Here is a 52,644-nt window from a genome sequence, read left to right on the forward strand (position 1 = left end):
ATTAGCTTTTTGTATGTTCTAAAATATTCTGCGCGACTCCAACTTCTGCAATAGAATATGGTCTTCTGATTTTGTCGAAAGCGATGCGGACGAATTAATACGGTATCGGCATCAATGACGAGATAGAATTTCTGAGAGCATAATGAATCGCCGCTTAATTTTAGCAGCTGTTGAAAAAGCCAACCGGAGCGATCCCATTTATTTGTCCGATAATTAATATTCTTTTTTGTGATAGGGAGGACCTTATTTTCATTGATGAATTTGCAGTGTTTTTGCTTGCATACATTTTTTATTTTTTCACTTGGGGGGGCAACAATGAATATGTTTCCGATCGGATGTTGTACATGTTTTCGTACACTATCAATCACAAAGGGGAGGGTCCCCAAGTCTTTCTCAATAACCGGGATTAACACATCGATTTTTGTTTTCTGCATCGTTTTTACCCCCGCTTACATGTATTTGCATCATCTTATGTTGAGGAAGAGGTAAGAAATTGTGCGAATGCTGAGAATGGAAAAAATGTGTCACAAGGCCCGCATTATCGTGTATCTCTAATTGGGATGCTAAGCCGAAGAAGAGGGGCAAAAAATTGAACCATATGCCGATTTCTTACGCCAATAGTATAGAGAAGAGGGAAGGAAGTGGGGGCGTGGATTTAGAAGCAGAGCGGCATTTGTTGGATGAAATACGACGAGGAAATAAAGGAGCTTTCCAGAATTTGGTCAGTCCATTAATTGCGAAGTCCTATCGATCTGCGTTAGCAATTTTGGGATCAACGCAATTGGCAGAGGAAGCTGTACAAAATTCGTTAATTGAATCGTATTCAACGATTATGAGTGGGAAAGAGATCTTCAACTTTCGAGGCTGGTTTAGTCGCGTTATTGCACATCGATCATTAGATATCGCAAGAAAGGAGAAAAACTATAAAAACAACGTAGATATTGGTGAGATAGAGCTCGAGGATGCATCGGCTTCTCCTGTGGAAAATGTTCTAAGGAAAGAGCAGTCTAAGCAGATTATCGAGGCTATTATGAATTTAGAACTCCAGCAGCGTATTGTAGTGGGACTATATTATTTTCAGGAACTAAAAATTGAAGAAATTGCTACAATGCTAGCTATAAAAGAGGGGACGGTCAAATCTCGACTTTATCATGCCAGACTGAAGCTAAATCATATCCTTCATAGTTCAAATCCGCATGTAAAGGAGGGCCTGATATGAAAAGTGAAAGTGATCTTAAAGTAAGCTTAGAACAATCCTTCGATCAAATTCATGTTCCAGAATCGTTGTATCAATTTGCTGAAGAATTGCCGGAACGATTTGAGGCAGGAGAGTATGAGAATATTGCCCAGCATGTTCCAACCTCGACTACTGTTCGTCCGTCTCGATTTTTATCAGGTCTGGTTAAAAGCGCTACTGTTGCGGCAATTTTAGTGCTTGCGTTTCCTACTAGTGCGACAATATCATCTGCTTTTGCCACATTAGTAAAAGGGGTGCCAGGCATAGAAATCGCAGTCGATTGGCTGAGGCATGTCAGAGAGAATGATGGTGTCCAAAATGCAATAGACAATGAATACATTCCGATTGAACCAGTTACACGCCAGATCGGTGGAACAACGATAACAATCAGTGATATTTATCTGACAGATGAGGAACTGTTATTCAAAACATTCATTCGTACGAATGAATTTGATGTAACAGATACCAGAGGGACAGTTCGACTTAATGTATATCCTGATCCAGAGAATTTGCGTGGAGGAGGATCAACCACTGCTTCTTCCCTGGTAAAGACAACAGATGGTAACAATAAACCAGTTCTACAAGAGTCGTATAAATATCAATTGGAGGAGGGTGCTGCTGCAGATTTTTTAGCAAAGAATAGAAAACTCACCTTAGTAGTAGATAAAAATACGTTTAATCACGGGTCGAAAAAGCTGCAAAGTAAAGAGTTAGGCAAGATTGTTATACCACTAGAACCAAACAAGTTACTGCATAATAAGGTAGTTGAAACCAAGCAAATACTCCCTATCGACGACCGGGATTGGGAGGGGTTAACGCTAGAAAAACTAACGATCCAGCCGACAACGATGAACGTGATTATGAAAGGAAAAAAGGAATGGAACGTATATTTCCCTTGGGAGGAAAATATAGCACCATATTTAAAGGATGACAAGGGAAAGATATATCGTTACGATCCATCTGGCCCAGGCCTGCTACTGGAAGCGGGTAAGCAACAACTTTCTTTTTCTTCATCGGTTTTCTTTGATTCTGATGTTCGTACGATGTACTTACATGTGGGGGAGATTTTTGTGACCGAGCATACTCCGAGTGGGAGTTTCAACTTGTCCATGAATGATACATTCCCCAAAACCGTTCGCTTTAAAAATCATGATATCGTAATTGAGGGAGTAGAATACCACCCAGAAGGATATATTCATGTGAAAATAAGAAAAGAGAATGCCAAGCAAAAGTATTTGGAGGGCCTATACTTTGATAGCATAGAAAATAAGAATGTAAATCGTGACGAGTTGAACGAAAAGATCGAGAGACTTATGAAGATGTTAAAGATTGATGGATTGGGGCATGCGAAAGACTATCATAAAACACCATACCTGAGTCTTTATATTCCTGTATCCCATCAAGGGCGGTATACGATTTCTATATCTCGTGCTAATGATAGGATTATCGTTAATAAAGATTACCCCATTCAATTAAAATAGCAAAATCATCATAACATAGTAGTAGGATGAACTGAGTGAGTACTCCCTGGTATATATCAGGGGGTATTTTTATTATAGGAGGACTTTCGCAACCCCAAAAAGTCCAAGTTTAAGAAAGTCTTAAGAATTATGCCGACTTACTATTAAGAATTACATTTTACAATGTAGAAAATCCCAGAGATTACAGATGTTATAATTTTGAAAGGAGCGTGAAAAAAGATGAACCATTATTCCATATTAGTTGTCGATGATGAGAAAGAGATCCGCGATGCGATCGCAATTTATTTAAAAAATGAAGGCATGACTGTTATACAAGCAAAAGACGGCATTGAGGCTGTTGAGAAGTTGAACGAACAAGTCGTTCATCTCATTATTTTAGACATTATGATGCCGAAGATGGATGGGATCGCTACAACATGCAAAATACGTGAGGAAAAAAATATCCCGATTATTATCCTCAGTGCCAAAAGTGAAGACATGGATAAAATTTTAGGGCTTCAGGTTGGTGCCGATGACTATGTCACAAAACCATTTAATCCATTAGAGTTGATTGCCCGGGTGAAATCACAGCTAAGAAGATACGTGACTCTGGGTACATATGAGGGGAAAGAGGCCGTCATTCACATTAATGGTCTTGCATTGGATACGTCCGCAAAAGAAGTAACTGTAGATGGTGAGGTCGTGAAGTTAACACCGACTGAATATAAGATTGTCGAATTACTTATGACGAATGCGGGGCGTGTATTTTCTATTACGGAAATTTATGAACGGGTGTGGAAAGAACCGGGTTTTAATGTAGAGAATACGGTAGCCGTTCACATTCGTAAGATTCGGGAAAAAATTGAAATCAATCCGAAACAGCCGAAATATGTAAAGGTGGTATGGGGAATTGGATATAAAATCGAAAAATAAAATAAGATTTGTTACGTGGATTTTGTTGTTTACGTTCGGAGTAAGCGGTATCGTTATGGGTATATGCAATGGAAAAGATTATATGGAAAAAGACTATTTTCATACACAACAGTTTGAGGATCAGTTGAATCGATTTGTTGAGCATCTCAAGCTATTTGAGATCGGTCGTATAAATAAAGAAGATCTAAAAAAGAAAATCACCGTCACAGCAGAGGAAATTAATGAACATCGTTATCGTTACGGGGATTTATCGACACAAATTACCAATATAAAAGGTCAATATGAAGACAAAATTAAAGAGGCATTGTCAGCACACAATAAAGAAATAGTCGATATGTATGTGGCCGAAAGGGATAAGAAAATAGCAGATATTACGAACAATTTCAAAAGCGATGAATATGTTCGAGCAAAAATTGTGAAGGAAAAAGAGCAACGTATAGATCAGTATCTTCAGGGAATCGAAAGTTATCGTTCAGAATTCATGAATGACAAAGCAATTTTTACGTATTATTTAAAGAATACAACAACAGGGGAAGTTTATACAAATGTAGATACAAGTAGGGGAAGTGTAGCAGACGATACAGCTATAAATAACAAAAATATGCTATTTATTCAAAGCTATCCTTCGGAGAAGTATGGTGGACTTTCCAATCGAGAGCCATCTAGCTTACTTAATTATAATGATGTGGTAACCCCGTTATTAGAAAAGGGAGAAGTCAGCACATTTGAAGGAAAGATTGGTGTGCCTAACGGAGGTGCTTCGACCAATCCGATTCTAGCAAACTATCATGATTTTCTACAAAAACAAAAAGTTTTCTTTATATACGTCATCAGTAGTATTTTTACCTTTGTATTAAGTTTGTATCTGAATAAAAGAACACCTATCATGCAGCTTATTCCCACAGCGAGATGGCAGTCTTACTATAACCGTATTCCGCTGGATGTAGCGGGAATCATCTTAGCATTTACAGGGCTTTTGACATTTTTTCTTTTTGTAGTGGATAACAATTTTCACCTGCAACGGGATTTGTATGATTATGGTAGAGGTGCACTGGTCAGGGGAATGGTTACCGCATTTTTCGTTGCACTTGTACTTATTCAACGAAAATTTTGGACAGAGCGAGCAAAAGAGCGAATCGATATAAAGTCAGACTGGCAAAAGAGTTTACTGTACAGGATGTATAAGAAAATACGAGAAGCATTTGCGATTCGGAGTATCGGTACGCAAATACTCATTCTGGTAGCGATTGTATTCATCTGTGGTGCAGGTTCCATAATATTTTTCCCGCTATTTGGTTTAATAGGGATTCTCGTTCTGATCGTTATCATAAATGGTGCTGGCTATTTTAATCGCATCGTTATTACCACTAACGGATTAGTACGCGGAAATTCTGAGCCAGATTTACCTATAACGGGAAAATCAGCATTAGCTGTTCTCGCCGGTAACATTAATACCTTAAAGCATGGGATTAAAGTATCTCAAAAAGAGCAGGCGAAAAGTGAACGATTAAAAACGGAGCTAATTACAAATGTAAGTCATGATCTGCGTACGCCACTTACATCGATTATTACGTACACTGAGCTGCTGAAGACACCAAACTTGGCAGATGAAGAACGGGATACGTATATTGAGATCATTGATCGTAAATCAAAACGATTACAAGTGCTTATCGATGACCTATTCGAAGCATCAAAAATGGCAAGCGGGAATATTGAGCTTGTAAAAGAAAAGGTAGACCTTGTCCAGCTTTTGCAGCAAGCACTTGCTGAACATAATGAAACAATTCAACAATCAACATTACAATTTCGTGTTACGCATCCTGAGACATCCGTGTATGCCGTTGTTGATGGACAAAAGTTATGGCGCGTGTTTGATAACCTGATTGGCAATATACTTAAGTATTCACTGGAAAATACGCGTGTATATATCTCGATGAAACCATTGCAGGAAGACGTAGTGATTACGTTTAAAAATGTTGCTAAATATGAGCTAGGTGAGAATATCGACGAGTTGTTTGAGCGATTTAAACGGGGGGACACATCCCGCCATACGGAAGGATCAGGACTTGGACTAGCTATTGCTAAATCAATTATTGATCTCCACGAAGGCAGTATGGATATTGAAGTGGATGGCGATTTATTTAAAGTAACAGTTGTATTGAATAGTAGAGGAAGCTAACTAGCAAGAGATAAAACGGTTCGCAGTAGAAGCCTATCATGCGAACCGTTTTATTTATTTGGGCATACTAGGCCCGTTTTGCCATATGAATGGAAAGATTTTTATACGTATTCGCCTCGTCCTTCATTCCCTTTTCTTTATAGAGTTTACTTAACCAGCGTACGGGACCGAGTTCATCAGGTTTTAGCTCCATCTCCCAGGTGAAGGCCTCGATTGATTGATCAAGTAGACCAAATTGATAATATAGTTCGCCTAGGCGTGTAAGCTGGTCGAGATCTTGCGATAAGGAGATGAGTTGATCGATGTCCCTAACTACAGGCAGGCGAGGACTTGTTAACCGAATTGGTTGTAACCATTCCTGTACCTGGCACGGTTCAGCTTGTGTGAGTAAACAAGTAACCAAACGGCGGACAAGCGTTTCTTTTTTTTCGGGCTCAGCAGGATAAAGGTGACAAATGACTTGATTGATGGCTGGCAGACGTATGATGTAGGCAGGTTCTACCTGTTCGACCATCATTTCGATTAGTGAATAATCGTCGGAAGAGAGTGTGGAGGAATGCGTAATGAGGAATGATAATGCCTCCGAATACTGTTTGAGCTGAATCATTTCCTGGAGGAAGTGTTGCGATAATGGGGCATAAGTGGTTGAGCGTTCACACAAAAATTGTAATGTTTTATAACGTTCTTCTGGGGTAAGTGCTTGTTTTACCAGATGAGTAAACGATTCGTAATCAGAGAAGTCATGTTTCATCTCGAACAGATTCATGAATAAAAGGAGTCGCTCCAGATGGCGTGATTGTTCGTGTAATAATTGATGAAGGTGGCGTTCAGCGGTTGGTTCGGTGCGATTTTGATAATAGAGTGATTCCATAAGCAGAGAAGATGCGTCGGTTGTCCGATATTTTTCAAATTGTGAGGTGCGGATCATTTCCTGCATGGCTTTGAGATTCGGTGAGAAGGTGAGGAGTATTTTGGCCGTTTCATACGCTTTGGCAAGCTGACCGTTTTGTTTAAAGTAATTAAAAATTCGGCGGATGACACTAATTAGCTGCGATTCCTCCATGAAATTATCCATATAAGTAGCGGCCAGTGAAACCTCTGTTAGAGAGAGGTGGTTTTGTAAGTGAGTAAACACTTCATTTTGGTTAGGAATATGGATGGTATGGTTTTTCGGAAGGAAAGCCGAGAAAAGAGGGTGAGAAGGATGAATACTCATTCCTTGTTGGAATGCTTTATGAAGAAAGGTTTCCTCGTAGATGTCTTGTAGAATTCCTCCGCCGAGCACGTTGTTCTTGAAATAGAGTAAATAAAAAACCGAGTGATTCGAATCGATAATCTCCAGCACTTTGCTTTGAAGATAGATCGTGATTCGCTTCACTCGGCCCTGAAAGGTTTTGTCATGAGAATGGGTACTGCTTTGTTTTACTGTATAGGAATCATTCATGGTTAGGCCCCCTTTTGTATAACTATATCACACCAGATTTTTCTTAAGCAAATATGGAAAAAAAGAAAGATGCACTTTCGATCGGCGCATCTTTCTTTTTTAAGAGTTTTTATGAATAAAGGATTATTTAGAAGGTGGTGTGAATGTTAATGTAGTTCTGTCTGACTCGAGGTAGCCTTTAGATGTTACAGTAACACCTAATTCACCCTCAACTAAATTACGCAGTCCTATAGTAGCTGTTTTAGTAGAACCAACTGTAGTAGTAGCAAGCAGTTTATCTCCTTGATATACTTTTACAGTGTCTCCTTGTGTAGGAACGGATACTTTTAGCGAGCCCTCTGTAGCAGATTTAGGGGTGAGTTCGAGAACAGATGCGTCTAGTTGTTTAGTCTTTTCTTCAGCCTCGAATGTTTTGTTAATTTTTACTGATTCACGCTTATCTTTGGAAGTTACCGTTACGTCAACTGAACCGTCACCTGTACCTAACTGAGCAATGTTAACGATAGCAGATGTTTTCCCTCTCGCTACGGTAGCAGTAGCGGTAGCCTCTTTACCTGTGCTCCCTTTATAGTAGACTTTTACAGTATCGCCTTCAGTAAGACCTGTAACCTCTACGGTATCAGCCATTTTTGCGTAATTGTGAACCGTAATCTTATCTACTGCTGGTGGATTAGACTGCTTTTCCTCTTCAAACGATTTATCGAGTTTTACTGACTCAAGTTTGCCGTCAGAGGTCACGCTCACTTGAACTGTACCACCAGATTCTCCAAGTTGAGAGATGGAAACAGTAGCTGAAGTTTTATCTTTTGCTACTTTAGCAGTAGCGGTAGCAATCAGAGGTTTGTTCGTTTTAGGGTCTATCACAGGCTCAAGCTTAGAGTTAAGCTTGATGTAGTATACTTTCACTGTATCGCCGACAGTAAGGTTTTTCACTTCGACTGTATCACCCGCTCTGACCTTGTTTGTAACTGTGACATCGCCATCCACTGGTGTTTTGGATTGCTGTTTCGCAGCAAAGTCAATTGGAACGATAGTTGATTCCATAGTAACGGATATATATACTTTTACTTTGTCTCCGAAGTCCCTAATGGATATAACGGCTTTCGCTTCGGTATCTTTCGGCCCCTGTTTTACCGTTCCTTTGCCTATTACTTTTCCACCAGATGGTTGATCGTACACTTCAACAAGTGCCCCTACTGGAAGACCTGTTACGGTTACAGTACTAGGTTTTCCAGCGTTATTTACGATTGTGACTTTAGCTTGAGCAGCAGCACTCCATGATACATCAAGGGCGACATTAGAACCTGGAGTGCTCTCACCCTCTGCTTGCACAAAACTTAATGGAGTAAATGTAAGCGCCGTACCTAAAAATAAAGATGCAAAAAACGTGGTCTTTCTCTTCTTCAACATACGTTCACCTTCCTCAATTGAAATATATGGATAACCATAACCTTATACTAACATAATCGGATAATTATGAACGATTCATTATTAAAATGAACATGATTTTTATATGTTGTAACCATAGTTCGGTGTACGTTTCTCGTAAAATCGTTTACAATATGAGGTAACCTAAGAAATATTTCGATTGACAAGAGGAGCGAATATCGCATATGAAGCGCATCAAACGTACAATAGCCCCTTTTACACTGGCAGGTTTGCTAGGGGTGCAAAGTCTGATCGTCCCTGTTTCAGTAGAAGCGGCTCCGGTGTCCGCTGGGAAATTCTCAGATGTAGCAAAAAACCATTGGGCTACTCCATATATCACGAAAATGAGTCTGCGTAATGTAGTAGCTGGTTACGAAGATGGAACATTCAAGCCAGAACAAAAAGTAACACAATTGCAAGCAGTCGCACTTGCTGTTCGAAATATGGGATTAGCTGACGAAGCAGAAAAATACAAAAATACAGCCATTCCATATACAGTTCCAACGTGGGCCAAAGGTTCAGTTGCACTGGCGATTTCCAAAGGACTGATAAAACCGTCCGAGAAAAACTTTAGCCCGAATGAATACGCATCCCGCGCCTGGATTGCACAGCTGATGGTACGGATGGTTGGCAAGGAAAGTGAAGTAGGAAAATCAGTTGAAACGACTGTATTTACCGATGCAGCAGACGTGCCAGAGTGGGCGAAAGAATATGTGAAGACAGCGTCGAGTCTTGGGCTGGTATCCGGCTACCTGGAGAATGGGAAATACTCGTTTAAACCAAACTATGCCGTTACGCGTGCCCAAATTGTTTCTGTACTAAGTCAGAGTGAAAAATACATAGATGTAACATCGGACACGACGCAGGTTGGGTCGGTGGAAAGTATAACAGGCAGTACACTTTCTATCATCAATTCGGCTGGCGGAAAGCAGAGCTACACGCTTACAAGTCAGACCAAGTTTTATAAAGACAGCAAGGAAATCACAAGTGCAGTCGTAGACGCGGACAGTCAAGTAATGGTAATCGGGACGAACGGAAAAGCTGACTATGTCGAAGTTCTACAGAATAAGCCGGCTAAGCCGCAGTATACAACGGTAAAGGGAACGATTGAAAAAGTATTTAGTGAGGCAAAGACAGTTGTAGTTCGACTATCGGATGACAAGCTTCAGACGTATACGATTTCGGATAGTACAGCGGTAACATCTGGCTCTGATAAACTACAGGTGAGTCAGCTTGTAAAAGGCGACCAGGTTGAGTTGTCCATAAATGCAGATGGCAAGGTAGTGGAACTGAAGCGAACAAATGTAAGCCAGGAGCAAGCTATGGCGGGCACTGTTTATGATATTGATAAAGCAACACAATTGCTTACGATCAAAACGGCGGCTGGCAAGCTGGAAGCCTATCAATATACAGATGCTACGTATATTGAATACAAGAATAAGAGATTCCCGAGTGTAGAAGATTTACTTCCGGGTGATTCTGTGAAACTGGAAGTGAATAATGGGGCCATTACGAAGATTATTGTGGCTGGTTCAACAGCCAACGCAGGGGAGACGGCAACGGTTAAAGTAATCAGTGCAGCGGATAAATTTATTGCCCTGCAAAACGATAAGGGAGACATGCAGGCTTATACGATTGCATCGTCTGCGACTGTCTCTTTGAATGGGGCGATTGCTCCAACGCTTGCTGATATTAAAGTGGGCGATAAAGTAGAAGTAAAGGTCGAGAATAATGCAGTTGTTTCAATTGCGATCAAGAATCGTACAGTAAAGGGCAGTAATGACCTGCTGTCTGGCAGTGTGTTTGCTCTTGACACGACGAACCGTGTTCTCTCTCTTAAGAGCAGCAATGGTGAGTTGCGTGCATACGAGGTACTTCCTACAGCTCAGGTTCTACTCAATGGGAACTCCAAAAATCTCACAGATATTAAAAAAGATATGACCGTATCGATTCAGTTGAATGAAGACAACAAGATTATCTCAATTAATGCAGATAATAGACTTCGTGCGGAAGTAGTCTATGTAAATACAGATGATCGATTACTGACAGTGAAGCTTGAAACAGGCGAGACGAAAGTTTATGTAGTAGACCGAAATGTTGACATTACGATCTATGACGTAAGTGGTGAGGAGCTGCGTGATCTTCGAGCGGGTGATAAGATCGCCATGAAGATGGATACAAGTAAAATAACAACTATCGATGTGGAAAAAACATACGTATATCGCGCTACGGAGAATAATTCATCGTATACCACACGAATTACAGCGCAGAATGAACAGGGACGATCACGTGATCTTACGGTAGATGGCGGTGTGACACTGACTATTCCAGGCATTCCATATCCAAAAGTATCAGATGTGAAGAAAGGTGATGTACTGCGCGTTACGTATCTGGGTAACACACTGAAGTCAGTCGCAGTCGTGCCGAGTATATATGGACAAGTAACACAGGTAACACCGGAAACGAATAAAGTAGTTGTAAAAGATTTGAACGGGGTTACGAACGAGCTGACACTTGGATACGGCAGCAGCATTCAGATCGGAGACCGTACGTATACAAATCTGACTTCACTTGTGCCAGGTAATCGGGTGCAGGTCGCAGAAGCAGCTAATGGGGCGAAAAGCATCATCGTTCTCTCAAAAGTGGAGACAACCTTTACATCGCTTGATCCATTAGGTGACCGAATTTATACAGCGAAAAGCAGCTATTATTTGCCGGATTCATTATTTAACCGTCAAACACAACTGCAAACTCTGCTGAATAGTTTGCGGAAAAATGACAAAGTTGCCCTGTACTTCTTGAATAACGAGCTGTACGAGATTGCTAGAAACGAATAGAAAGAATAAGAAAAACTCGCGGACGTTGTGTGCCGCGAGTTTTTCTATGTTAATACGATATCCCAGAAGCCGAGCAATCCTACCCAGTTGCCAATCAGGAAATGTGAGAGACTAACCCCTACAAGCGTTCCATGCCGAGCAAATAAAGCTCCCCATAGTAGACTCGATATAAGCGCAGCGGTACCAAGTGCGAGAGAAGTGTGCAGATGAAGGGCACCGAACAAGAAGGATGTGATCAATATCGCCCAGAAAGTTGCACGCTTGCCTGTCAGTAAACGTTGAATGGAACTTTGAATCACGCCGCGACCGATTAGTTCTTGTAGGGGTGCGACAATAAGATACGTAATGTACGTCCAGTTAAAATAAGAGAAGGAAATGATAGAATGATCGGAGAACGATATCCATCCATATGTGAGGGTGACCACTTTTAGTCCTGTTAAGAGCAGAATGACACCGATGGATACGCACAAAGCTTCTTTATACGCCCGTGCCGCTCCGGTCCATGTAACTCCGAAATCAGTCACAGAGAGCTTGCTGTTATGAATAATCCGCATAATGACCAGGAGGGAAATGATTTCTATAAATCTGTTTCCCCAGAACTTGATCGTATCGGAAAGAAGGGTTGACTGAAAAATTTCAAGTGCAAATGAATACACGCTCATGACAAGCACAACCATTGTAAAAATCGAGCTCAGTTCTGAACGATAATGATTCAATGTTTCAAGCTGCCGATTTTGCTGTTCAAGCTCCTGATACGAATGAGTCAGGCGATTGTACAAGCGGCGTAAAAATGTTCCGCTAATATGTGGATACATCTGAATTAGTTCATCAAAATCTTGTTTGGAAATGCGAAACGCTACAACTTCCGTATAGGCCCGAACGGTAGCGGCTCGGGTGCTATCCGTAAACAAAGCTAATTCTCCGACAATATCACCGGCTATTACCTTGCCAATAATCGATTCGGACGAGCCAGATTTCTTGGTGACGGTCGCTTCACCGGAGTCAACAATATATACGGCATCTCCTACTTCACCCTCGATTACAATGACATCATCAGGAGAAAATCGGATCAAGTGCAGCCTAGCAAGAAAAGCTTCCAGATCAGCGGGAATGGTATCAGGAAAGGGAGCTTCTAGATCAAAAAAAGAACAGAGTGCGGGGCTTTCCAATAAGGAAAAAATACGTGGCGACATGTATGAATCCTCCTAATAGGGGAGTATAGTGCAGGGAATTTATTACTTTATCATACATAGGGTAACAGTAAATGTACACCAGCTCATAAAAGAAAACCCTGCCTATTGTAAAAAGTAGGCAGGGTTTCTTATAGAGGAAAGGTAGATATACAACTAGATAATGCCTTGTGCCATCATTGCATCGGCAACTTTAAGGAAGCCAGCGATATTCGCACCTACAACGAGATTGCCTGGGTGACCATATTCATCGGCAGCTTTCACGCTGTTACGGTAAATATTTACCATGATTTGATGCAGTTTTGCGTCAACTTCTTCAAAAGTCCAAGCGAGACGCATGCTATTTTGAGCCATTTCTAGTGCGGAAACAGCTACACCACCTGCATTAGCCGCTTTAGCCGGTCCGAAGAGCACCTTGTTGTTCAGGAACACGTCAATTGCTTCGAGTGTAGATGGCATATTTGCACCTTCACCGATTGCTTTGACGCCGTTTGCCACGAGCAGTTTTGCAGATGCTTCATTGATCTCATTTTGTGTAGCACACGGAAGAGCGATGTCGCATGGAATCGACCAGATGCCTGTGCAGCCTTCAAAATATTGCGCCTGCGGGTGTTCCTGTACGTATTCATGAATTCGTTTGCGTTCGACTTCCTTCAGGCGCTTCACAGTATCAAGATTGATGCCATTCGGATCATAAATGTAGCCATTTGAATCGCTGCAGGCTACAACTTTTGCGCCTAATTCTGTTGCCTTCTCAATCGCGTAGATGGAAACATTACCGGAGCCGGATACAACAACGGTGCTGCCTGTAAAGCTGAGTCCTTGATCTTTCAGCATTTCTTGTACGAAGTAGACGGCACCGTAGCCTGTTGCTTCTGTACGGGCCAGACTGCCACCATAGCCAAGTCCTTTACCAGTTAGAACGCCTGCTTCATAGCCGCCGCGAATTTTTTTATATTGTCCGAATAAGAAGCCGATCTCGCGTCCCCCAACACCAATGTCGCCTGCTGGTACGTCTGTATCTGGTCCGATATATTTGCAAAGCTCCGTCATGAAGCTTTGTGTGAAGCGCATGATTTCCATATCAGATTTGCCTTTTGGATCGAAGTCAGAACCACCCTTGCCTCCGCCAATTGGTTGGCCTGTTAGGGAGTTTTTGAAAATTTGTTCAAAGCCGAGGAACTTGATGATGCTTGCGTTAACAGAAGGATGGAAGCGTAAACCGCCTTTGTATGGTCCGATTGCACTGTTGAACTGTACACGGAATCCACGGTTGACTTGAACTTTACCCTGGTCATCTACCCATGGAACACGGAATGAGATGATGCGCTCTGGTTCGACGATTCGCTCCAGAATGGCGTTGTTCATATATTTTGGATGTTTTACGAAAACAGGTACCAGAGAATCTAAAATTTCTTTGACTGCCTGATGGAATTCATTTTCGTGTGGATTGCATTTTTTTACCGTTTCATACACGTCGTTTACATATTTTTTCGCAGTTTGCAATGCGTCCTGTTTAACTTCTTGTACCGTAGCCATAGTCTCCTCAATCTCCCCTTTATACATTACTTTAACTTCCAAGTAGGTTAGTTTATAATTTTTAATTATTCGGATAAAAAAATACAGTTACTTGTTTAATTTTTCCTACGTTCATTGTATCGTGTGTAAATTAATCTAAACAATATAGATATTAGATAAAAATAATGCCATATTGAGATTGATTAGTGGGGAGGTGACAATGTGGAGCTTCGACAGATCCAGTATTTTATCGAAGTAGCCAAACGTGAACATGTGACAGAGGCGGCATATGCCCTACATGTGGCGCAGTCAGCGGTTAGTCGTCAGATTTTTAATCTGGAAGCAGAATTGGGCGTGAACTTATTTATTCGAGAGGGACGGAATGTACGCTTGACGCCAATCGGGCGTATGTTTCTCGATCATATGCAGCAAGCCATGAATGTAATTGAGAAAGCAAAGCGAGAAGTAGAGGAGTATCTGGACCCGGAACGCGGGATTATTCGGGTCGGATTTCCGAGTAGTCTGGCTGCGTACATGCTTCCGACTGTTATCTCGGCATTCCGGCAGGAACATCCTCATGTAAAATTCCAGCTGCGTCAAGGATCGTATCATTTCCTGATCGATGCGGTGGACAAGGGGGATATTGATATTGCGCTGCTTGGTCCTGTACCCACACAGGAGAAGCGTGTGAAGGGAGATATTCTTTTTCTCGAAAATATTGTGGCACTTCTGCCGTCGAATCATCCGCTAGCGAAAGAATCGTCTGTCCAGCTGGGTCAGCTACGGGATGATCCGTTTGTATTGTTTCCATCAGGGTTTATTCTGCGGGATATTGTTGTCCAGGCTTGCAGTCAATTCGGCTTTAGGCCGGACGTATCGTTTGAAGGTGAGGATATTGATGCTATCAAAGGGCTGGTAGCAGCCGGGCTTGGTGTCACATTGATTCCTGAAATTACGCTTGTGGATAGTATCCCGCGTGCAACTGTGAAGAAAATGATTAGTGAGGGGAAGGTAACGCGGACGGTTGGTGTTATTATTCCACGTGAACGTGAATTGCTGCCAACAGAGGAGCTTTTTTATACGTTTTTAAAGCGGTTCTTTGCTGTATTAAACCGCTTTGAAGGATAGAGGATATGATGTGGGAAACCACATAGAAACGAGGGACTGAACGTGCATCATTTTCAGCAGATAGGAATTAGCACATCTTTGGATACAAAACTTCAGGAAAATGGAATTACAACACCGACTCCCATTCAGGAACAGGCGATTCCGGTTCTGCTACAGGGAAGAGACGTCATCGGAAAAGCACAGACTGGAACAGGTAAGACATTGGCGTTTCTGCTGCCGATTATAGAGAAGGTTGATTTATCGATAAATCATATTCAAGCATTAATCATTACCCCGACACGCGAACTGGCGCTACAGGTGACCGCAGAAGCGAAGAAGCTGGTGGATGGATCTGGCATCCATGTGCTGGCCGTATACGGAGGTCAGGATGTCGAGCGGCAGATGAAACAGTTGGAAGGAGCTGTGCATATCGTCATCGGAACGCCAGGGCGTCTGCTTGATCACCTGAGAAGAGGTACTATTGAATTGTCACATGTGTCCATGCTTGTGCTTGATGAGGCTGATCAGATGCTGCATATCGGATTTTTGCCGGAAGTGCAGGATATTATTAGCCAGACGCCAGATGAACGGCAGACGATGCTATTTTCGGCTACGATGACACAAGCGGTGCGCACACTGGCGGCGAAATACACGCGAGAGGCGTATGACATTCGCGTCAAAGAAGCAGAGGTTACAGTCTCAGATATTCAGCAGCTTCTCGTGGAGACGACAGATCGAGCAAAGCAGGATACATTATGCCGCTTGATTAATGAGCACCATCCATTTTTGGCGATGATTTTTTGTCGGACCAAACGGCGGGTTAGTAAGTTGAATGAGGCCCTGCAGGCGAGAGGATACAGTGTAGATGAATTGCATGGTGATTTGTCACAGGCGAAGCGAGAGCAGGTGATGCAGCGCTTCCGGGAGGGACAGATTCATCTTCTGATCGCTACGGATGTGGCCGCACGCGGACTGGATGTGGACGGGGTGACCCATGTGTTTAATTATGACATTCCACATGATGTAGAGAGCTATGTACATCGGATCGGGCGTACCGGACGAGCAGGAGAAGCGGGCTTTGCGATTACGCTTGCTGCACCGAAAGATCGTCCATATGTGGCGATGATTGAGAAGGGAATCCGCATGAGACTTCCGAGGCAGAACGCAAATAAAAAAGGGTGAGCAGCGCCGCTCACCCTTTTTTTATTTAATAATTGTCTTCACTCGTCCCACTTGCCCATCTTGCAGACGCACTTTAATGCCGTGTGGATGAAAACTAGATTTCGTCAAAATGTCTTTGACGATGCCGCGTGTTGTTTTGCCTGTCCGCTGATCTTGCTTGAGTACGATGTCCACTTCAATACCAGGCAGGATGTTGACGCGCTGCTGCCCATTCATTTAGACACCTGTACGGCGGCGCTGGTTATTTGGTTTTTTCGTTTGCTGGCTTTTCATCTTCTGGCTGCCGGAAGCACGCTGCTGCCCGTTTTGTGCTGTCTGCTGCGCCTGTTTTTTGCTCGCAAGTTTTTGTTTGATTGCATCTTGCAGACTGATTTTTTTCTTTTCTGTTGCAGAAGTATGTTGTTCGTTTTGTGTAGAATCAGACATGGTTATATATCCCCTCTATCATAAAAATTCGTGTGAATGTGCAAGCTTGCTTTTTGGTATGATGATGTCAATACACTATACCATAGGGGGACGTGGCATGACAAAGCTGCCCATTAAAGCAGTGATCCCTGATTTACGGGAGTCGCTGCGGACACGGCAGAATGCTGTACTGATCGCAGCGCCGGGTGCGGGGAAGACAACGCAAGTCCCACTCGCCTTACTTGATGAGCCATGGCTTGCTGGTAAGCGCATTGTAATGCTCGAACCGCGTCGCCTTGCTGCACGCACCGCTGCTCGCTATATGGCGGCTTCGCTTGATGAGAAGGCGGGAGAGACGATTGGCTATCGCGTTAAAATGGATACAAAAGTAGGGCCTACCACAAGAATTGAGGTCATAACTGAAGGGATTCTTACCCGGATGCTGCAAAATGATCCTTCACTTGAAGAAGTGGGCCTGGTTATTTTTGATGAGTTTCATGAACGGAATCTACATGCCGATCTGGGGCTTGCGCTTTGCCTGCAATCACAGGCGCTCCTGCGGGATGATTTACGCATTCTTGTTATGTCCGCCACACTAGAGGCGGAACCAGTCGCAGCGCTTCTTAACGGCGCTCCTATTATTGAGAGTGAGGGACAGGCGTTTCCTGTTGAAACGTATTATGCTGCGCAGCGAATAGATGGAACGATTGAGGCCGCAGTTGTACAAACGATTCAAAAGGCTTTACAGCAGCATAATGGCGATGTGCTTGTATTCCTGCCAGGTGCAGGTGAGATACGCCGGGTTGAAAGAATGCTTTTCGAGATTGAATGGACGGAACAAGTACGTGTCGCTCCGCTGTATGGCAATTTGTCACGGGATGAACAGGATCAGGCGATTGCACCCGGAAAACCAGGTGAGCGAAAAGTCGTATTGGCCACCTCGATTGCGGAGACAAGCCTGACGGTTGAAGGAGTGCGTATCGTTATTGATAGCGGTCTGATGCGTGTGTCGCGTTTCTCGCCACGTACGGGAATGACAAGGCTCGAAACGGTCCGCGTATCCCGTGCGTCGGCCGATCAGCGGCGTGGACGTGCCGGACGTCTTTCGCCGGGTGTATGCTTTCGTCTCTGGACAGAGGAAGAAGATCGGCAACTTGCGGCACGTCGAACACCGGAGATTCTCGAGACCGATCTGGCCCCACTTACGCTTGCGCTGGCAGAATGGGGAGCTGATCCAAGGGAACTTCTCTGGCTGGATGCGCCTCCGGCAGCAGCCTTCGCGCAGGCACAAGAGCTTTTGATGCAACTAGGTGCCCTTGGAAAAGATGGGGTGATTACAACGCATGGTCGCCAGATGGCCGCGCTTGGTGTACATCCACGCTTGGCGCATATGATGCTGCGGGCTAAAGAACTTGCACTTGGTAGTCTAGCATGTGAACTGGCGACAGTGCTTAGTGAGCGGGACTTTGTCCGTGGAGAGAAGCAGAACGTAGACATACGGCTTCGGATTGACCTACTTCATGCACGAAGCAACCAAAGTATGCCTTATCAAATAGATGATGGGTTACGTCAGCGGATCTGGATGGAAGCAAAAGAGTGGAAGCATCAGCTGATGGTAAAGGACGAGTCGGACAGGAAGAGCGACTGGTGTGGATTGTTGCTTTCATTCGCTTATCCAGACCGTATTGCCCAGCGGCGCGAGAATGGACGATTTTTATTAAGTAATGGTCGAGGAGCAATGCTCGTAGAAGGGCAGGCAATGAGTACGTCTGCCTATCTAGTAGCCGCAGAACTTGGAGATGACGTTCCGGAGAGTCGAATTTTTCTAGCCGCTCCGGTCGATATTCAAGATCTTATCGAACATGCGGGTGAGCAGATGAAAGAAGAACAATGGATTGTCTGGGATCATGCTGCGCAGGCAGTTCGTGCGCGAAACCGTATGAGACTTGGGGCGCTGATTTTGTCAGAGAAACCGCTTATGAGCCTGAACCCGGATGATTGTCTGTCTGCATTGCTTGCAGGCATTCGTGAAGAAGGATTGCGTATTTTTGCATGGAATAAGGCAGCCAAGCAGCTGCGGGAACGTCTTGCTTTCTTGTATCAGGCGGGAGTGAGTACACTTGAAGTATCCGATGAAGCGTTGTTGGATTCCCTTGAAGAGTGGGCTGCGCCGCACGTATACGGTTTAAAAAGCCGGGCGGAGTTAGAACGTTTGAATATGAAGGATGTGCTGGAGGGGATGTTGTCATGGGAAGATCGTCAAAAACTTGATGCAGAAGCACCGACACATATCCTTGTTCCAAGCGGCTCACGCATTCCGATTGATTACAGTGATCCACAGCAGCCGGTGCTAGCTGTGCGCCTGCAAGAAGTATTCGGATGGATGGAGACACCATGTATTGCAGGAGGACGAGTTCCACTGCTTATGCATTTGCTATCGCCGGCTAACCGTCCGGTACAGGTGACCCGTGACCTGGCTAGTTTTTGGCGTACTACGTATTTTGAAATAAAAAAAGACCTCAAAGGTCGATATCCAAAGCATTATTGGCCCGATGATCCGTTACAGGCACTTCCGACTAGTCGGGTGCGCCCGCGACAATAACTAGCAAAAAAGAACCGTCAGCGCGACGGTTCTTTTTTTTGGTTCCCTATGAGTAATAAGGTGAGATCATGATATACACAATGACGCCGGTAAGGCTGACATACAGCCAAAGCGGCATCGTCCAGCGTGCGATCTTACGGTGTTTGTCCACCTGCATATTCAGACCGCGTGTTACCGAAATAAGTGCCAGTGGAACGATAACAGCGGACAGAACGATGTGTGTGATAAGAACGAAATAGTAGATCGGTCGTAGAATTCCTTCTCCGCCATAGTGTGTAGATGGCGCCAGTGCGTGGTATGTCACATACGAAAGCAGAAACAGGGCTGTTGTTGTGAAAGCCGCAAAAATATAACGGCGGTGGCGCTGAATGTTTTTTTGCTTAATGGAATAAAGAGCAGCCACCAGGAAAATAAATGTGAAGCTGTTCATGACAGCGTTGAAAAACGGCAGAAACGTTAGATTAACGTTGCCAAGGCCGTTGTATTTCGGCATGAAGTATAGAACAGCGACAAGTAAGTTAATAACAATTGTGAGACCCACAATAATCGGGGTATAATTGCGCTGCTTCACCTGCTGATTCATTATTAAAATCACTCCTTGATCTTTCTTTAGTTTTAGCGTAGCCAATCGTCGACAAAAACAACGATTCACGTGTCTTATTGTAGCGCTTTTTTTGTACATACACAGTAAGAAAAATGCAACATAATTGTGAATTAAGCAGATTTGTCCCATATGAGTATACAAGCATGTGAAAACAATCTCAACTAGTTGTTTACTATCTATTTCTACATTATAGTGCTCAGTTTTCATAGTCCTTTTTCTGGCTTAAAAGAGCACGTGTGGAGAATCTGAGAAAGTTTCGTGTTTTAATTGTGACGAATTGATGAATAATAGTGAAACGAACAAGCGGAGTACGACTATCTCTGATATTATAAAAGCGCTATTAAATGTTCTACATCATCTTAGGGTGGATGCGTAAGAGAGGAGATGAAAAAAGGTGAGCAAACAAAAGCTGCTGCGTCGGTCTGGGTTTTTCATCATGGCAGCTTTGGCAATGGTCCTTTTATCTGGATGCGAGCAGTACATCGTGTTAGATCCAAAAGGTCCCGTTGCTGAAGTGGAATACCGAATGATTGTGATTTCCACAATTCTGTGTGCAATCGTCGTGATTCCGGTTCTGGCTATCTTCGCGTATGTCGTATATCGATTCCGCGATAAGCCAGGCAACAATGCACCTTATACCCCACATTGGGACGAGAGTAAGGTGCTTGAGATCATCTGGTGGGGGGTACCAATTCTTATTATCGGTATCCTGGGTTATTTCACAGCACGTGATACATTCGCTCTGGCGAACCCGCCAAAAACTGAAGAGCCACCGATGGTAATTCAGGTTTCATCTATGGACTGGAAATGGGTGTTCCATTATCCGGACCAAAACATCGCTACGGTAAATGAAGTACACATTCCAGTTGGAAAACGGGTTGAGTTCCAGGTAACAGCAGATAATGCACCGATGAACTCTTTCTGGATTCCGCAAATTGTAGGTCAGACGTATACAATGCCAGGTATGGCAATGAAGCTGGGCGCACAAGCTGATCATCCGGGTCAATACTTCGGTTCAGGCGCTAACTTCACAGGTAAAGGATTTGCACACATGCAGTTCAAAGCAATTGCAGAAGAACCTGCTAAGTTTGAACAATGGGTTACCAATGTAAAACAAACAAAGCCGGCTTTGACTCGTGCAGAGTATGAAAAGCTTTATAGTGTACCAGGTCTTGTAGATAAACAAGAGTACTCTTCATATCCGAAAGGAATTTTTGAAGAGCGCGTTATGGAAAACGGTGGAGACAACCACACTGGCCACTTCGAACATAAAGAGGCTGCAAAAGGTGAAATGTCTAAAGAAAGTATGAATAAATAACGCGAAAGGAAGGAGGAAATCCATATGTTAGAAAACATCAACACTTTCGCATCTAAGTTTTTTGTTACGGGCGACCCGATGATCTATGGTGCGGATGTTTCGATTGTATTAGCCACGGTTGGTATTCTTTTTGTTCTGACATATTTCAAAAAATGGGGTTATCTGTGGCGTGAATGGATTACAACAGTTGACCATAAGAAAATCGGTTCAATGTATTTCATCGCTTCGCTGCTTATGTTGTTCCGTGGCGGTGTTGATGCCCTGTTAATGCGTGTTCAGCTAGCAGCACCAGATCTGAAGTTCCTGCATTCTGAGCACTATAATGAGATTTTTACTACGCACGGTACGATTATGATCCTGTTCATGGCGATGCCATTCATGTTCGCCCTGTTCAACTGGGTTGTACCGTTGCAAATTGGTGCGCGTGACGTTGCATTCCCGTTCCTGAACTCCGTAAGTTTCTGGTTGTTCTTCTTCGGTGCAATGTTGTTCAACCTTTCGTTCGTAATCGGTGGTTCTCCGGATGCTGGATGGCTGAGCTATCCGCCGCTTTCGGAAAATGCATTTAGTCATGGACCGGGTCAGAACTTCTACATCTGGGGTGTTCAGATTTCCGGTATCGGTTCCTTGGCGACAGGGATTAACTTCCTTGTAACGATCCTTAAAATGCGTGCTCCGGGCATGAAATTGATGAAGATGCCAATGTTCACCTGGTCTGTTCTGGCTAGCTGCATTATCATTGTCTTCGCTTTCCCGGTGCTGACAGTTACTCTTGCACTGCTGTTCGTAGACCGCTTCTTTGACGCTCACTTCTTTACAATTGACGGTGGCGGTAATCCAATGATGTATGTCAACTTGATCTGGATGTGGGGTCACCCTGAGGTATACATCGTAGTTCTACCAGCCTTCGGTATTTTGTCGGAAGTAGTAAGTACGTTCTCGAAGAAATCGATCTTCGGATACAAATCCATGGTATTCGCCATGATGGTTATCAGTGTTGTTTCTTACTTCACCTGGGTTCACCACTTCTTTACGATGGGTGCAGGTGCTGACGTTAACACATTCTTCGCGATCTCAACAATGGCGATCGGTATTCCGACAGGGGTTAAAGTATTTAACTGGCTGTTTACGATGTACCGCGGCCGTATTGAAGTGTCTCAGCCGATGCTCTGGCTGCTGGGCTTCATTCCATGCTTTGTAGTCGGTGGTGCGACAGGGGTTATGCTTGCCGTTGCTCCAGCTGACTATCAATATCACAACAGTTACTTCCTGGTTGCTCACTTCCACCAGACATTGATCGGGGGTACAGTATTCCCGTATCTGGCAGGTCTGTACTACTGGTGGCCGAAAATTTTTGGCTTCAAGTTAAACGACCGTCTTGGTAAATGGGCATTCTGGATGTGGAACATTGGTTTCTACGTGTGCTTCATGCCGCAATATGCTCTTGGTTTCATGGGTATGACTCGTCGTCTGTACACATACGGCTGGGACATGGGTTGGGCTCCGCTTAACATGGTGTCTACCGTTGGTGCGTTCCTGATGGGTATCGGCTTCCTGTTCCAGGGCTGGCAGATCGTTCATGGTATTCTGTATGCAGAGCGCAGCAAGGCTACAGACTCTTGGGGCACAGGTCGCTCTCTTGAGTGGTCAATCCCGTCTCCACCACCTGTATACAACTTCGCGGTTGTACCACAGGTTAAAGGTTTTGACGACTGGTATCTGACGAAAGAAGAAATGAATAAACCAGGTTACAAAGCAGAAAAACCGCAGTTTGAAGCGATTCATATGCCGAAGAACTCTGGTATCCCATTCGTAATGGGTGCATGCTGGTTCCTTGCAGGTTTCGGCCTGACAATGGAAACGACATTCTCTTGGATGATCGTTCCAGGTGTAATTGGTCTTATTGGTGTAGGACTGTGTATGTTTGCTCGTTCTTTTAGCTATGACACGGATTATTATATCCCTGTTGACGAAGTTAAACGCACCGAGGCTTCATTGGGGAGGGTTGTATAATGGCACAAGCAGCTGCCCATCATCATGATGATCACCATCATGATCATACAGAACACGAGACATCGCTTAAGATGCTCGGGTTCTGGATCTTCCTGATCACGGACTGTATTCTCTTCGGTACATTGTTTGCGACCTTCGTTGTTCTTCGTACACATACGGATGGCGGTCCGACTGGTAAGGAACTATTCGAGATTCCTATATTTGTTGCTGAAACGTTTATCCTTTTGACAAGTAGTTTCACAAGTGGTCTGGCCGTACTGGCGATGAATAAGGGCAACCGTAGTGCTCTTATTGGCTGGCTTGTCATTACAGCGTTGCTTGGTCTAGCGTTCGTTGGTCTTGAGGTTAATGAGTTTATTGCACTTGCGCATGAAGGTGCAACAATCAGCCGTAGTGCATTCTTATCTGCGTTCTTCTCGCTCGTAGGTACACACGGTTTGCACGTTAGTCTCGGTCTTTTCTGGATGACAGGTCTGATCTTCCAGCTTATGCGCCGTGGTATTACAGGTGTAACGAAGCGTAAGATTATGATCATTAGCCTGTACTGGCACTTCCTTGACGCAGTGTGGATCTTCCTGTTCACTGTTGTTTACTTGATGGGGGTGATGTAAGATGTCGGCACATGAACATCAACACCATGAAGAACATGGTTCTGTAAAGTCTTATATTATTGGGTTTATTCTGTCGATCATTCTTAGTATCATTCCGATCATGATCGTCGTGAAACACATGCTTAGCCCGGTTGCTACCATTGCATCCATCCTTGTGATGGCTGTACTTCAGTTCCTGATTCAGTTGTTCTTCTTTATGCATATTCGTGAAGGAGAGCGTCCGCGTTATAACGTCATGGCACTCATTCTTGGAATGGTGTTTGTTGTTACGATCGTAGGCGGTGCTATCTGGATTATGGCTTTCAACTCTCAGGTACAATCATAGGCGTTGAAGTAGTAGGGGTCTCTGTGCTGCATTGCGGCACAGAGACTTTTTAGTATAAAGTAGTAGTATAAAGTAGATGGAGCTGATGTGGATGGATAGTATTACAAAAGCCGAACCGCTGCATATTCAGGCATATCAAGTCATAAAAGGTTTGATTCTGCGAAGAGAATATGGACCTGGTGAGCGCATGGTAGAAGCTAGGCTAGCAGAACGTCTGGGGATTAGTCGAGGGCCGGTTCGAGAAGCATTTCGGATGCTTATTCAAGATGGATTACTTGTACAGGGAGAAGGCGCTGTATATGTGTATCGACCAACGGTTAGTGACATTGTAGAAGTGTTTCAATGTCGTGAAAGCCTTGAGGGGCTTGCTGCACGTCTTGCGGCAGCATTTCTTACGATTGAAGATAGACGTGAGCTTACCAATACAATCGGAAAAATGCGAATCGCTATTGAGGGTAATAGACCGGATGAGGCAAGCGTCTGGGATCAGTCGTTTCATGATATTATTACGCGTGCATCAGGCAATCGCCAGCTCATTGATCTGCTTACAGGCATTAAGGAAAAAGCCATCTATATGCGCAGTGTCATTCTTGAAAATCGATGTGATCTGTTTGTAACAGCGATCTCCGACCATGAAAGAATCGTACATGCATTGGAGAGGAAGAATGGAGAGGAAGCAGAGCAAGAAATGCAGACACATATTCGTCGTACGATAAAAAGATTCTTAGAACTTGTTAATGAAAACGCTTAACGTATGTTTTCAGTTGACAGAAAACTATAAAAAGTGATATTTTTTAAAAAATGATATAAAAGGGGACTAGAGAGATGATTTCGAAAAAATGGATGAGTATAGCGGCAACAGCAGCCCTTTCATTAGGGTTGTTGTCAGGATGTGGGGGCGGTGCCTCGCAGAGTACAGGAGGAAGTGATAAATCTTCTGGAGAGCAGACTGCTAAAATCGGGGTTATTTCTTTTCTTACAGGAAGCGGCTCCGCTTATGGGGAAGCAATCACGAATGGCCTGAAACTGGCACAGGACGAGCTGAATCAGGAAAACAAGGGAAAGCTTAAAGTCGACCTTGTGATTGAAGATTCAGCTGGTAAAAAAGATCAGGCCATCACTGCGGCAAACAAACTGATTAATAATGATAATGTAGTTGGCATTATTGGACCTACACTGAGTGGTGAGATGTTTGCAGCTGCACCGATCGCGAATTCGAATGGTGTGCCAATCATGGGAACATCGACAACAGCGGAAGGGATTACGGATAGTGGAGACTATGTATTCCGTAATGCTCTGCCTGAGTCCATTGCCATTCCAGAGGCAGTCAAAAAAGTTGTGGAGAAAGAAAAAATTAAAAAAGTTGCTCTTATGTATTCCAGCAACAATGATTTCTGTGTATCAGGCTACAAGACAATGGAGAAGACAGCAAAAGAGCTTGGACTTGAAATTGTGGATACGAAAACATTTGCAGACGGTGATACCGACTACAGTGCACAACTGACAGCTATTGCATCGAAAAAGCCGGATGCAGTGCTTGTATCTTCCCTGTATAAAGAAGGCGGACTTATTCTTTCTAAAGCAAGAGAGATGGGGCTGAATGTTCCATTTATCGGTGGTAATGGCTTTAACTCACCGCAGCTAGTAAAACAGGCAGGTGCGGCAGCTGACAATGCATACGTGGGCAGCCCATGGTATCCAGGTGGTTCGCCGAAGGCTGATGAGTTTGTAAAGAAATATGAGCAAAAGTACGGCAAGAAGCCGGATCAGTTCGCAGCTCAGGCATATGATGCTCTGTATATTATGACGACATCTCTTAAAAACTCTGGCAAAGCAGATGACCGTGAAGCATTGAAAGAAGCATTGAAAGGTCTGAAAAACTTTGAAGGTGTAACAGGTAAGTTCCAGTTCGACGAAAAGCGTAACCCGGTGATGGAAGTTAAAGTCCTTCACGTTGAAAAGGGAGAATTTAAGCTAGTGAAATAAAGGGGATTGTTCGTATGCTGACACAACAGCTTATTAACGGATTAACCCTCGGAAGTACGTATGCCCTAGTTGCACTAGGGTATACGTTAATTTTCGGGGTATTAGAGATTATTAATATGGCACATGGCGAGATCTTCATGTTCGGTGCATTCGTCGGATTGATGACGGTGCTGTACTATAAGGGTTCACTTCTTACGGCGATCATCGCTGCAATTATTGCTACAATGTTAATTGGACTTCTAATGGAATGGATTGCACTGCGCCCATTACGCAGACAGAAGGGTGCATCGCATCTGGCATCTTTGATTAGCACAATTGGGGTTTCTATTTTTCTCGAAAATTTAGCTCACAAGTTGTTTGGACCAGAGACGCAGCCTTTTCCCATTCCGTTTACAAATGTAACGTATGAATTGGGTTCGGTTCGCATTTCCCTGGTCCAAATTATTATTTTCACCATTGCAGTTGCGGTGATGATCGCACTTCAAGTATGGCTAGGTAAAACACGATATGGACGGGCCTTACGTGCTACAGCAGAAAACATCGAGACAGCAGCCATTCTTGGGGTAAACACGCGAAGAATTATTTTGCTTACCGTGCTATTAGCCTCTGCATTAGGCGGTCTGGCAGGTGTTCTTGTCGGGATGGGCTTTAATGCTGTTACTCCGACGATGGGTGTCTCTGTAGGTCTCAAAGGTCTTGCGATTATTATTCTAGGTGGAATGGGAAGTGTACCAGGTGCAATGGTAGGCGGCCTCGTTCTTGGTGTAACGGAAGTACTGGCGGTTGTATACGGAGATTCCGCATATCGAGATGCGGTCGCATTCGGTATGATTATCGTAATTCTGCTTCTTAGACCACAAGGTATCTTCGGCTCCAAGCAGCCAGTTAGGCGGTGATTGCAGTGCATGACTTGTTAAATCCATACGTACTGCAAATTGGTATTTTTATTTTGGTTAACTGTATGCTGGCAATGAGTATGTATTTGCCGCTTTCAACGGGACAGCTCTCACTTGGAGCGGCTGGGTTCATGAGTATTGGGGCCTATTCATCGGCGTTGCTGACACTTAAACTTCAATTGCCCATGCCTGTGGGAATCATAGCAGGTGGATTGCTTGCAGGTGTTGCCGGTCTTGCGATCGGGATTCCGGCCCTGCGATTGAGTGGGGTATACCTGGCGATTTGTACGCTTGGCTTTGGTGAGATGGTACGGGTTGTATTAAATAATATGGAGATTACGAATGGTGCACTTGGTTTAAATGGAATTCCTCAGCTTGGACAATCACTTGTAAAAATTCTTCGAGATATGGGGATTCAAGCTAGAGCACTGGGTTTAAGCGTACCGCAGTTTTCCTCTCTTCTGACCATTATCGTACTGTTTATTTTGCTCGTTTTGTTGGTTTTATTCATATATCGTCAAGGAAAGTCACGTGTAGGACGGGCATATGAGGCGATTCTTGGTGATGAAAGTGCCGCACAGGCGATGGGCATCAATGTGACCTATTACAAGGTGCTTGCATTTGTACAGGGGGCTATAATTGCTGGTATGGCCGGTGCACTATCTGCACATGTAACGTTCTTCATTAGCCCAGCAGATTTTAACTATCATAAAGCGGTTGAGGTGTTAATCTTTGCGGTACTTGGCGGAAGTGGCGTCATCTGGGGGCCGTTGCTTGGTGCCACACTACTAACATTGCTGCCAGAAGCACTTCGTTTTGCGAGTGAATATCGGATGATGATTTATGGGGCGCTCCTCGTCTTTATGATGGCATTCCGTCCGCAGGGAATTCTCGATGCTTCTACATGGCGTAGGTTGACTGCATGGCGGACGCGTAAACAAAAATCAGTTAATAAGGAAGGAGTGTCGTCATGAGTTTGAAACTTGAGAACGTAAGCAAGGTTTTCGGCGGGTTGGCGGCGCTGACAGAAGTAAGTTTTGAAGTGGAAAGAGGAGAAATTTTCGGTTTGATCGGTCCGAATGGGGCAGGGAAAACGACGTTGTTTAATGTGATTACCGCGATTTTTCCACCAACTTCAGGTACTGTATCATTTGAGGGTAAGGCAATTAGCGGTATGAAGCCGCATCAAATATCAGAACTTGGCATTACACGAACTTTTCAGAATATTAAATTGTTTGACCATATCTCTGCATTAGAGAATGTAATGGTCGGTGCACATAGTCGGACGAAGGCGGGTGTGCTCGGCAGCGTATTCCGTACCCGTTCGCAGAAGGAAGAAGAACACCGTACGAGAGCCAGAGCGGAAGAACTGCTTGATATTGTAGGATTGAATGGATACGGAGATACAATCGCGGAAAATCTGGCATACGGTCAGCAGCGTCGTCTCGAAATCGCTCGGGCGTTAGCGACTGAGCCAAAGCTAATTTTGCTTGATGAGCCAGCAGCGGGCATGAATGAAAGTGAAACAGATGATTTGTTTCACCTGATCAAACGCATTCAGTCAATGGACGTAACGGTTGTACTGATCGAGCATGACATGAAGCTGGTCATGAACATTTGTGATCATCTGGCGGTTATTAACTTTGGGAAGAAAATCGCGGGTGGAAAGCCGGAAGATGTTCAGAATAACCCGGAAGTAATTGAAGCGTATCTAGGTAAGGAAGAGGATGAATAAGCATGTTAAAACTGACTGGGGTTGAAACATATTACGGCAACATTCAGGCACTGAAAGGCATTGATATTGAAGTAACGCAAGGAGAAGTCGTGACAATGCTCGGGGCGAACGGTGCGGGTAAGACGACGACCATGAAAACAATTGCGGGTGTGCTGAAGCCAAAAGCAGGCCGGATTGAATTCATGGGCGAAGACATTACTGGGATGCGCCCTGATCAGCTTGTACAGCGTGGCATCTCCCTTGTTCCAGAAGGCCGGGCGATCTTGTCTAAGATGACCGTGCTAGAAAATCTGGAGATGGGGGCGTTTCAGCGCCGTGATCATGAGGTTAAGCAAGATATCGAGAAGGTGATGGATCGTTTCCCGATTTTGCGTGAGCGTGTATCCCAGCTCGGTGGAACATTGTCCGGGGGTCAGCAGCAGATGCTAGCGATTGCCCGGGCACTCATGTCTCGGCCGAAGCTGCTTTTGCTGGATGAGCCTTCTATGGGACTTGCGCCACTTATTATCGCAGATATCTTCCGGATTATCCGCGAGATTAATGAGGAAGGAACAACCGTGCTTCTTGTTGAGCAGAATGTACGCCAGGCTTTGAAAGTAGCCCATAAAGGATATGTGCTGGAAACAGGCAGACTGGTTGCATCTGGTTCTTCGGAAGACCTTCTGAATGATCCGAAAGTAAAAGAAGCTTATCTTGGTGTGAAATAAGAAAAAGCAGAGGGGCAGCTAGCTCCTCTGCTTTTTTGCTGTTTTATCCAATCATAACTCGCTCGCCTGGATAACGGATGCGTGATTGTTGCTTATTTTTGAAAACGAACAGGAGAACCGGCACGCCAATCCGCCCCATGAACATAAGTAGAACAATGATACACTGGCTAACCGTGGAAAGATTACTTGTAATCCCGAGTGAAAGCCCTGTAGTTCCGAATGCTGAGCATACTTCAAAAAGTACTTCCATCACAGAAAAGCGATCATGCTCAAGGATGAGCAGAATAATAATGCTGGTGCATACGGTAATGGAGGAGACGGTAAAAACAACGAAGCTTTTGATAATGTCTGTCTGATACAAGGAACGTCCAAATAATTGGACTTCTTGACGACCACGTGCATATGCAATAACAGTAAATATCATAATCGCAAGCGTCGTAGTACGAATGCCGCCTCCTACGCTAGAAGGACTTGCCCCAATAAACATAAAAATGCTCATCAGGAACTGTGTAGGCGTACTAAAATCTGTCATGTTCATCGTTACAAGACCACAGCTTCGGGTTGTAACAGAATTGAATAATGCATAAAATACTTTTTCATGCCAGCTCATACCGATAAAGGCCTGGTTATTTTCGATTGCAAGTATGCTAATAAAGCCAACTACAATCAAAAAGAAAAAGGTAAGCGTCGTAAGCTTTGTGTACAACGAAAAGCGAAATGGACGACATTTTTTAACAAAGTATTCATACGCTTCAACAAGTACGGGAAAGCCGATTGCACCAAGCATGATGAGCAGCATTGTAATACCTTGTACGAAATAATCGTGTGAGAATCCAAGCATAGAATTTCCGAAAATATCAATCCCAGCATTCGTATACGAGGAGACACAATGAAAGAGTGCATAATAAAACGCCTCGTACCACGTAGCATAATAACCGGCTCCCCAGAAGTAAAATCCGAGAGTAACCGTTCCAATCGCTTCAAAAAAAATCGCCATGCCGATTACAAGCTTCATCAACTGGACAAGCCCAGATAGATTATTCCGGTTCTGATCCGTCATGATGAGCATGCGATACGAGAGTCCGATATTTTTCCCCAGTAGAATCCAGAGAAATGTCCCCAGCGTCATAATGCCAATCCCGCCGACCTGACAGGCGAAAATCAGAACAAACGTGCCAAATACACTAAATGTATCGACAGGATTGACCGTAACAAGTCCCGTTACGCTTACAGCACTTGTCGCAATGAACAACGCATCTATAAATGAAAGTGTAACTCCTTCTTTTAGACTAAGAGGGAGCATCAGCAGGATGACGGATAGGAACGTTGCTAGAAAATAAGCGCCCACAAGAAGCTGCTGGGCTGAAAAACGGTTGGATAGTTTTTGCATGCTGCCAGTCCTTTCTTTTTCATACAACTTCCATTTTGAACAAAGTACAGCCCATACGTCAAGGTTTCATATTTTGGCTTCTCTATTTGAAAGTTTCAATAACATATCGACTATTAAAGCATATATATTATAGATCTAAAGATTCGTTTACTGAATTTAATTTAAAATGATGTGATTCTTTAATAATGGGTTTCTTTGACCATGCCGATATTTTATGTAGATCTTATTTTCTATTACATTTTAAAGGGAGGAAAAGATGAGTACTACTATAAAAAAAGTGCTAGTTGCTACGTTTCTAGTAGCTAGCATCATGTTTTACCATTTTCCGAATTCTGTTGTTTTTGCTGCTACAGAAACAGCGGCAAATTTAACCGAGCTGGAAAGCAAGTTGAGTACGGCTATGCACAGCCGTGTTGCCACATATAGTATTACGTATACGGGAGGGGCGCTGACACAAAGTAACGTGAAAGCAATCATTGACAGTATAAATAGTCAGGATGATTATCTTTACTTTACAACCAAACAGTATCAATACTCTCTCGCCATAAGTGGAAATACCTCAAATTTAAATTTCACTTTCTCTTATTGGGAAAATCTTGCGCAGACTAATACAGTGGATCAAGTTGTAACAGAAACGCTTGCGCAAATCATTACCCCTGATATGAATGACTACCAAAAAGAAAAAGCAATTCATGATTGGATCGTAAAGCGTATCTCTTATGACACAAGTATGGTACAGCATTCTGCCTATGCAGGTGTTGTGGCACCGTATAAGACGGTATGTCAGGGGTATGCTCTGCTTGCTTATAAAATGCTCAATCAAGTAGGCATCGAAACAAAAATTCTTGAAGGAACAGCTGGAGGGCAGGCACATGCATGGGTAGCACTAAAACTGGATGGAGCCTGGTACCATCTGGACCCGACGTGGGATGATCCGGTTCCAGACGTTGCGGGGAGAGTGAAATATGATTATTACAATCTTACAGACTCACAAATCAAAGTAAATCATTCGTGGACTAAGACATATCCTGCGGCTGTCACGATGTTTGATGAAGTTCTGGCACAGAAGAAGATAAGTGACCCTACTCGAGTAGCTGATTATGAAGCGATTGAGCAAGCACTTGGACTTCAGTATCTGAAGTCAGAAAATACAGCATCAAATCGTACCGAACTGGCCGCCCAAATTCAAAGCATGATCGTAAACAAGGAAAGCTCTAAGACATTCCGATATACAAGTGGTTCAACATTTGTAGCTGACCTAAGTGCGGTGGTAACCGGCTTAAACAATATTACTTCCTATGGGTATACAAAATCTGATTTTGCTCGGACAACAGATAAGGGAGATGTGCTTGTCACTGTTACGCTAACATATAATACTCCAACGCCTGTTGAGTCTGTAAATTTGTCCACTAATTCGCTCTCCTTAAAAGTTGGAGGACCGACTGCTGCGGTAACAGCCACAGTGGCACCAAGCAATGCAAGCAATAAAAATGTTATCTGGACAACAAGTGATGCGAGTGTGGCAACAGTGGCACAAGGAGTAGTCAAGGCAGTAGGCGGTGGCAAAGCGACCATTACTGCTACTACGGTAGATGGAAACAAACAGGCTGCCATTGATGTAACAGTTACAGCACCTGTAACTGGAGTCACCATAGATCCCAAAACGCTTATCTTGAAAGTAGGGGAAGAAGATCGTACGTTACAGGCCACCGTTGCTCCTGTAAGTGCGACAAATAAAGCAGTAACCTGGATCAGCAGCAATCCAGCAGTGGCGACAGTAGATGAGAATGGTAAAGTTCATGCTGTAAAACCAGGAGCAGCAACTATTACGGTAAAGACTGTAGATGGTCTAAAAACTGCATCGTGCACAGTAACTGTACCAGTAGTAGGAACTACAATGAAGCTGCCAGAAACTCTGACAGTCAAAATGAAAACAACGTCTACATTAACCCCAGTCTTTACGCCAGTGAATACAACGAACAAAGCTGTAACATGGGTTAGTAGCAATCCAGAAATCGCAACAGTCAGCGAGAAAGGTGTCATTACACCAAAAACACCAGGTAGTACGACCATTACAGCGACAGCGGTAGATGGTGGATTTACAGCAAGTACGAATGTGACAGTTATCTGGGCAGTTACCGGAATAAAGCTGGATAAAACAGCTCTTAGCCTGAAGGTAGGAGAAGAGGATGTAGCCCTTACGGCGACCATTACTCCGGAAAATGCGACAAATCAAGCGATAACGTGGACCAGCAGCAATCCGGCAATCGCGACAGTAGATGAGAATGGTAAAGTTCATGCTATAAAGCCAGGAACAGTAGTCATTACGGCAAAAACAGTAGAAGGTTTAAAAGTAGCATCGTGCAGAGTAACTGTACCAGTAGTAGGAACTACAATGAAGCTGCCAGAGGCCCTGACAGTCAAAATGAAAACAACGTCTACATTAACCCCAGTCTTTACGCCAGTGAATACAACGAATAAAGCTGTAACATGGGTTAGTAGCAATCCAGAAATCGCAACAGTCAGCGAGAAAGGTGTCATTACACCAAAAACACCAGGTAGTACGACCATTACAGCGACAGCGGTAGATGGTGGATTTACAGCAAGTACAAATGTAACAGTGATCTGGGCGGTTACCGGAATAAAGCTGGATAAAACAGCTCTTAGCCTGAAGGTAGGAGAAGAGGATGCAGCCCTTACGGCGACCATTACTCCGGAAAATGCGACAAATCAAGCGATAACGTGGACCAGCAGCAATCCGAAAATCGCGACAGTAGATGAGAATGGTAAAGTTCATGCTGTAGGATCCGGCACGGCAATTATCACGGCTAAAACGGTAGAAGGTGGAAAAGTAGCAACTTGTCGGGTAAGTTCTTCTGTTCCTGTTGCAGGCATTAGCCTAGGGGAGCGTGCAACCGCCAAGATTGGAACAGCTCTAAAATTAACACCAGTATTTACACCCATTGCTCCAACTAATAAAAATATAGTATGGACTAGTAGCGACCCTGCTGTTGCAGTTGTAAGTACCTCTGGTATCATCACACCGAAATCTACTGGAACTGCTACTATTACAGTAAAAACCGTAGACGGGAATTTCACAGCAAGTACAGAAGTTACGGTTATTCAGGGCGTGACAAGTGTGACATTGAACCAGACGACATTGACGATGACTGTCGGTGACGCTGCAGTACAGCTGCTTCCGACGGTAAATCCTATTACAGCCACAAATCAATCTGTTACGTGGGTAAGCAGCAACCCGTCTGTCGTAACGGTAGATGAGAATGGAACGATACAGGCAGTTTCAGCAGGAACGGCAACAATCACTGTAAAAACTGTTGACGGAAATAAGACAGCAATTTGTAGAGTCACAGTGAAAAAAGCATAAGGTGTATGAAAAAGAGAGAGGCAACCAAAAACAGGCTGCCTCCTTCTTTTTTTACTATACAGTCGTGGCCCAAAAATCTCCCATATTGGTTGTCTGAATGGCATGTAGGAACTTCTGTCGGAGATCCGGGTACTGGCTGCTCAGGCTATCAATTAATTGCTTTATTTCTTCCCGTTTTGTCTTTTTATTAGCCGGGCATGGATTCGTAACAATCGGAATGTTGCGGGTTGCGATAAAGCGCTCAATCGTATCTTCTTCAATGCCAACAAGCGGTCGGATAAGTGTAATATCTGCGCGGTCAAGATATGTTTTCGGATGGAAGGATCCCATCTTCCCATTGAAGAATAGATTCATAAAAAATGTCTCCATTGCATCATCAAGATGATGACCGAGCGCGGCCTTATTACAGCCTAGTTCTTTTGCGTATTCATATAGCGTGCCGCGCCGCATATTGGCGCAGAGGGAACACGGATTTTTCTCTTGACGGATATCGAATACGACTTTGCCGATCTCTGTTTCTTTCACATGAAGCGTGTGACCAAGCTTCCCCACGAACTCGACAAGCGGAGATATGTTCATTCCAGCAAACCCGAGAGAAAGGCTAATGGGTACAATTTCAAACCGGACCGAAAGCTGGCGCTGAAGAGCTGTAAGTACATATAGTAGTGTCGAGCTGTCTTTGCCGCCGGAGACACCAACAGCGATACGGTCACCATCTTCAATCATATGATAAGCCTGTACAATCCGCTGTGCCGGACGGACAAGTCTTTTTCGTTCCGTGTTGGAAAGCGTAAATTCCATGTGATAGCTCCTTTAGGGGTACATTTTTGGTTCCAGTCTCCATTATAAAGGGACAAGGTTAAGAGAAGAAAGGAATTGGGTAATTATCAGAAAATAGTTACAAAATTGTTGTCATATGCCATACTGTATATAAATTACAAAAGGAGGATGAGTTATGTTTAAGAAGTTTCTTTCCAAGATCGGCATTGGTGGTGCTTCTGTCAACCTGGTGCTGTACCATGATACCGTACGAATGGGCGATACGATAACGGGAGAACTCATCGTACAGGGCGGGGATGTCGAGCAGCGGATGAACGGTATTACCGTAGAACTTCATGTGAAGTCGCGTTATGTATACAATGATACGACAACGAGTGTAGACAAATGTGTGGCAACGGTACAAGCAGCTACTCCTTTTACGCTTGGCGTGAAAGAAACGAAAACATTTCCGTTTGAGTGCCAGATACCAAAATTCATCGCCATGAGCTCAATTACGACACGGTACTATTTCAAAACAAACCTGGATATTGAATCAGCGCTTGATTCCAACGATCGTGATTTTCTCACCATTCTTCCATCTGGCCTGATGCGAAACTTCGTGGAAGGACTTGATCTTCTCGGATGCAAAGTAAGGGGCGAAGCATTTACCGGCAGTGTTCAGATTTTAGACTTGCGTACGACGCATTGGTTGGTGGGTAAGCTGGATGAACTGGTTTTTCAATTTGATCCTGCAGCAAGCAATCAGGTTATGACAGGGCATTTTGAGATTGATAAGAAAACATCTGGCTTATACGGTAAAATGATGGATAAGCTTGATCTTGATGAAGTAAAAGGCTACTATTCCTTTAATGCGATACAGTTAGAAACACCAGGGAAAGCGGCAGATACGATTCAAAAATTTGTGGAGAATCACTACAGCCGCCTGCTGGGATAAACATGCTATAATCATCGTGCAATCATATAATAGAGGGGTGATACGATGATTTTGAATGAGAAAATTAAAGCATCAGAAGTGGAGCTGGCTGGCCTGAACGGAGAAGAGCTGGGAATCATGTCCACGAAAGAAGCACTAAAGCTGGCCAAGGAAGCAGGAGTCGATCTCGTTTGCCTATCGCTTGCATCCAGTCCGCCACCATGTCAGTTGATGGAGCGTCAGGACGCACAGCAGAAGAAGGCAAAAGAAAAACAGGCCCAGCGCAAACAGGAAAAGGGCCCGAAGATTAAAGAGATTCGCTTCAATGCTGATATTGAACAGCATGATTACGATACAAAAAAACGTCAGGCTGAGAAAATCATTCGTAGTGGTGACTGGGTACAGCTCAATGTGAAGCTGCAGCGCAAGGAGACGGAAGCCGCTCGCAAGCTTGTTTCGGAATTAGCAGCTGATCTTGCGGAATGTGCTCAGCAGGAAAAAGGCGTACAGGTAAGCGGCAAGCAGGTAAGTCTCACACTGCGTCCGCGCTAAATATTTTTTATAAGCTCGCGTATGCGGGCTTTCTTCTTTTTCTCCCTCCTTATGCTTAATGAAATTGGAGTAATGTTCGTTCTATACATAAAAAGTCGAATATTATATTGTGTTATTACTAATAATGTTCGTGTATAATGTACTTATAAAGATGAAATAGAGGGAGGATACTATGTATCAGTCTAAAAAGGTAATGTTGCTTGGATCAGGGGAATTGGGCAAAGAGGTCATGATTGAAGCGCAAAGGCTTGGAGTCGAAACGATTGCGGTTGATCGATACGCCGATGCTCCGGCTATGCAAGTCGCTCATCGCAGCTATGTCATTGATATGCTGAATCCACAGGAGATTCGTCAAATCGTTGAAGCAGAAAAGCCAGATTTGATTGTTCCGGAAATCGAGGCGATTGCTACATCGGAGCTAGTTAAACTAGAAGAAGAAGGATATCATGTCATTCCAACAGCACGAGCTACCAAGCTAACTATGGATCGTGAAGGGATTCGACGACTGGCTGCCGAAACATTACAGCTTCCTACCGCACGTTATCAATTTGCTGATACATATGAAGAATTCCAGCAGGCAGTTCAGGCCATGGGATTTCCGTGTGTCGTGAAGCCTATTATGAGTTCATCTGGCAAAGGTCAAAGTATTTGCCGTAGTGAAGCAGATCTGGAGAATTGCTGGCACGTAGCCCAAGAAGGAGGGCGGACGAAAAACGGAAAAGTAATTGTGGAAGAATTTATCCGTTTTGAATCAGAAATTACGCTGCTTACCGTCCGAACTGTAAATGGAACATTATTCTGTCCTCCGATTGGTCATATTCAACAGGATGGGGATTACATTGAGTCATGGCAGCCCCATAACATGACAGAAGAGCAGATCACAAAGGCGAAAGAAATTGCAAAAACCATTACGGATGAGCTTGGTGGATACGGCGTGTTCGGTGTCGAGCTTTTCCTTGCAAAAGATCAAGTGTATTTTAGCGAAGTTTCCCCTCGTCCACATGACACGGGCTTAGTAACTCTGGTTACTCAAAATCTTTCTGAATTTGCGCTGCATGTTCGAGCGATTTTAGGCTTTCCGATTCCTGAGATTACATTAAACACACCGGGAGCAAGCCGCCCATTTAAGGCACAAGAAGAACTGGATGACTATCAGATCGAGGGAGTCGAGCAGGCGTTAGCCATCCCAAATACGCAAATTCGAATCTTTGGCAAACCAATTACAAAAGTCGGTCGTCGTATTGCCGTCACACTTTCTTCTTCTACTACAGTGGAGGAAGCAAGAAGACAAGCCAAACAGGCACTGGATCAGTTAGTGCTTCGAAAATCGTAATCGCATGTTTTTTTATAAGCCCGCATATGCGGGCTTTACTTTTTGGATGGATATGGTATTGTTTTAATTATACACTGGTTAATTAAGAAGGGAAAGACATTCATGGTAGCAAGAAAAGCGGTTGAGCAAGAATTGAGCCGGGAACGTATTCTAGAAGCTGCGCGTGATTTGTTCGTACAGCATGGGTATCAAAGTGTTTCCATGCGGCAGGTTGCCCGCGAACTAGGATACAGTCATGGCGCGATTTATTATCACTTTAAAAATAAAGCAGAGTTGTTTTATGCGCTCGTACAGCAGGACTTTTTGTTGCTAGATACGAAGCTTGAGGAGCTAGTTGCTCTGTCGCATACAACGGCAGAAGAGAAGTTACAACGTATTTTGCTTGGATTCATTGAGTTTGGTCTGCGCCACCAGAGTCATTATGAGATTATGTTTCTGACCAAAGACGAAGAAGTAAAAAGCTACCTTCATCAAGCACCGAATGAAAGCTATGAAAAATTCACTCGTGTTGTTAGCGATTTGAGTGAGAATACAGTGAGCATTTCTGCAATGTGGTCGTTACTTTTGTCTCTTCATGGCTTCGTTTCTCATTATTGTAGGTCTGGGCAGACATTTGAAGAGGTAGAAGAACTAGCAAAAGCGCATGTATCGTATATTTTGCAAGGAATAAGTAAGTAAACGTACGGGAGCAAGGTAGAAATTTTTTTATTCATTAATTGACCATAGGTTAATAAGGGGGAGTAAGAGTTGAAGAAAGCATTAGTATTGGGGGCCTCTGGTGGTATGGGCGATGCGCTTGTACGCGAACTGGCGAAAAGAGGGATTGAAGTAGTTGCGTTTGCGAGAAATAATCGCAAGCTTTCGGCGTTATTCGGACACATGGCAGATGTAACGATAATGGGTGGGGACGCTCGTAATGAGCATGAGGTCGAAGAAGCTGCTCGTGATGTAGATGTGATCTTTCATACTGTTAGTGTGCCGTATACGGAGTGGATCGAAGGGCATCCGCTCATTATGAAAAATGCGGTGCAGGCGGCACAAAAAAATGGCGCAAAGCTTGTTTTAATTGATAATATTTATGCATATGGAAGAAGTTCAGGTGCATTAATCGGGGAAGACGCAACGCGGCAGCCGCATACAAAGAAGGGACGTATCCGGTTGACAATTCAACAGATGGCAGAAGAAGCACATGCTTCTGGTATACCGACAATGGTGCTTCACTTCCCTGATTTCTATGGACCGAATGCGCATAATACGATTCTAAGCCACACGCTTCAGGCAGTGCTTGCCGGGAAGCGTGCCATGTTCGTTGGCAATAAGAGTGTGCAGCGGGAGTATATTTTTACGCCAGATGGAGCGAAGGCCGCTGTAGAACTAGCGCTTCGTGGCGATACGTATGGAGAACGCTGGAACATCCCAGGTTCTGGCGTAGTATCGGGACATGAACTGATTGCGATGATTCGCGAGCAAACAGGGTATACCAAAAGCATAGGAACAGTTACGACAGGCATGATACGTTTCCTTGGATTATTCAGCCGCGATATGCGAGAGATTGCGGAGATGATGTATCTAACAGAAGAGCCGGTTGTACTATCCGGTGCTAAGTATGAAGCGCGTATCGGTCTGCTGTCGCAAACATCGTATAAGGAAGGATTACGACAAACCGTGCAGGCGATGAAGATAGGAAGGATGACAGATGATTAATATTGGCCTTACCGGCTGGGGTGATCATGACGATCTGTATAAGGGAGTCAAAGTGAAAAGCAGCGAGAAGCTCACGGTATACAGTGCTCATTTTCCAGTTGTCGAAGTAGACAGCTCGTTCTATGCCGTACAGCCGATCAAAAACTACGTGAAGTGGAATCAAGAAACGCCAGATGGATTCGGCTTTATTGTAAAGGCATATCAGGGAATGACCGGACATTTGCGCGGTAAAAAGCAGTTTTTTAGCAGCATGGGTGAGATGTTTGATGCGTTTATTCAATCCATTCAGCCGGTTATAGAAGCAGGAAAACTCAAGGCGGTGTTATTTCAATATCCACCGTGGTTTGACTGTAACGGGAAGAACATCGGAATTTTGCGCTATACAAGAGAGAAAATGAAAGATATACCTGTTGCGCTTGAATTTCGAAATCAAACATGGTTCGATTCCGTACGGCGGGAGGGGACGCTTGCTTTCATGGAGAAAGAAGGATGGATTCATAGTATCTGTGACGAGCCGCAGGCCGGGATGGGATCGGTTCCCACTATATTACATGCGACGAATCAGAAACTTACCCTTGTTCGGATGCATGGACGTAATGTGTCTGGCTGGCATTCGAGTGGACAGCCGAACTGGCGCGAAGTGCGTTATCTGTATCGCTATAATGAAACAGAGCTTCAGGAGTGGAAAGAAAATCTGGAGCAGCTTCAGCAACAGACAAATGAAATTTGTGTGATTTTTAATAACAATTCTGGTGGTCATGCGGCAGGTAATGCCAAGCAACTGATTGATATGCTCGGTATTACATACGACAATCTTAATCCGCAGCAGCTTGGCTTATTTTAACGATGTGTCACAGAAAAAGAGTGCCTGAGAGAGGCACTCTTTTTGCATACTTATTTTACAGCCAGTTCGGCCTGACGACGGTATGCGCCGTGATGAGTAGGTCCTACATATTTATTGAGTGCAAAAGAATGGCGGATTGCCGCAGTAATGAATTCTTTCGCAGTTTCGATCGCTTCACGTACTGGTTTTCCTTTTGCCAGCTCTGCGGTAATTGCAGCAGAATAAGTACAACCAGCACCGTGGGTAAATGTAGTTTCAAAACGATCTGATTCAAGCACTTCGAATGTTTGGCCATCGTACAGAACATCGACAGCTTTCTCGTGCTGAAGTTTGCCGCCACCTTTTACGATAACGTATTTTGCACCGAGCTCCTGAATTTTTGCGGCAGCTTGTTTCATATCATCCACCGTTTTGATTGGAGCCTGTCCGCTCAGTTGTGCAGCTTCAAACAGGTTCGGTGTAACAACGAGTGATTTTGGTACAAGTACATCACGCAGGCAGTCATTTGTTTCTGGATGCAGCGCTTCGTCTGCTCCTTTACAAACCATAACCGGGTCTACGACAACATTTTTCAAGCCATATTGTTCAATTTTACGGGCAGCGAGTTCAATAATCTCGATAGAACCGAGCATACCTGTTTTCATTGCATCTACACCGATTCCAGACAGAACCGTTTCGATTTGTGCTTCTAGTGTTTTGATATCGATCGGAAACACGTCATGGAACCAGTCGCGTTTCGGATCTTGCGCTACGATAACGGTAAGCGCTGTCATCCCGAATACGCCGAGCTCCTGAAATGTTTTGAGGTCTGCTTGCATGCCGGCTCCGCCGCTTGTATCGGAACCTGCAATGGTGAGTGCTTTGTAGATCGTCATGTAGATTACTCCTTATCCGCACGAAATTTTCAATTTTTAATAGATTGTGCGGTTTTCTCTCCATTATACCAACCGTATCATGGAGTACAAGCGAATACTAATCGATTTTTGCTAATTCATAGAGATGAGTGGACATCATTTTTAATTCATTGACCATGTCTGTCATCTGCTGGATTGTGGAAGTAGTTTCTTTAGAAAAGCTCGAGAGTTCTCCGATTTCATTGTTGATATTCTGGACATTCTTCTCAAGCTCTCCAATAAACCCATTAATGCGTCGAGTTGAGGTACCACTGTCGTCAGCAAGTCGCTGGATTTCCTTCGCCACCACAACAAAGCCGCGCCCAGCTTCTCCCGCTCTTGCTGCTTCAATATTGGCGTTTAAGCCGAGAATTTTCGTTTGATTGGAAAGCTGGGAGATGGTGCTGACGATTTCGGTTGTGCGTTTAACAGAATCATTAGAGACACGCGCTGATTCGTTAATGCGCTCGGTGGAGGTTGAGACTTGTTCTGACATGGAATAGATTGTGTCCATTGTATGTTTCATCTGTTCCATGGCGGTAGAAAGACGTTCTGCCATGTCTCTCATCTGATTTTCTTTTTCGACTGGACGAATTGCGGTGAGACAGCCAACAAGCTTACCCTCATCACGAATGGGGATGCTTGTTACGGTATAAGGTACACCGTACAAAGTTGTATCGGTAATATCGGCGACAACTTTTTGGTCGGTTTCCAGGGCGCGTGCGGTTCCGCTGCCTGGCTTGACAGGTTCATTATGTTTCAGCTTGAAGTCGAGATGCTTACTTGCGCTGTAAAAAATAAATTTTTCAAGGTCGGAGATAGCAATTAAATATTCATGTCCAGTAGCGTTCTGAATGACAGGGAAAATTTTACACAGTGTTTGTAAATAGGTAGACATGTATACATCACTTCCTAATTGGTGTTTTGTACCTAAAACTATTCTCGATTTCGAAGCTAATTCCTCTATAAATATCTGTAAAACATACCCAAAGAACGTATATGTATCTTAATAATTAATAGTATAATAAATCCCATATTATGAAAAAAGGAGGAGGTATATGAAACCAGATTTACTTCAGCCATCTTTGCGTGAGGGAGAAACATATGTTACCCGATCATATAATATTGATTACTTTATGTGTGTTGGATTTTTAGGTGGGATCTTTCCAGTTCTTGTGCTGGCAACGCAAAATGCCCGATGGCTTGGTTTTGATCGTAAGAAAACGTACATCTTGTTAGCTGCTGGACTTATTTTTATGATTGTAGGAACAATTGCCTGTGGGGCATTCCAAATTGCAAAAGCACAGGGGACGGTATCAAGAGTAGTGGGAATAACAGTGGCACTTTTGTATAAAACAATGCTCCAAAAAAAATATCGTGTGCATATGTATGTGCATGGTCATACCAAAAGAATATTGTACCCGGCTATCGGATGGATTGTTCTCGGCAAGCTACTTGAGAGTTTTCTATATACGCTTGGAGGTGGAGAGCAATAATGGAGGTAGCTCTAGCCCAGCGACAGCAGGCGTATCACTATTACGAGATTGGACGGTATCAGCAAGCAAAACAATTATTTTTTGAGCTGCTAAAAGATAATCCAATGGATGAGGATGTTATGTACTGCATTGCATACTGTTGTTTCCAGCTTGATGAATATGAAACAGCGATTCATCATGCAGAGCGGGCGCTTGAATGTGGTCTTATGAGTGGGAGAGCACATTCTCTTCTCGGGGCTTTGCATATGCATATGCAGCAGTATGTAGAAGCAGAGGAATGGTTTTTAGCAGCGTTAATGATAGACCCGCAGGATGCGGCGGTGCTTGCCCAATATGCCTATTTAATGTTGATTACGGGGCATGAGGATAAAGGAGAGCAGCTAATCGCGGAAGCACAGCGACTAGAATCAAACAATAGGATTGTGCTTCACTACCGCTATATTTTTGAAAGCGTTGAGGGAAATGAGAAAGAACGGGAGTGTGTAGTACAGCAGTATATGGAAGTTGGGGAAAGCGAGGTTGATAAACTTTTGAAGCTTGCCGATATGGCGATTGATCAGGAGAATTATCGGGAAGCGAGAGAGTGTTACCGCCAGGCATTTGTGCTTGATCCTACGAATTCATCGGTTCTAAAAATGCTGAAACAATTCGATCGTATGTATCATCCGATTTTTCTGCCGATACGGGTGATGGAACGGACCGGTGGGTGGATTGCGTGGAGCGTTGGGTTTATTATTCTGATGTTTATAGGTCCATATATTGGACTGGATAGAACTATACAGGGATGGATCGGGATCGCATATATTTTGCTTTGTATTTATACATGGATAGCAGGTTTGTTGTACTGGATTTGGAGAAAAATAACGGGGTGGGTGGGAAGATGAACAAAACCGATGTGTTGCGGAAGATGGTGGAGCAGGACCCGGATAATACATCAGTATGGTATTTACTTGGCGTGGAGTATAGTGAACAGGGAGACGTGCAGGAGGCACTGCATGCCTATACGAAGGCACTAGCTGGATGTGACGAAGAACTAAAAGCGAAGATTATTGCAGAGCTTAGCAGACTTACGGTTCAGCCGACACAAAAAGTTAAATCCGAACCGATACAAGTTCAATCAGAACCTTCGGAAGGTATGGGAATTGAACCGATGCGCGTCATTGAAGGTGGAAAAAGCAAGCACTCTTCGCAGGAAAATAGAGAACAGGTCGTTACATTTGCGGAGGTAGGCGGGCTTTCGCAAGTAAAAGACGCTATTCGTATGAAAATCATCAAGCCGTTCGTATCACCTGGACTGTTCGAGAAATTTCGTAAGAAAGCAGGCGGGGGGATTCTACTCTATGGGCCTCCAGGTTGTGGTAAAACATACATTGCCCGTGCTACAGCTGGGGAGTGTCGGGCACGATTTACGGTTGTACATATTACCGATATACTCGACCCGTATATCGGGGTAAGTGAGCAGAATATTAAAGATATTTTTATGTCCGCTCGTTCGCATAAACCTGGCATTCTGTTTCTGGATGAGCTTGATGCGATCGGGTATAATCGCAGTAAATCGTCTTCGATGACCATGCGGACGGTTATTGATCAGCTTCTTGTGGAAATTGACGGGATTGATACGAATACAGATAAAATGCTTGTGATGGGGGCGACAAATATGCCATGGGATGTCGATCCTGCATTCAAGCGCCCAGGACGCTTTGATCGAATGATTTTTGTGTCTCCACCGGACCGGGAAGCGAGAGAAGTCATTTTTCGGCTGAAAATGGGAGACAGACCGGTCGGTGTAATTGACTATGCGACTCTTGCATCATTAACCGAACTGTATTCTGGGGCGGATATTGAGAATGTAGTAGAAACGGCTACAGAATACGTACTTGATGAAATTATGCGCACCGGAGTGGAGCGGCCGATTCAAATGAAGGACTTGAAAGAAGCGATCACGAGAACGCAACCTTCTACGATGGAATGGTTGCGTACGGTACGCAATTATGTGAAATATGCGAACCAGAGCGGCTTGTATAACGATGTAGAGTCGTATCTGTCACAGCATAGCAAAACCCTTCGCTAAGGAGCGAAGGGTTTTTTATGAAAAGCATTTCTTATAGTACCTGACGTACTTGCTCAAATTCAGATTCGATGTTTGCAGTCGGCTTAGTCGTAAGGAGACTAACGAGTACAATCGCCAGCAGACCCATTGCAAAGCCTGGGATCATTTCGTACAGTTTAGTGGCCGTAAACATCGGAACATTTGTCCAAACAATCACAGTAGCTGCCCCGGCAATCATTCCGGCGAGAGCACCCCAACGGTTCATGCGTTTCCAGTAGAGACTTAATAGAATAACCGGACCAAATGAAGAGCCAAAGCCTGCCCAGGCATAGCCAACCAGGTTTAGAATGGTATCGTTGCGATTGAAAGCGATAATTGCTGCGATAACAGATACAAGTAGTACAGACAATCGGCCTATAAGCATCAATTCCTTATCGGTTGCTTGTCGGCGGAAGAAAGTCTTGTAAATATCCTCTGTTAGCGAGCTCGATGTTACGAGAAGCTGTGAGGCTACCGTGCTCATAATCGCTGCAAGAATAGCAGCGAGCAAGAAGCCAGTAATAATCGGGTGGAACAAAATTTTTCCGAGTTGAATAAATACAGTTTCCGGGTCTGCGAGCGTAATGCTTTGTTTAGAGAAGAAGGCAATCCCGATCAAACCTGTGAACATCGCACCAATAACAGAGAAAAGCATCCAGCCCATGCCGATTCGGCGGGCTTTTTTAATTTCTTTTACAGATGAGATGGCCATAAAGCGCACGATAATGTGCGGTTGTCCAAAATATCCAAGCCCCCAGGCGAACAGAGAGATGATGCTGATAAATCCTGTACCCTGGAATATGTTTAAGAGCTGTGGATTAATGGAATGAATGGTTGAGAAGGTATCGCTCAAGCCACCTGTGTAAAGAATTGTAACCGTTGGAACAAGGATAAGAGCAATTACCATAATTAAGCCCTGTACGAAGTCTGTCCAGCTAACCGCAAGAAAGCCTCCGAATAGCGTATAGGCCACGGTAACACCAGCGATAATCCATAAGCCTGTATGATAACTCATGCCGAAGGTGTTCTCGAACAAGACTCCGCCAGATACAAGACCAGATGATACGTAAAACGTAAAAAAGACCATAATAACAAGACCGGAAATTAATCGCAGCATGTTGGATTTGTCACCAAAACGGTTTGCCAGAAATTCCGGTATGGTAATAGAGTTGCCTGCCACTTCTGTATACGTACGGAGACGTGGTGCGACATACAGCCAGTTGGCATAGGCACCAAGCGTGAGTCCGATCACAATCCAGGATGAACTAAGCCCTTTAGAAAACATCGCACCTGGCAGACCAAGCATAAGCCAGCCGCTCATATCAGAGGCACCAGCACTCAAAGCGGTAACAGCTGGTCCGAGTGTACGACCGCCAAGCATGTAGTCTGACAGATCGGAAGTGCGCTTATACGCATACCAACCAATCAGCAGCATTCCGACCATATAAACGACAATTGAGGATAATAACAATGTGATGTCTTGCTCCCTTCTCTTTCTATAATGTGTTAGTTGCAAATCAATAATTATACAAACTGCTTTATTATTATATAATTATGTCACGGAAAATCACATGAAATTTTCTAAAACACCTTGAGTAAAGCATATCCTACATTGGTCAATTGTCTTGTGATAAAATCATCCGAAGTACGCCCTAACAGCTATTTGTAGAAGGAGGGATTTGATGAGTGCGACAGGAAGTAATCGTATAGAATTGGCAACATTTGCGGGTGGTTGTTTCTGGTGTATGGTAGCACCATTTGAGGAACAACCGGGCATTATAAAGGTGGTATCCGGTTATACGGGTGGTCATACGGAGCATCCAACGTATGAAGAGGTATGCTCAGATACGACAGGCCATTATGAAGCGGTGCAGATTACATTTGAGCCAGATGTATTCCCGTATAAAAAGCTGCTTGAGATCTTCTGGAAGCAGATCGACCCGACGGACCCAGGTGGGCAGTTCCATGATCGTGGCCAGTCGTATCAGACGGCGATCTTTTATCATACTGAGCAGCAACAGATAGAAGCAGAAGCATCGAAGCAGCAGCTTGCGGAAAGCGGGCGGTTTGATAAGCCGATTGTGACGGCGATTCTTCCGGCTGCGCCATTCTATGCAGCCGAGGAGTATCATCAGGGCTATTATAAGAAAAATCCAATGCACTATAAGGCATATCGATATGGTTCAGGACGCCAGTCGTTTATCGAACAAAACTGGAATCCTCAAAAAGACAAAGCATTGCTCAAGCAGAAGCTTACGCCAATACAGTATGAAGTCACACAGAACAATGGAACGGAGCCGCCGTTCCGTAATGAGTTTTGGGATCATAAGCAGGAAGGCATTTATGTAGACGTTGTGTCGGGAGAGCCATTGTTTAGTTCGCTCGAGAAGTTCGATTCCGGTTGTGGCTGGCCAAGTTTTACGAAGCCGCTGCATGAGGAACAGATTAAGGAGAAGACGGACTTCAGTCATTTTATGGTTCGAACGGAAGTACGTAGTAAGGAGGCAGATTCTCATCTTGGTCATGTGTTCCATGATGGACCTGCTCCGACCGGATTACGATACTGTATTAACTCTGCCGCTCTTCGCTTTATTCCAAAGGAAGATCTGGAGAAGGAAGGGTACGGGACGTACAGCAAGCTATTTAACGCATAGTAAACAGACCTGTTTCTATTTAGTAGAAACAGGTCTGTTTTGTCTAGGTATTTATTTTTTTAAGTCGACACGATCCGTAAGTAGTACGGTTCCATTGTTATATGTCATGGTGAAGCGGAAAGAGAAGTCTTTTACTTCGCTTGTGCCGTCTACATAGTTGTACTGGAGCTTTTTATACACGTCTGCGGTGTACGTATTTTTATTGACAGCCTGAATGTTCGTGATGTTGTAGTTAAGTAGCGACTCTGAGATCCCTTTTGCACTGTACGTATCCACAATTTCTTTCTCAGTGGCAAATAGTTTTGTATTAGGAACTAGGTAGGTGGCGATTTGCGAGAAATTATTGTAGTTAATAGCATCAATACGGTATCGAATGTATTCATCTAGTGTAGTGTATACTTGATTCTGAATGGCTAATACTTCTTCATTTGCTTCATTTGTAACATCATTAAGATTAATTTCTTCCTGTTGTTGAGGAATAACCGTAAATTTACGTTCTACGTTTTGGCCGGCTACTTTCATTTTCACATCAAAGTCTGCTTTATCAGGAGCAGGAAGTAGTAGTAACTGCCCTGATTTTTGGTTCAGTGCTTTTCCGTTTATGGTGACACTCAGATCCGTAATCTCGCTTCCTGTGTCCGGGAAAGTAATCCGCATTTGCTTGAATAAAGGCGTCGGATCGACTTCATATGTATCGGTATCTGCCTTCTGTTCTAGAAGAGTGAGAAGATCAATTTTATCTTTCGTTTTTGTTGTAGCATATGGATTGGATGCTTCCGCTTCATATGTATAAATAGATGGCCAGAATAAGCCGAGGCTTTCGCCATCTGCTGATATATCTCCGACTTTTACTTTCAGATTTGTATCCGTTACTTTTTTAACCTTAACAGCAACCGGATTAATGTGCACACTCCAGCTTGTGCCAAGGAAGCTTTTTTTCTTCAGGAGGCTGAGCCAGGAGTCCCCGTATGCGGCGAAGTCACTTTGCCTTCCCCCTTTTTCAGAAGCTTTCAATGTACTTTCCTGGAGGGTTTTTTGGTATTTATTTAAGATTTCAGGTGTTAGAGAGGCCTTAAAGGCAGCAAGTGTTTTTGGATCGGTCAACTGTTTTTCATTCGGGTCAATCAGCGCTGCGAGTTTATCCATATTCCGTGTGTGCAGTGCTTCGACAAACTGTTCCTGAGCGGCTTCTGGAGTAGTAGGACCAAGCAAAAAGGCCCGTGCACTAAAATAAGCGATGCATAGTAGGGCAATGATACCTGTAATAAGCAAAATTATTTTTCTTGTTTTTTGTTCAGAAGATACAGGAGCAGGAATAGGCTCGACCTCAGCTTGGGCAGTGGCTATTTCCTGTAGAGCAGGCTCCACCTGTTGTGGAAGAGAATGCCCGCAGTTTCGACAGAAAGCATCACTTGATTGAAGTGGCTGCCCACATTGTTCACAATTCATTTAGTATCACTTCCTTTTTATCTGTTATTCATGCGGTTGAATGTGCCGGTCTGTAAAAATTTGACCGAGATAGGCAACCGCAAAAGAGAAGAGGAAAGTCGTTAAAAAAGTGATAAACAGACTAAATCCCAACGACATTTCCATGCTGTTTCTCCCCAGTTCAGCTGCCTGGCCTGTGAGGGAAACGGAGATAGTAGTCACCCAGGAAAATATCATCATACATCCTGCATAAACACTACTAAATACGAGTAAGGTGTGCAGCACATTGGTAGACGTTGTTAATTTAATTCGGCGCCCTGCCCAGAAGAACAAGAACAATGGAATAATGAGACCGATAAGAATATATGAATACAAGTCCTCATCGAATGAATCAGAACCGTCAGATGTTTTGACGCCACTAAAAATAGAGATAGTTAGCTCATCCCTCTTGATTTTCCCATAAAATGTAGATAGGTTAAGGAAGTTCCATGTGTATCCTCCTGCCTGTGATACGATAAGTGCATTCGTTCCTGGAATTGGATTATCAGGGAGAGCGTCCTTACTGGCGAGTACAATGGAAATGAAAAGAATACTTAACGCAAGTCCTCGGAATACAGTGGCAATCGCCTGGTGAACAGCTTCCCCAAATGGGATCACATCACGAAGCTGCGAAGTAAGCGCAAATTTTCCTTTTCCATTAGCTGCAAGAGTTCCAAAAAAGCTAAATAGCGTGCCGAAGAAAAAACCGTTAAAAAATGTACTGATAAAAGAGAAATGTGAGCGTACTTCCATGCTGCCGCCAAAAGGAATGGAGATTTCCTGTGTAGATGACGAAAGCAGGGATATAAAAGCAAGTAGGATACCGTATAAAAGACCTGTATATACCGACCACTTCAGTCGTTCAGGGACCAGCCAGTCGCGCTTTTTGGTAAATAAATACGCACTTAGTGTAAGTCCAATAAAAGGGATGAGCAGTAAGATAAACATTCCAAGGTGAAGATTCATACTTCCAGAGGCTCGAAGTCCCATATCAATATCAAGTGTAAGAGATGCCAGATGAACCAGAAGTACAGAATTCATGACATGAAGGAATGAAACATCCGTATCGACAAGATATTCTGGGATATTTAAATAGTGAATGATTCCATCTTTTACTTCGCTGTTCATAATTAATGCGAGAAAAAAGGTTAATATAAAAGAAATAAGCAGGGAAACGAGGGCGTTACCTGCTCCTAAACGAAACATAGATGTACGAAATAAAGAAGTTTGTAAAGCTGGTATAGCAGAAGAAGATCGTACGGTAGGAGTTGATCCCACTTTTCCGTTTTCTTTCAGGTTAGAATGTCCACATGCAGAACAGTAAATATGAAGAGGATTCCTGGCGATGCCGCATGATCGGCAGAATTCACCTGCTTCTCTGGATAGGGAGCTAAAGGAATCTACCTTTCCAAGCATATATCCATCTCTTGCGCAGTAATTGGCATGTTCAGATGTGGCATTGCCGCACGACGGGCAAAACATAGGTGTTCCTCCTTTCTTTAAATAGAGTGTTTTATCGTTGTACTTTAGTACCGCAGCATCCGCAGTAAGAGTCTTCTATCGGTACAAGATTTTCACACGTATCACATGTGGTAGTTTCCCCTGAGCTTTCTATAGTAGGTAGAATGATTTTGCGTCCGCATGATCCACAAAATTTATCATGGGAAGAGAGGTGCGCTCCACATTCGCATACAAAAGTTTGTGTGTTTTGGTTGAGGTCCTCAATTTTTTTAACAGTTTCAAACAGCACTCGATCGATCTCGATAAGTGATTCGGATAATTTTTGAATTTCTGTGTTTTCAAGCTCTCCCTGGCGAAATAAGAAATGAGCCTCTTGTCCAATTTTTAGCAAAATTTCAGCTTTTTTAGAAAGCGATTCATTGACTTTTTTACGCAGCTCGCTGCTTTCTTGTACAGCTTGCAGTTTTTGTTTTCCTTGATTAATGCCTCCTTTTATCTTTGTAAGACTGTCCCCTAACTTGTGTTGTAAATCTGACACTGTTACACCTCCTTCTGGTTTTATAACTAAAATATTACAAAAAAACAATAAGTATAACAATAGTCATGTGAAAAAAGATATAGAAAAAGGAGGCGAGCCTCCCTTTCTTTACGAAGGATAATTTTTAAAGCAGAACCACCAGTCATAACAGGAAATTTCTTGTTTTTCACATTGCTCATTTCGCCTAACGATTTCCTGTACGCTGTCGGCAGGAGGAACGATCAAGTGGCTGCCAATCAACTCATTACACGGCCAGTTAGCCGGAGCGGCCGCTTTTTGAGCCGTCACGGTTTGCAGAGCGTTCACGGCGCGAAGAATCTCTGAGATATTACGACCAACTTCTGCTGGATACTGGAGGATAAGTCGAATCACACCGCGGTCATCAACGATGAACACGGAGCGAACCGTAGCCGTTCCATGCTCTGGATGGATCATGCCGAGACGGCGTGCAGTATGTCCAAGAGAATCCGCGATGATCGGAAAGGTAATGTTCACATTTAGATGCTGACGAATCCATTCAATCCATTTCAAATGACTGAAAATCTGATCAACAGAAAGACCAATGAGTTCGCAATTCAGGGCAGTGAATTGTGGGCGCATTGTTTCAAATGATACAAACTCGGTCGTACATACAGGCGTGAAATCGCCTGGATGGCTGAACAAGATAAACCATTTTCCTTGGTAGGCATCAGGGAGTTTGATTGTACCGAGTGTTGTTTTAACAGTGAGAGGTGGGAAGGGGTCACCGATAACAGTGGGACGAAAATCTGACATGTAGCAACTCACCTTTCATAAAATCATCATCACATCGTATTCATCTCTAGGCGAATGTTGCGGGGCGATTATTATACAGGCCACCTTCGATTTCTCATCGATATGAGTCGGGTTTCATCTAAATAAATAGGTGGTAAATAACATATATTACAGAATGCTTATATCAAATATGATAGATTTTTTATAGTAATAGTAAAAATTAGAACAAACAAATAAGTTTGCAAGTAAATGAAACGGTGTTATGATACAGGTGTACTTATTGAGTAGACATATGTTTTTGTGAGGTGAACAAAATTTATGAATATGACAGAAAATCAGCTGCGGAAGGAAATTGGCTTTACAGTAGCAGTTTCTCTTGTAATTGGTACGGTAATTGGTTCAGGCGTATTTATGAAACCTGGTATTGTTATCACATCAGCAGGTGGCTCAACGATGGCGTTGTGGGCATGGGTGCTTGGTGGTATTATCACACTTGCCGGTGGACTGACAGTGGCAGAGATTAGCTCGCAGATTCCGAAGACAGGTGGTTTGTATGTATACCTGGAAGAAGTGTACGGGAAAGTATGGGGCTTCTTAAGTGGCTGGGTACAGGCAATTGTATATGGGCCAGCGATTATTGCGGCACTGGGCTTGTACTTTGGTATGCTATTTGTA

The 52,644-nt window shown here is 43.8% G+C and carries 46 protein-coding genes and 1 pseudogene (2 of these 47 only partly in view); 30 read left to right on the forward strand and 17 right to left on the reverse strand.

What is annotated here, in order from left to right; translation table 11 throughout:
- A protein-coding gene (locus tag PO771_RS00335; protein WP_272561338.1) for a DUF6492 family protein crosses the window boundary here: on the reverse strand, positions 1-434 show its 5' portion. Its footprint begins 340 nt before the window's first position; 434 of the gene's 774 nt are visible here — the first part of the coding sequence; it begins with the start codon at positions 432-434; the stop codon falls past the left edge of the window.
- A gap of 164 nt (positions 435-598) precedes the next feature.
- On the opposite strand from PO771_RS00335, the gene PO771_RS00340 reads away from it, so the two are divergent.
- The 4 genes from PO771_RS00340 (at position 599) to PO771_RS00355 (ending at position 5,809) form a co-directional block, all read left to right on the forward strand.
- A complete protein-coding gene (locus PO771_RS00340) occupies positions 599-1,219 on the forward strand; it encodes an RNA polymerase sigma factor (protein ID WP_272563070.1) in 621 nt (206 codons plus the stop codon).
- A complete protein-coding gene (locus tag PO771_RS00345) occupies positions 1,216-2,718 on the forward strand; it encodes a DUF4179 domain-containing protein (protein ID WP_272561339.1) in 1,503 nt (500 codons plus the stop codon). The genes PO771_RS00340 and PO771_RS00345 overlap by 4 nt, the downstream gene beginning before the upstream one ends.
- Before the next feature lie 219 nt (positions 2,719-2,937).
- Positions 2,938-3,630, forward strand: coding sequence for a response regulator transcription factor (locus PO771_RS00350; RefSeq protein ID WP_272561340.1), 693 nt, complete (start codon positions 2,938-2,940; stop codon positions 3,628-3,630).
- Complete coding sequence (locus PO771_RS00355; protein ID WP_272561341.1) at positions 3,608-5,809, forward strand: sensor histidine kinase; 2,202 nt, start codon at positions 3,608-3,610, stop codon at positions 5,807-5,809. Before PO771_RS00350 ends, PO771_RS00355 begins: the two co-directional genes overlap by 23 nt.
- Before the next feature lie 67 nt (positions 5,810-5,876).
- Here PO771_RS00355 and PO771_RS00360 read toward each other — a convergent pair whose 3' ends face one another.
- Together PO771_RS00360 and PO771_RS00365 are read right to left on the reverse strand one after the other, a co-directional pair.
- Positions 5,877-7,253, reverse strand: a complete 1,377-nt coding sequence (locus PO771_RS00360; protein ID WP_272561342.1) for a tetratricopeptide repeat protein — start codon at positions 7,251-7,253, stop codon at positions 5,877-5,879.
- A gap of 123 nt (positions 7,254-7,376) precedes the next feature.
- Positions 7,377-8,663 carry a hypothetical protein gene (locus PO771_RS00365; RefSeq protein ID WP_272561343.1) on the reverse strand — a complete coding sequence of 429 codons (1,287 nt, stop codon included), beginning with the start codon at positions 8,661-8,663 and terminating at the stop codon, positions 7,377-7,379.
- 203 nt (positions 8,664-8,866) lie between these two features.
- Here PO771_RS00365 and PO771_RS00370 point away from each other — a divergent pair, with 203 nt between their 5' ends.
- Positions 8,867-11,518 carry an S-layer homology domain-containing protein gene (locus PO771_RS00370; protein ID WP_272561345.1) on the forward strand — a complete coding sequence of 884 codons (2,652 nt, stop codon included), beginning with the start codon at positions 8,867-8,869 and terminating at the stop codon, positions 11,516-11,518.
- Positions 11,519-11,562: 44 nt separating this feature from the next.
- Here PO771_RS00370 and PO771_RS00375 read toward each other — a convergent pair whose 3' ends face one another.
- Both PO771_RS00375 and gdhA read right to left on the reverse strand, forming a co-directional pair.
- Positions 11,563-12,711: a cyclic nucleotide-binding domain-containing protein gene (locus PO771_RS00375; RefSeq protein WP_272561347.1), complete on the reverse strand. Its 1,149-nt coding sequence runs from the start codon at positions 12,709-12,711 to the stop codon at positions 11,563-11,565.
- Between the two features lie 153 nt (positions 12,712-12,864).
- The gene (gene gdhA, locus PO771_RS00380) at positions 12,865-14,247 is read right to left on the reverse strand and encodes an NADP-specific glutamate dehydrogenase (RefSeq protein WP_272561348.1); all 1,383 of its coding nucleotides are present in this window, start codon (positions 14,245-14,247) and stop codon (positions 12,865-12,867) included.
- A 201-nt stretch (positions 14,248-14,448) separates the two neighbouring features.
- Between gdhA and gltC the strand changes: the two genes are divergently transcribed.
- On the forward strand, positions 14,449-15,354 hold the full coding sequence (gene gltC / locus PO771_RS00385) for a glutamate biosynthesis transcriptional regulator GltC (RefSeq protein WP_272561349.1): 906 nt from the start codon (positions 14,449-14,451) through the stop codon (positions 15,352-15,354).
- 42 nt (positions 15,355-15,396) lie between these two features.
- A pseudogene (locus PO771_RS00390) lies at positions 15,397-16,506 on the forward strand (DEAD/DEAH box helicase); the annotation flags it as partial.
- Positions 16,507-16,536: 30 nt separating this feature from the next.
- Here the strand turns inward: PO771_RS00390 and PO771_RS00395 are convergent.
- Complete coding sequence (locus tag PO771_RS00395) at positions 16,537-16,731, reverse strand: YwbE family protein (RefSeq protein ID WP_272561350.1); 195 nt, start codon at positions 16,729-16,731, stop codon at positions 16,537-16,539.
- Complete coding sequence (locus tag PO771_RS00400; RefSeq protein ID WP_272561352.1) at positions 16,732-16,941, reverse strand: hypothetical protein; 210 nt, start codon at positions 16,939-16,941, stop codon at positions 16,732-16,734.
- A gap of 97 nt (positions 16,942-17,038) precedes the next feature.
- Between PO771_RS00400 and hrpB the strand changes: the two genes are divergently transcribed.
- Complete coding sequence (hrpB, locus tag PO771_RS00405; protein ID WP_272561354.1) at positions 17,039-19,522, forward strand: ATP-dependent helicase HrpB; 2,484 nt, start codon at positions 17,039-17,041, stop codon at positions 19,520-19,522.
- 46 nt (positions 19,523-19,568) lie between these two features.
- Here the strand turns inward: hrpB and PO771_RS00410 are convergent, their stop codons facing one another.
- Complete coding sequence (locus PO771_RS00410; protein ID WP_272561355.1) at positions 19,569-20,105, reverse strand: DUF420 domain-containing protein; 537 nt, start codon at positions 20,103-20,105, stop codon at positions 19,569-19,571.
- A gap of 415 nt (positions 20,106-20,520) precedes the next feature.
- On the opposite strand from PO771_RS00410, the gene PO771_RS00415 reads away from it, so the two are divergent.
- The 10 genes from PO771_RS00415 (at position 20,521) to PO771_RS00460 (ending at position 29,717) form a co-directional block, all read left to right on the forward strand.
- Entirely contained in the window at positions 20,521-21,444 is a 924-nt protein-coding gene (locus PO771_RS00415) for a cytochrome c oxidase subunit II (protein ID WP_272561356.1), read from the forward strand.
- 24 nt (positions 21,445-21,468) lie between these two features.
- Positions 21,469-23,457, forward strand: a complete 1,989-nt coding sequence (locus PO771_RS00420) for a cbb3-type cytochrome c oxidase subunit I (RefSeq protein ID WP_272561357.1) — start codon at positions 21,469-21,471, stop codon at positions 23,455-23,457.
- Positions 23,457-24,068 (forward strand): cytochrome o ubiquinol oxidase subunit III, encoded by a 612-nt coding sequence (gene cyoC / locus PO771_RS00425; RefSeq protein WP_272561359.1) that lies wholly within the window; start codon positions 23,457-23,459, stop codon positions 24,066-24,068. Before PO771_RS00420 ends, cyoC begins: the two co-directional genes overlap by 1 nt.
- Before the next feature lies 1 nt (position 24,069).
- Positions 24,070-24,393 carry a cytochrome o ubiquinol oxidase subunit IV gene (gene cyoD / locus PO771_RS00430; protein ID WP_272561360.1) on the forward strand — a complete coding sequence of 108 codons (324 nt, stop codon included), beginning with the start codon at positions 24,070-24,072 and terminating at the stop codon, positions 24,391-24,393.
- A 91-nt stretch (positions 24,394-24,484) separates the two neighbouring features.
- Positions 24,485-25,144, forward strand: coding sequence for a GntR family transcriptional regulator (locus PO771_RS00435; RefSeq protein ID WP_272561361.1), 660 nt, complete (start codon positions 24,485-24,487; stop codon positions 25,142-25,144).
- A gap of 74 nt (positions 25,145-25,218) precedes the next feature.
- On the forward strand, positions 25,219-26,379 hold the full coding sequence (locus PO771_RS00440) for an ABC transporter substrate-binding protein (RefSeq protein ID WP_272561362.1): 1,161 nt from the start codon (positions 25,219-25,221) through the stop codon (positions 26,377-26,379).
- A 14-nt stretch (positions 26,380-26,393) separates the two neighbouring features.
- Positions 26,394-27,275 (forward strand): branched-chain amino acid ABC transporter permease, encoded by an 882-nt coding sequence (locus PO771_RS00445; RefSeq protein ID WP_272561363.1) that lies wholly within the window; start codon positions 26,394-26,396, stop codon positions 27,273-27,275.
- 5 nt (positions 27,276-27,280) lie between these two features.
- Positions 27,281-28,249: a branched-chain amino acid ABC transporter permease gene (locus tag PO771_RS00450; RefSeq protein ID WP_422664969.1), complete on the forward strand. Its 969-nt coding sequence runs from the start codon at positions 27,281-27,283 to the stop codon at positions 28,247-28,249.
- Positions 28,246-29,010, forward strand: coding sequence for an ABC transporter ATP-binding protein (locus PO771_RS00455; RefSeq protein ID WP_272561364.1), 765 nt, complete (start codon positions 28,246-28,248; stop codon positions 29,008-29,010). Before PO771_RS00450 ends, PO771_RS00455 begins: the two co-directional genes overlap by 4 nt.
- Before the next feature lie 2 nt (positions 29,011-29,012).
- The gene (locus PO771_RS00460) at positions 29,013-29,717 is read left to right on the forward strand and encodes an ABC transporter ATP-binding protein (protein ID WP_272561365.1); all 705 of its coding nucleotides are present in this window, start codon (positions 29,013-29,015) and stop codon (positions 29,715-29,717) included.
- A 43-nt stretch (positions 29,718-29,760) separates the two neighbouring features.
- Here the strand turns inward: PO771_RS00460 and PO771_RS00465 are convergent, their stop codons facing one another.
- Positions 29,761-31,107, reverse strand: coding sequence for a TrkH family potassium uptake protein (locus PO771_RS00465; RefSeq protein WP_272561366.1), 1,347 nt, complete (start codon positions 31,105-31,107; stop codon positions 29,761-29,763).
- A gap of 256 nt (positions 31,108-31,363) precedes the next feature.
- Between PO771_RS00465 and PO771_RS00470 the strand changes: the two genes are divergently transcribed.
- Complete coding sequence (locus PO771_RS00470) at positions 31,364-34,492, forward strand: Ig-like domain-containing protein (RefSeq protein ID WP_272561367.1); 3,129 nt, start codon at positions 31,364-31,366, stop codon at positions 34,490-34,492.
- 54 nt (positions 34,493-34,546) lie between these two features.
- Here the strand turns inward: PO771_RS00470 and PO771_RS00475 are convergent, their stop codons facing one another.
- On the reverse strand, positions 34,547-35,293 hold the full coding sequence (locus PO771_RS00475; protein ID WP_272561368.1) for a tRNA 2-thiocytidine biosynthesis TtcA family protein: 747 nt from the start codon (positions 35,291-35,293) through the stop codon (positions 34,547-34,549).
- A 154-nt stretch (positions 35,294-35,447) separates the two neighbouring features.
- Here PO771_RS00475 and PO771_RS00480 point away from each other — a divergent pair, with 154 nt between their 5' ends.
- The 6 genes from PO771_RS00480 to PO771_RS00505 all read left to right on the forward strand — a co-directional run bounded on the left by PO771_RS00480 (position 35,448) and on the right by PO771_RS00505 (position 40,618).
- Positions 35,448-36,206 (forward strand): sporulation protein, encoded by a 759-nt coding sequence (locus PO771_RS00480; protein WP_272561369.1) that lies wholly within the window; start codon positions 35,448-35,450, stop codon positions 36,204-36,206.
- A gap of 45 nt (positions 36,207-36,251) precedes the next feature.
- Positions 36,252-36,737, forward strand: a complete 486-nt coding sequence (gene infC, locus PO771_RS00485; RefSeq protein ID WP_272561370.1) for a translation initiation factor IF-3 — start codon at positions 36,252-36,254, stop codon at positions 36,735-36,737.
- Between the two features lie 172 nt (positions 36,738-36,909).
- A complete protein-coding gene (purT, locus tag PO771_RS00490; protein WP_272561371.1) occupies positions 36,910-38,070 on the forward strand; it encodes a phosphoribosylglycinamide formyltransferase 2 in 1,161 nt (386 codons plus the stop codon).
- Positions 38,071-38,172: 102 nt separating this feature from the next.
- Positions 38,173-38,748: a TetR/AcrR family transcriptional regulator gene (locus tag PO771_RS00495; RefSeq protein ID WP_272561372.1), complete on the forward strand. Its 576-nt coding sequence runs from the start codon at positions 38,173-38,175 to the stop codon at positions 38,746-38,748.
- A 69-nt stretch (positions 38,749-38,817) separates the two neighbouring features.
- Positions 38,818-39,774, forward strand: a complete 957-nt coding sequence (locus PO771_RS00500; RefSeq protein WP_272561373.1) for an SDR family NAD(P)-dependent oxidoreductase — start codon at positions 38,818-38,820, stop codon at positions 39,772-39,774.
- The gene (locus tag PO771_RS00505; protein WP_272561374.1) at positions 39,767-40,618 is read left to right on the forward strand and encodes a DUF72 domain-containing protein; all 852 of its coding nucleotides are present in this window, start codon (positions 39,767-39,769) and stop codon (positions 40,616-40,618) included. Before PO771_RS00500 ends, PO771_RS00505 begins: the two co-directional genes overlap by 8 nt.
- A 50-nt stretch (positions 40,619-40,668) precedes the next feature.
- Here the strand turns inward: PO771_RS00505 and pdxK are convergent, their stop codons facing one another.
- Positions 40,669-41,493, reverse strand: a complete 825-nt coding sequence (gene pdxK / locus PO771_RS00510) for a pyridoxine/pyridoxal/pyridoxamine kinase (RefSeq protein ID WP_272561376.1) — start codon at positions 41,491-41,493, stop codon at positions 40,669-40,671.
- Positions 41,494-41,590: 97 nt separating this feature from the next.
- The gene (locus PO771_RS00515; protein WP_272561378.1) at positions 41,591-42,409 is read right to left on the reverse strand and encodes a methyl-accepting chemotaxis protein; all 819 of its coding nucleotides are present in this window, start codon (positions 42,407-42,409) and stop codon (positions 41,591-41,593) included.
- Between the two features lie 160 nt (positions 42,410-42,569).
- Between PO771_RS00515 and PO771_RS00520 the strand changes: the two genes are divergently transcribed.
- From PO771_RS00520 to PO771_RS00530, 3 genes are read left to right on the forward strand one after another with little or no spacing between them, the layout of a single operon-like run.
- Entirely contained in the window at positions 42,570-43,007 is a 438-nt protein-coding gene (locus PO771_RS00520) for a hypothetical protein (RefSeq protein ID WP_272561380.1), read from the forward strand.
- Positions 43,007-43,891, forward strand: coding sequence for a tetratricopeptide repeat protein (locus tag PO771_RS00525; protein ID WP_272561381.1), 885 nt, complete (start codon positions 43,007-43,009; stop codon positions 43,889-43,891). Before PO771_RS00520 ends, PO771_RS00525 begins: the two co-directional genes overlap by 1 nt.
- Positions 43,888-45,078, forward strand: coding sequence for an AAA family ATPase (locus tag PO771_RS00530; RefSeq protein WP_272561382.1), 1,191 nt, complete (start codon positions 43,888-43,890; stop codon positions 45,076-45,078). Before PO771_RS00525 ends, PO771_RS00530 begins: the two co-directional genes overlap by 4 nt.
- 31 nt (positions 45,079-45,109) lie before the next feature.
- Here the strand turns inward: PO771_RS00530 and putP are convergent, their stop codons facing one another.
- Complete coding sequence (putP, locus tag PO771_RS00535; RefSeq protein WP_422664994.1) at positions 45,110-46,573, reverse strand: sodium/proline symporter PutP; 1,464 nt, start codon at positions 46,571-46,573, stop codon at positions 45,110-45,112.
- A 205-nt stretch (positions 46,574-46,778) separates the two neighbouring features.
- Here putP and msrB point away from each other — a divergent pair, with 205 nt between their 5' ends.
- A complete protein-coding gene (gene msrB, locus PO771_RS00540; RefSeq protein WP_272561384.1) occupies positions 46,779-47,750 on the forward strand; it encodes a peptide-methionine (R)-S-oxide reductase MsrB in 972 nt (323 codons plus the stop codon).
- A gap of 51 nt (positions 47,751-47,801) precedes the next feature.
- Here the strand turns inward: msrB and PO771_RS00545 are convergent, their stop codons facing one another.
- From PO771_RS00545 to PO771_RS00560, 4 genes are all read right to left on the reverse strand, one after another.
- Entirely contained in the window at positions 47,802-49,199 is a 1,398-nt protein-coding gene (locus tag PO771_RS00545) for a TcaA NTF2-like domain-containing protein (protein ID WP_272561385.1), read from the reverse strand.
- Between the two features lie 24 nt (positions 49,200-49,223).
- Positions 49,224-50,699: a hypothetical protein gene (locus tag PO771_RS00550; protein ID WP_272561386.1), complete on the reverse strand. Its 1,476-nt coding sequence runs from the start codon at positions 50,697-50,699 to the stop codon at positions 49,224-49,226.
- 31 nt (positions 50,700-50,730) lie between these two features.
- Entirely contained in the window at positions 50,731-51,216 is a 486-nt protein-coding gene (locus tag PO771_RS00555; RefSeq protein ID WP_272561387.1) for a zinc ribbon domain-containing protein, read from the reverse strand.
- 108 nt (positions 51,217-51,324) lie between these two features.
- A complete protein-coding gene (locus PO771_RS00560) occupies positions 51,325-51,990 on the reverse strand; it encodes a peroxiredoxin (protein ID WP_272561388.1) in 666 nt (221 codons plus the stop codon).
- A gap of 297 nt (positions 51,991-52,287) precedes the next feature.
- On the opposite strand from PO771_RS00560, the gene PO771_RS00565 reads away from it, so the two are divergent.
- A protein-coding gene (locus tag PO771_RS00565; protein WP_272561389.1) for an APC family permease crosses the window boundary here: on the forward strand, positions 52,288-52,644 show its 5' end (the start). 957 nt of this gene lie beyond the right edge of the window; 357 of the gene's 1,314 nt are visible here — the first part of the coding sequence; its start codon is at positions 52,288-52,290; its stop codon lies off the right edge, out of view.

The organism is Aneurinibacillus uraniidurans (assembly GCF_028471905.1).
Lineage (GTDB): Bacteria > Bacillota > Bacilli > Aneurinibacillales > Aneurinibacillaceae > Aneurinibacillus > Aneurinibacillus uraniidurans.

Excerpts from the sequence above, each read along its gene's own strand:
- PO771_RS00340 (WP_272563070.1), top strand. The coding sequence starts at position 599 with ATGCCGATTTCTTACGCCAATAGTATAGAGAAGAGGGAAGGAAGTGGG.
- PO771_RS00345 (WP_272561339.1), top strand. The coding sequence starts at position 1,216 with ATGAAAAGTGAAAGTGATCTTAAAGTAAGCTTAGAACAATCCTTCGAT.
- PO771_RS00350 (WP_272561340.1), top strand. The coding sequence starts at position 2,938 with ATGAACCATTATTCCATATTAGTTGTCGATGATGAGAAAGAGATCCGC.
- PO771_RS00360 (WP_272561342.1), bottom strand. The coding sequence starts at position 7,253 with ATGAATGATTCCTATACAGTAAAACAAAGCAGTACCCATTCTCATGAC.
- PO771_RS00365 (WP_272561343.1), bottom strand. The coding sequence starts at position 8,663 with ATGTTGAAGAAGAGAAAGACCACGTTTTTTGCATCTTTATTTTTAGGT.
- PO771_RS00370 (WP_272561345.1), top strand. The coding sequence starts at position 8,867 with ATGAAGCGCATCAAACGTACAATAGCCCCTTTTACACTGGCAGGTTTG.
- PO771_RS00375 (WP_272561347.1), bottom strand. The coding sequence starts at position 12,711 with ATGTCGCCACGTATTTTTTCCTTATTGGAAAGCCCCGCACTCTGTTCT.
- gdhA (WP_272561348.1), bottom strand. The coding sequence starts at position 14,247 with ATGGCTACGGTACAAGAAGTTAAACAGGACGCATTGCAAACTGCGAAA.
- PO771_RS00395 (WP_272561350.1), bottom strand. The coding sequence starts at position 16,731 with ATGAATGGGCAGCAGCGCGTCAACATCCTGCCTGGTATTGAAGTGGAC.
- PO771_RS00400 (WP_272561352.1), bottom strand. The coding sequence starts at position 16,941 with ATGTCTGATTCTACACAAAACGAACAACATACTTCTGCAACAGAAAAG.
- hrpB (WP_272561354.1), top strand. The coding sequence starts at position 17,039 with ATGACAAAGCTGCCCATTAAAGCAGTGATCCCTGATTTACGGGAGTCG.
- PO771_RS00410 (WP_272561355.1), bottom strand. The coding sequence starts at position 20,105 with ATGAATCAGCAGGTGAAGCAGCGCAATTATACCCCGATTATTGTGGGT.
- PO771_RS00420 (WP_272561357.1), top strand. The coding sequence starts at position 21,469 with ATGTTAGAAAACATCAACACTTTCGCATCTAAGTTTTTTGTTACGGGC.
- cyoC (WP_272561359.1), top strand. The coding sequence starts at position 23,457 with ATGGCACAAGCAGCTGCCCATCATCATGATGATCACCATCATGATCAT.
- cyoD (WP_272561360.1), top strand. The coding sequence starts at position 24,070 with ATGTCGGCACATGAACATCAACACCATGAAGAACATGGTTCTGTAAAG.
- PO771_RS00435 (WP_272561361.1), top strand. The coding sequence starts at position 24,485 with ATGGATAGTATTACAAAAGCCGAACCGCTGCATATTCAGGCATATCAA.
- PO771_RS00440 (WP_272561362.1), top strand. The coding sequence starts at position 25,219 with ATGATTTCGAAAAAATGGATGAGTATAGCGGCAACAGCAGCCCTTTCA.
- PO771_RS00445 (WP_272561363.1), top strand. The coding sequence starts at position 26,394 with ATGCTGACACAACAGCTTATTAACGGATTAACCCTCGGAAGTACGTAT.
- PO771_RS00455 (WP_272561364.1), top strand. The coding sequence starts at position 28,246 with ATGAGTTTGAAACTTGAGAACGTAAGCAAGGTTTTCGGCGGGTTGGCG.
- PO771_RS00460 (WP_272561365.1), top strand. The coding sequence starts at position 29,013 with ATGTTAAAACTGACTGGGGTTGAAACATATTACGGCAACATTCAGGCA.
- PO771_RS00465 (WP_272561366.1), bottom strand. The coding sequence starts at position 31,107 with ATGCAAAAACTATCCAACCGTTTTTCAGCCCAGCAGCTTCTTGTGGGC.
- PO771_RS00470 (WP_272561367.1), top strand. The coding sequence starts at position 31,364 with ATGAGTACTACTATAAAAAAAGTGCTAGTTGCTACGTTTCTAGTAGCT.
- PO771_RS00475 (WP_272561368.1), bottom strand. The coding sequence starts at position 35,293 with ATGGAATTTACGCTTTCCAACACGGAACGAAAAAGACTTGTCCGTCCG.
- PO771_RS00480 (WP_272561369.1), top strand. The coding sequence starts at position 35,448 with ATGTTTAAGAAGTTTCTTTCCAAGATCGGCATTGGTGGTGCTTCTGTC.
- infC (WP_272561370.1), top strand. The coding sequence starts at position 36,252 with ATGATTTTGAATGAGAAAATTAAAGCATCAGAAGTGGAGCTGGCTGGC.
- purT (WP_272561371.1), top strand. The coding sequence starts at position 36,910 with ATGTATCAGTCTAAAAAGGTAATGTTGCTTGGATCAGGGGAATTGGGC.
- PO771_RS00495 (WP_272561372.1), top strand. The coding sequence starts at position 38,173 with ATGGTAGCAAGAAAAGCGGTTGAGCAAGAATTGAGCCGGGAACGTATT.
- PO771_RS00505 (WP_272561374.1), top strand. The coding sequence starts at position 39,767 with ATGATTAATATTGGCCTTACCGGCTGGGGTGATCATGACGATCTGTAT.
- pdxK (WP_272561376.1), bottom strand. The coding sequence starts at position 41,493 with ATGACGATCTACAAAGCACTCACCATTGCAGGTTCCGATACAAGCGGC.
- PO771_RS00515 (WP_272561378.1), bottom strand. The coding sequence starts at position 42,409 with ATGTCTACCTATTTACAAACACTGTGTAAAATTTTCCCTGTCATTCAG.
- PO771_RS00520 (WP_272561380.1), top strand. The coding sequence starts at position 42,570 with ATGAAACCAGATTTACTTCAGCCATCTTTGCGTGAGGGAGAAACATAT.
- PO771_RS00525 (WP_272561381.1), top strand. The coding sequence starts at position 43,007 with ATGGAGGTAGCTCTAGCCCAGCGACAGCAGGCGTATCACTATTACGAG.
- PO771_RS00530 (WP_272561382.1), top strand. The coding sequence starts at position 43,888 with ATGAACAAAACCGATGTGTTGCGGAAGATGGTGGAGCAGGACCCGGAT.
- msrB (WP_272561384.1), top strand. The coding sequence starts at position 46,779 with ATGAGTGCGACAGGAAGTAATCGTATAGAATTGGCAACATTTGCGGGT.
- PO771_RS00545 (WP_272561385.1), bottom strand. The coding sequence starts at position 49,199 with ATGAATTGTGAACAATGTGGGCAGCCACTTCAATCAAGTGATGCTTTC.
- PO771_RS00550 (WP_272561386.1), bottom strand. The coding sequence starts at position 50,699 with ATGTTTTGCCCGTCGTGCGGCAATGCCACATCTGAACATGCCAATTAC.
- PO771_RS00560 (WP_272561388.1), bottom strand. The coding sequence starts at position 51,990 with ATGTCAGATTTTCGTCCCACTGTTATCGGTGACCCCTTCCCACCTCTC.